This window comes from Fibrobacter sp. UWB3, from assembly GCF_002210405.1.
Classification (GTDB): domain Bacteria; phylum Fibrobacterota; class Fibrobacteria; order Fibrobacterales; family Fibrobacteraceae; genus Fibrobacter.
This window is the reverse complement of sequence record NZ_MWQJ01000001.1, coordinates 57,672-115,342: the sequence shown is the minus strand read 5'-3', so window position 1 is coordinate 115,342 and position 57,671 is coordinate 57,672. Positions and strand designations below refer to the sequence as shown.

Annotated in this window: 51 protein-coding genes, 1 tRNA gene and 1 pseudogene (2 of these 53 cut by a window edge); 31 read left to right on the top strand and 22 right to left on the bottom strand. The window is 48.4% G+C overall.

What is annotated here, in order from left to right; translation table 11 throughout:
- The 5 genes from B7991_RS14730 to B7991_RS00485 form a co-directional block, all read left to right on the top strand.
- A protein-coding gene (locus tag B7991_RS14730) for a hypothetical protein (RefSeq protein ID WP_176421732.1) crosses the window boundary here: on the top strand, positions 1 to 77 show its 3' portion. The gene continues 64 nt to the left of window position 1, outside the view; 77 of the gene's 141 nt are visible here — the last part of the coding sequence; the start codon falls outside the window, past its left edge; its stop codon occupies positions 75 to 77.
- A 166-nt stretch (positions 78 to 243) separates the two neighbouring features.
- The gene (locus B7991_RS00495; protein ID WP_217898018.1) at positions 244 to 1,053 is read left to right on the top strand and encodes a hypothetical protein; all 810 of its coding nucleotides are present in this window, start codon (positions 244 to 246) and stop codon (positions 1,051 to 1,053) included.
- A gap of 44 nt (positions 1,054 to 1,097) precedes the next feature.
- The gene (locus B7991_RS00490; RefSeq protein WP_254917784.1) at positions 1,098 to 1,691 is read left to right on the top strand and encodes a hypothetical protein; all 594 of its coding nucleotides are present in this window, start codon (positions 1,098 to 1,100) and stop codon (positions 1,689 to 1,691) included.
- A gap of 76 nt (positions 1,692 to 1,767) precedes the next feature.
- The gene (locus tag B7991_RS14725) at positions 1,768 to 1,944 is read left to right on the top strand and encodes a hypothetical protein (protein ID WP_176421731.1); all 177 of its coding nucleotides are present in this window, start codon (positions 1,768 to 1,770) and stop codon (positions 1,942 to 1,944) included.
- 1 nt (position 1,945) lies between these two features.
- Positions 1,946 to 2,143 (top strand): hypothetical protein, encoded by a 198-nt coding sequence (locus tag B7991_RS00485; protein WP_088629112.1) that lies wholly within the window; start codon positions 1,946 to 1,948, stop codon positions 2,141 to 2,143.
- A 100-nt stretch (positions 2,144 to 2,243) separates the two neighbouring features.
- On the opposite strand, the gene B7991_RS00480 is transcribed toward B7991_RS00485, so the two are convergent.
- A complete protein-coding gene (locus B7991_RS00480; protein WP_014544889.1) occupies positions 2,244 to 3,839 on the bottom strand; it encodes an ABC-F family ATP-binding cassette domain-containing protein in 1,596 nt (531 codons plus the stop codon).
- Between the two features lie 164 nt (positions 3,840 to 4,003).
- Between B7991_RS00480 and B7991_RS00475 the strand changes: the two genes are divergently transcribed.
- The 5 genes from B7991_RS00475 (at position 4,004) to B7991_RS00455 (ending at position 9,671) form a co-directional block, all read left to right on the top strand.
- Entirely contained in the window at positions 4,004 to 4,684 is a 681-nt protein-coding gene (locus B7991_RS00475) for a CAP domain-containing protein (RefSeq protein ID WP_088629111.1), read from the top strand.
- A 138-nt stretch (positions 4,685 to 4,822) separates the two neighbouring features.
- Positions 4,823 to 5,563 (top strand): hypothetical protein, encoded by a 741-nt coding sequence (locus B7991_RS00470; protein WP_145993978.1) that lies wholly within the window; start codon positions 4,823 to 4,825, stop codon positions 5,561 to 5,563.
- Positions 5,564 to 5,572: 9 nt separating this feature from the next.
- Positions 5,573 to 7,363, top strand: a complete 1,791-nt coding sequence (locus B7991_RS00465; protein ID WP_088629109.1) for a PCMD domain-containing protein — start codon at positions 5,573 to 5,575, stop codon at positions 7,361 to 7,363.
- A gap of 75 nt (positions 7,364 to 7,438) precedes the next feature.
- On the top strand, positions 7,439 to 8,935 hold the full coding sequence (locus B7991_RS00460) for an ABC transporter permease subunit (protein WP_088629108.1): 1,497 nt from the start codon (positions 7,439 to 7,441) through the stop codon (positions 8,933 to 8,935).
- Positions 8,925 to 9,671 carry an amino acid ABC transporter ATP-binding protein gene (locus tag B7991_RS00455; protein WP_088629107.1) on the top strand — a complete coding sequence of 249 codons (747 nt, stop codon included), beginning with the start codon at positions 8,925 to 8,927 and terminating at the stop codon, positions 9,669 to 9,671. Before B7991_RS00460 ends, B7991_RS00455 begins: the two co-directional genes overlap by 11 nt.
- A 287-nt stretch (positions 9,672 to 9,958) precedes the next feature.
- Here the strand turns inward: B7991_RS00455 and B7991_RS00450 are convergent, their stop codons facing one another.
- From B7991_RS00450 to B7991_RS00410, 9 genes are all read right to left on the bottom strand, one after another.
- Positions 9,959 to 10,336, bottom strand: coding sequence for a hypothetical protein (locus B7991_RS00450; protein ID WP_088629106.1), 378 nt, complete (start codon positions 10,334 to 10,336; stop codon positions 9,959 to 9,961).
- Between the two features lie 67 nt (positions 10,337 to 10,403).
- Positions 10,404 to 11,630, bottom strand: a complete 1,227-nt coding sequence (locus B7991_RS00445) for an SUMF1/EgtB/PvdO family nonheme iron enzyme (RefSeq protein WP_073424011.1) — start codon at positions 11,628 to 11,630, stop codon at positions 10,404 to 10,406.
- 3 nt (positions 11,631 to 11,633) lie between these two features.
- Positions 11,634 to 12,482 carry a diadenylate cyclase CdaA gene (gene cdaA, locus B7991_RS00440; protein WP_085490523.1) on the bottom strand — a complete coding sequence of 283 codons (849 nt, stop codon included), beginning with the start codon at positions 12,480 to 12,482 and terminating at the stop codon, positions 11,634 to 11,636.
- Entirely contained in the window at positions 12,469 to 13,308 is an 840-nt protein-coding gene (folP, locus tag B7991_RS00435; protein ID WP_254917783.1) for a dihydropteroate synthase, read from the bottom strand. The genes cdaA and folP overlap by 14 nt, the downstream gene beginning before the upstream one ends.
- 84 nt (positions 13,309 to 13,392) lie before the next feature.
- The gene (ftsH, locus tag B7991_RS00430) at positions 13,393 to 15,483 is read right to left on the bottom strand and encodes an ATP-dependent zinc metalloprotease FtsH (protein ID WP_088629105.1); all 2,091 of its coding nucleotides are present in this window, start codon (positions 15,481 to 15,483) and stop codon (positions 13,393 to 13,395) included.
- Positions 15,452 to 16,699, bottom strand: coding sequence for a tRNA lysidine(34) synthetase TilS (tilS, locus tag B7991_RS00425; RefSeq protein ID WP_088629104.1), 1,248 nt, complete (start codon positions 16,697 to 16,699; stop codon positions 15,452 to 15,454). Before tilS ends, ftsH begins: the two co-directional genes overlap by 32 nt.
- A 34-nt stretch (positions 16,700 to 16,733) precedes the next feature.
- Complete coding sequence (locus tag B7991_RS00420; RefSeq protein WP_088629103.1) at positions 16,734 to 17,723, bottom strand: hypothetical protein; 990 nt, start codon at positions 17,721 to 17,723, stop codon at positions 16,734 to 16,736.
- A gap of 49 nt (positions 17,724 to 17,772) precedes the next feature.
- The gene (locus B7991_RS00415) at positions 17,773 to 18,894 is read right to left on the bottom strand and encodes a hypothetical protein (RefSeq protein WP_088629102.1); all 1,122 of its coding nucleotides are present in this window, start codon (positions 18,892 to 18,894) and stop codon (positions 17,773 to 17,775) included.
- Between the two features lie 16 nt (positions 18,895 to 18,910).
- Entirely contained in the window at positions 18,911 to 19,936 is a 1,026-nt protein-coding gene (locus tag B7991_RS00410; RefSeq protein ID WP_088629101.1) for a hypothetical protein, read from the bottom strand.
- 60 nt (positions 19,937 to 19,996) lie between these two features.
- Between B7991_RS00410 and B7991_RS00405 the strand changes: the two genes are divergently transcribed.
- Positions 19,997 to 20,260, top strand: coding sequence for a hypothetical protein (locus B7991_RS00405; RefSeq protein WP_088629100.1), 264 nt, complete (start codon positions 19,997 to 19,999; stop codon positions 20,258 to 20,260).
- Positions 20,261 to 20,289: 29 nt separating this feature from the next.
- Here the strand turns inward: B7991_RS00405 and B7991_RS00400 are convergent, their stop codons facing one another.
- From B7991_RS00400 to B7991_RS00385, 4 genes are all read right to left on the bottom strand, one after another.
- Complete coding sequence (locus B7991_RS00400) at positions 20,290 to 20,844, bottom strand: hypothetical protein (protein WP_088629099.1); 555 nt, start codon at positions 20,842 to 20,844, stop codon at positions 20,290 to 20,292.
- 120 nt (positions 20,845 to 20,964) lie between these two features.
- Positions 20,965 to 21,315: a phosphoribosyl-AMP cyclohydrolase gene (hisI, locus tag B7991_RS00395; RefSeq protein ID WP_073424020.1), complete on the bottom strand. Its 351-nt coding sequence runs from the start codon at positions 21,313 to 21,315 to the stop codon at positions 20,965 to 20,967.
- Between the two features lie 46 nt (positions 21,316 to 21,361).
- Positions 21,362 to 22,633, bottom strand: a complete 1,272-nt coding sequence (locus B7991_RS00390) for a glutamate-5-semialdehyde dehydrogenase (protein ID WP_088629098.1) — start codon at positions 22,631 to 22,633, stop codon at positions 21,362 to 21,364.
- A 254-nt stretch (positions 22,634 to 22,887) separates the two neighbouring features.
- Entirely contained in the window at positions 22,888 to 25,719 is a 2,832-nt protein-coding gene (locus tag B7991_RS00385) for a glycoside hydrolase family 2 protein (protein ID WP_088629097.1), read from the bottom strand.
- Positions 25,720 to 26,028: 309 nt separating this feature from the next.
- Here B7991_RS00385 and rplU point away from each other — a divergent pair, with 309 nt between their 5' ends.
- The 5 genes from rplU (at position 26,029) to B7991_RS00360 (ending at position 30,835) form a co-directional block, all read left to right on the top strand.
- Positions 26,029 to 26,514: a 50S ribosomal protein L21 gene (gene rplU, locus B7991_RS00380; protein ID WP_014545146.1), complete on the top strand. Its 486-nt coding sequence runs from the start codon at positions 26,029 to 26,031 to the stop codon at positions 26,512 to 26,514.
- Between the two features lie 3 nt (positions 26,515 to 26,517).
- Positions 26,518 to 26,778, top strand: a complete 261-nt coding sequence (gene rpmA, locus B7991_RS00375; protein WP_014545145.1) for a 50S ribosomal protein L27 — start codon at positions 26,518 to 26,520, stop codon at positions 26,776 to 26,778.
- A 218-nt stretch (positions 26,779 to 26,996) separates the two neighbouring features.
- Positions 26,997 to 27,449: an IS200/IS605 family transposase gene (gene tnpA / locus B7991_RS00370; RefSeq protein ID WP_088629096.1), complete on the top strand. Its 453-nt coding sequence runs from the start codon at positions 26,997 to 26,999 to the stop codon at positions 27,447 to 27,449.
- A gap of 221 nt (positions 27,450 to 27,670) precedes the next feature.
- On the top strand, positions 27,671 to 30,043 hold the full coding sequence (locus B7991_RS00365; RefSeq protein ID WP_254917782.1) for a hypothetical protein: 2,373 nt from the start codon (positions 27,671 to 27,673) through the stop codon (positions 30,041 to 30,043).
- 6 nt (positions 30,044 to 30,049) lie between these two features.
- Positions 30,050 to 30,835: an inositol monophosphatase family protein gene (locus B7991_RS00360; protein WP_088629094.1), complete on the top strand. Its 786-nt coding sequence runs from the start codon at positions 30,050 to 30,052 to the stop codon at positions 30,833 to 30,835.
- Positions 30,836 to 31,116: 281 nt separating this feature from the next.
- On the opposite strand, the gene B7991_RS00355 is transcribed toward B7991_RS00360, so the two are convergent.
- Complete coding sequence (locus B7991_RS00355) at positions 31,117 to 32,658, bottom strand: acyl-CoA carboxylase subunit beta (protein ID WP_088629093.1); 1,542 nt, start codon at positions 32,656 to 32,658, stop codon at positions 31,117 to 31,119.
- A gap of 21 nt (positions 32,659 to 32,679) precedes the next feature.
- The gene (fabD, locus tag B7991_RS00350; RefSeq protein ID WP_014544920.1) at positions 32,680 to 33,528 is read right to left on the bottom strand and encodes an ACP S-malonyltransferase; all 849 of its coding nucleotides are present in this window, start codon (positions 33,526 to 33,528) and stop codon (positions 32,680 to 32,682) included.
- Between the two features lie 241 nt (positions 33,529 to 33,769).
- Here fabD and B7991_RS00345 point away from each other — a divergent pair, with 241 nt between their 5' ends.
- The 8 genes from B7991_RS00345 to B7991_RS00310 all read left to right on the top strand — a co-directional run bounded on the left by B7991_RS00345 (position 33,770) and on the right by B7991_RS00310 (position 43,663).
- Positions 33,770 to 34,015, top strand: a complete 246-nt coding sequence (locus tag B7991_RS00345) for an acyl carrier protein (protein ID WP_014544921.1) — start codon at positions 33,770 to 33,772, stop codon at positions 34,013 to 34,015.
- A 36-nt stretch (positions 34,016 to 34,051) separates the two neighbouring features.
- Positions 34,052 to 36,445, top strand: coding sequence for a beta-ketoacyl-[acyl-carrier-protein] synthase family protein (locus tag B7991_RS00340; RefSeq protein WP_088629092.1), 2,394 nt, complete (start codon positions 34,052 to 34,054; stop codon positions 36,443 to 36,445).
- 21 nt (positions 36,446 to 36,466) lie between these two features.
- Positions 36,467 to 37,198 (top strand): SDR family NAD(P)-dependent oxidoreductase, encoded by a 732-nt coding sequence (locus B7991_RS00335; RefSeq protein WP_014544923.1) that lies wholly within the window; start codon positions 36,467 to 36,469, stop codon positions 37,196 to 37,198.
- Complete coding sequence (fabZ, locus tag B7991_RS00330) at positions 37,198 to 37,641, top strand: 3-hydroxyacyl-ACP dehydratase FabZ (protein WP_015732419.1); 444 nt, start codon at positions 37,198 to 37,200, stop codon at positions 37,639 to 37,641. The genes B7991_RS00335 and fabZ overlap by 1 nt, the downstream gene beginning before the upstream one ends.
- A gap of 57 nt (positions 37,642 to 37,698) precedes the next feature.
- On the top strand, positions 37,699 to 38,412 hold the full coding sequence (locus B7991_RS00325) for a lysophospholipid acyltransferase family protein (protein ID WP_088629091.1): 714 nt from the start codon (positions 37,699 to 37,701) through the stop codon (positions 38,410 to 38,412).
- Positions 38,412 to 39,260, top strand: coding sequence for a patatin family protein (locus B7991_RS00320; protein ID WP_088629090.1), 849 nt, complete (start codon positions 38,412 to 38,414; stop codon positions 39,258 to 39,260). The genes B7991_RS00325 and B7991_RS00320 overlap by 1 nt, the downstream gene beginning before the upstream one ends.
- A gap of 441 nt (positions 39,261 to 39,701) precedes the next feature.
- Positions 39,702 to 41,051, top strand: coding sequence for an NADP-specific glutamate dehydrogenase (gdhA, locus tag B7991_RS00315; RefSeq protein ID WP_088629089.1), 1,350 nt, complete (start codon positions 39,702 to 39,704; stop codon positions 41,049 to 41,051).
- Between the two features lie 782 nt (positions 41,052 to 41,833).
- On the top strand, positions 41,834 to 43,663 hold the full coding sequence (locus B7991_RS00310; protein WP_235002957.1) for a bifunctional diguanylate cyclase/phosphodiesterase: 1,830 nt from the start codon (positions 41,834 to 41,836) through the stop codon (positions 43,661 to 43,663).
- A gap of 371 nt (positions 43,664 to 44,034) precedes the next feature.
- On the opposite strand, the gene B7991_RS00305 is transcribed toward B7991_RS00310, so the two are convergent.
- Both B7991_RS00305 and greA read right to left on the bottom strand, forming a co-directional pair.
- Complete coding sequence (locus B7991_RS00305) at positions 44,035 to 44,868, bottom strand: TatD family hydrolase (RefSeq protein ID WP_088629087.1); 834 nt, start codon at positions 44,866 to 44,868, stop codon at positions 44,035 to 44,037.
- Between the two features lie 129 nt (positions 44,869 to 44,997).
- Positions 44,998 to 45,465, bottom strand: a complete 468-nt coding sequence (gene greA, locus B7991_RS00300; protein WP_088629086.1) for a transcription elongation factor GreA — start codon at positions 45,463 to 45,465, stop codon at positions 44,998 to 45,000.
- Between the two features lie 408 nt (positions 45,466 to 45,873).
- Between greA and B7991_RS15035 the strand changes: the two genes are divergently transcribed.
- The 3 genes and pseudogenes from B7991_RS15035 (at position 45,874) to B7991_RS00285 (ending at position 49,765) form a co-directional block, all read left to right on the top strand.
- The gene (locus B7991_RS15035; protein WP_254917781.1) at positions 45,874 to 47,667 is read left to right on the top strand and encodes a fibrobacter succinogenes major paralogous domain-containing protein; all 1,794 of its coding nucleotides are present in this window, start codon (positions 45,874 to 45,876) and stop codon (positions 47,665 to 47,667) included.
- A gap of 271 nt (positions 47,668 to 47,938) precedes the next feature.
- Positions 47,939 to 48,421 (top strand): annotated as a pseudogene (locus B7991_RS15205) (DUF2062 domain-containing protein); the annotation flags it as partial.
- A gap of 99 nt (positions 48,422 to 48,520) precedes the next feature.
- Positions 48,521 to 49,765, top strand: a complete 1,245-nt coding sequence (locus tag B7991_RS00285; RefSeq protein WP_369597596.1) for a DUF1015 domain-containing protein — start codon at positions 48,521 to 48,523, stop codon at positions 49,763 to 49,765.
- Positions 49,766 to 50,056: 291 nt separating this feature from the next.
- Here the strand turns inward: B7991_RS00285 and B7991_RS00280 are convergent, their stop codons facing one another.
- Together B7991_RS00280 and lepA are read right to left on the bottom strand one after the other, a co-directional pair.
- Positions 50,057 to 51,055, bottom strand: coding sequence for a S26 family signal peptidase (locus B7991_RS00280; RefSeq protein ID WP_254917780.1), 999 nt, complete (start codon positions 51,053 to 51,055; stop codon positions 50,057 to 50,059).
- 18 nt (positions 51,056 to 51,073) lie between these two features.
- Entirely contained in the window at positions 51,074 to 52,894 is a 1,821-nt protein-coding gene (gene lepA / locus B7991_RS00275) for a translation elongation factor 4 (protein WP_088629084.1), read from the bottom strand.
- 142 nt (positions 52,895 to 53,036) lie between these two features.
- Here lepA and B7991_RS00270 point away from each other — a divergent pair, with 142 nt between their 5' ends.
- The gene (locus B7991_RS00270) at positions 53,037 to 53,561 is read left to right on the top strand and encodes a peptidylprolyl isomerase (protein WP_088629083.1); all 525 of its coding nucleotides are present in this window, start codon (positions 53,037 to 53,039) and stop codon (positions 53,559 to 53,561) included.
- A 2-nt stretch (positions 53,562 to 53,563) separates the two neighbouring features.
- The gene (locus tag B7991_RS14720; protein WP_176421730.1) at positions 53,564 to 54,631 is read left to right on the top strand and encodes a hypothetical protein; all 1,068 of its coding nucleotides are present in this window, start codon (positions 53,564 to 53,566) and stop codon (positions 54,629 to 54,631) included.
- Positions 54,632 to 54,742: 111 nt separating this feature from the next.
- On the opposite strand, the gene lexA is transcribed toward B7991_RS14720, so the two are convergent.
- Complete coding sequence (gene lexA, locus B7991_RS00255) at positions 54,743 to 55,396, bottom strand: transcriptional repressor LexA (RefSeq protein ID WP_088629080.1); 654 nt, start codon at positions 55,394 to 55,396, stop codon at positions 54,743 to 54,745.
- A gap of 181 nt (positions 55,397 to 55,577) precedes the next feature.
- Between lexA and B7991_RS00250 the strand changes: the two genes are divergently transcribed.
- Positions 55,578 to 55,651, top strand: a tRNA-Pro gene (locus tag B7991_RS00250).
- Between the two features lie 320 nt (positions 55,652 to 55,971).
- The gene (locus tag B7991_RS00245) at positions 55,972 to 57,447 is read left to right on the top strand and encodes a fibronectin type III domain-containing protein (RefSeq protein ID WP_141099812.1); all 1,476 of its coding nucleotides are present in this window, start codon (positions 55,972 to 55,974) and stop codon (positions 57,445 to 57,447) included.
- Positions 57,448 to 57,560: 113 nt separating this feature from the next.
- Here the strand turns inward: B7991_RS00245 and B7991_RS00240 are convergent, their stop codons facing one another.
- Positions 57,561 to 57,671: the final stretch of a DMT family protein gene (locus tag B7991_RS00240; protein ID WP_088629078.1), read on the bottom strand. The gene runs 261 nt beyond the window's last position; 111 of the gene's 372 nt are visible here — the last part of the coding sequence; its start codon lies off the right edge, out of view — the gene reads right to left on this strand; the stop codon is at positions 57,561 to 57,563.

Here is a 57,671-nt window from a genome sequence, read left to right as displayed (position 1 = left end):
TTGAATTCAGTAAGAAAAATGTTGTTGCCTCCAATGCCACCGCTCCATCGGGATTGCCTATCATACATTCCATGTAACTTTCGAAGCGCAACCTCAAAAAGTCGTCTTTCGTACCTAAAAGTTCATTTTGAGGCATCAATGCTAATACAGTATGCAAAATATTGCGTGTGTTGATACTTTATTCAAGATGTGATTTTTTTTTGATTGAACTTAACTGAAAAACAAATTGGTAAGGAGATTATCATGGGAAAATATTCATGGGTTTGTCATCGTTGTGGTGCAGATGTTACAACTAGTAGTAAGATGACTCCTATTGGTTGGAGTGGTTCTTTTAATGGTTATTCCTATTGTCCACGTTGTACGGCGATTCGTGCTGATGAAGAAAATGAAAGAAGAAAAGCTGTGGAAGCTTATTGGAAATCACCTGCGGGGAAAAGAGAAGAACGAAATGCAGGGCTGACTTGTTTGGTTGGTGGTGTTTTTGCGGTTGCGACATATTTTTTTGTGGATTCACTCTTTTATGCTTTGATCGCATTTTGTGTTGGTGGTGTCATTACAATTTCTCGTGTTGGAGGCTTGAAAGATGGACTTGGCTGTTTGACATTTTCCGTTTTTGTTATTGGGGCTATAATTGTATTGTGGGGTGCCCCGCCGTTTAATATTCGGTCGAGTGATGTTGTAAACGATCAAATTGAACAATCCCCTACGATTGTACCCCAAAAAGACGAAAAATTAAAAATACCAGCATATCTTCATGGAGTGGAGGATGTTAATAGTGATGCTGATTTGGCTAATTTCTATTTTGGTATTGCAAATAAGTTCTACCATAATGAAATGGGACTAAAGGGAACTCAGGAACAAATAGATGCTGGGAATAAATTGATGATTCGGGTCTATGATTTCTTAGGGAAATCAGCGAAGAAAAAAATGCTAAATATCGACAGTATGAAAATTTTTGTCAAGAATTTTGCAGGAGTGTCTGAATTTCGCAAGAAAAAGGCTCTTGAGGATTTGCAGATTGGTATAGGCAAAATAGAATCACTTAATAAATAATAATTTTTTTTCAATATTCTATATTGTTGTGAATGATTTCTCTCATGCAACAACTCATCGCCTGGCTTGGCTGGGGTAACGGCATTGGTGCTATTGCTGGCGTCAGTGCCGTTTTGACTACAATTGTAGTTTTTATTCCTGTTGTGGCTGGCATGCTGCTTTATGGCTTGGAAAGATTGCAGGTTGAAATCCTCAAAAATCTAAATCATGATTTTGCCTTTTTTTTCGTAAACTTTCTCACTTTCCCAGGAACTTTCGTTCATGAAATGTCTCATTTGATTTTTGCGGTTATCACGGGTGCAGAAGTTCACGAAATTTGTATGTTTGAAAATGATAATGGACGCCTTGGACATATTAGTTACCAAGTTCGTGGGCCTTGGTTCATACAAGCCGTACAACATTCTTTGACTGCGGTTGCGCCGACTGTTGTTGGTATTGGCTTGGGGTGTTTTTTGCTGAATTATATTTTTACAGCAAAGCTATCTTTAGAGATGAATGTTGGCTTGTGGTATTTGGTAATTTCACTTGTAGATCATTCGACAATGAGTGATGCCGATTTGAATCATTATTTTCAAGGCGTGTGGATTTTTATAGTTCCTATATTTCTATTTTTCTTTATTCTTGGTTTGAACGCTTAATTCCACAAAACTTCGCCCTCTTGCCGTCAATTCTCGAAAAAGGTATTTTAAATGAGTTGATAGTGGAGGCACAAGTATGATCGATAGAGATGAATTCAATGCGTGTATGAGTTCCGCTCGGCAAAAAGGTTTGGCTGAAGGCGAAGCAAAAGTAAAAGAAAGGTATGCTGCTCGTTATAAGAAGATTGTTGAATACCTTCGCTCTCATGGAGTGCCTGAGAAATTGCTGAAAGCCGCTTTTGCAATCAAGTAGTATGAATGAATGTTCTATTAGAAAACCTGCCGTTATTTTAGCGGATTCTATGGAAGAATATATGGCGCCTCCAAATCCGTATAAAAATCCCCCGAAAAGCAAATTAAATCTGTTGGAGTTAGGACGGTATGCAAGGCGCGTTGGGAAAACCGTTGATAAACTAACTGCCGAAGAAATTTTGCAGTTTAAGATTGGTTAGCATATCAAAAAAATCCCTGCCACTTGCTGTGACAGGGATATTAACATAGTCATGCCCGCCACAGTGCGGGCTTTTCCGTTTCAAAACAGAGAACTGCTAATTACTTCTTCTTCGTCTTCTTGGTTTCAAGCCATTCGTCGAAGGTAATGCTGCGGTCAACAACACCGTTCGGCGTGAGTTCCAAGACGCGGTTTGCGACGGTTTGAACAAATTCATGGTCCTGAGAGCAGAAGATGACCGGACCCTGGAATGCCTTGAGACCGTTGTTCAAAGCGGTGATGGCTTCCAAGTCGAGGTGTGCGGTCGGTTCGTCGAGGAGCAAGCAGTTTGCGTTCGAGAGCATCATCTTCGAAAGCATGCAGCGCACCTTTTCACCACCGGAGAGCACGTTTGCGCTCTTCAAAGCTTCTTCACCGGTAAAGAGCATACGGCCGAGGAATCCGCGGATGAACGTTTCGTCTTGTTCCTTGCTGTACTGGCGCAGCCAATCCACGAGGGAGAGGTCCGTTTTGAAATAAGCGTCGTTGTTCTTCGGGAAGTAGTTGTAGCTGATGGTGTTGCCCCACTTGAGTACGCCATCCGGTGCCTTGATTTCTTCGGCAATGAGCTGGAAGAATGCCGTCTTGAGTGTGTCGTATTCACCGACGAGAGCGACCTTGTCCTGGTTGCCGAGCGAGAAGTCGAATCCCTTGCAGACGATGCCGTCGCCGCCATCAACGGTGGCGTTCTTGACTTCGAGTACGATCTTACCCGGTTCGCGGTCCATCTTGAAGTTCACCCACGGGAACTTACGGCTGGAGGCCGGCATTTCTTCGACGGTCATCTTGTCCAAAAGCTTCTTACGGCTGGTGGCCTGCTTGGCCTTAGCGGCGTTAGATGCGAAGCGGCGAATGAACGCCTTGAGTTCTTCAATCTTTTCTTCTGCGCGGCGGTTCTGGTCCTTGCGCTGCTTCTGGGCGAGCTGGCTTGCTGCGTACCAGAATTCGTAGTTACCGCCGTAAATGTTGATCTTGCCGTAGTCGATATCGCAAGTGTGCGTGCAGACGGCGTTCAAGAAGTGACGGTCATGGCTCACCACGATCACGATGTTTTCGAAACGTTCGAGGTAGTCTTCGAGCCAGCCGACAGTTTCCAAATCAAGGTGGTTCGTCGGTTCGTCCAAGAGCAAAATGTCCGGGTTGCCAAACAGAGCCTGGGCGAGGAGCACGCGGATCTTCTGGCCGCCATCGAGTTCGGACATCAAGTTGTAGTGGAATTCTTCGGGAATGCCGAGGCCCTTGAGGAGCACGGCTGCGTTGGAGTCGGCTTCGTAACCGCCGATTTCGCCAAAGCGCGTTTCGATTTCCATGGCCTGCATGCCCTGTTCTTCGGTCATTTCAGGGAGCGCGTAAAGTTCGTCGCGCTTCTTGCCAAGTTCGTAGAGTTCCGGGAAACCCATCATCACGGTTTCGAGGACAGTGTTGTTTTCGTAGGCGAAGTGGTCCTGCTTCAAAACGGCGATACGTTCGCCCGGGTCCTTCGTGACTTCACCCGTGTTCGGTTCTAGTTCGCCCGAAAGAATCTTGAGGAATGTGGACTTGCCGGCACCGTTTGCGCCGATGACACCGTAGCAGTTGCCTCTCTTGAAAGAAAGGTTCACTTCCTTGAAGAGGACGCGGCTACCATACTGGAGACTGACATTAGAAACATTAAGCATGGCGCCAAAGATAGTAAATTGTGGGTCGGGATTGTAGGGGGCTTGGGCATTGCTAGCCCGAAAAAGCTATTATTAAACGTGTCATCCTGAACAACGCGAAGGATCCAGTAGAAAAACCGTCATTCCGAGCATCGCGAGGAATCCAGTTGTTTTTTAGGTTTACTATGAAAATTAATTTATTTAAAAATATGGTGGAGCTCGCAATCTGTGCCTCACTCGCTTTTGTTATTTCGGGATGTTCCGATGAACGTCATGTGGTGTCTATCGATGTAACAGAAGTCACTGATGAAGAAGTCTCTGATGATGAAGGCTCGTCTACTGAGAAAAGTTCGTCTTCCTCCTCTGCTAAGTCTAAGTCGTCTTCGTCCTCGGCAAAATCATCCTCTTCTTCTGCGGAAAAGTCCTTTTTCAGTAAAACTTGGCGCGAAGATTGCCTTGCGAAAATCAACGAATATCGTGCAACCGAGAATCTCGATCCGCTGACATTCGCACCAGAAGAAAAGCAAACCTGCACTGACAATCAAGCTGCCGACGACCTCGCTTCGAATAAAGCTCACGGTCATTTTGGTGATTGCGGCGAAGGTGCGCAAAATTCGGGTCCTAACTTTAGCACCTCTTGGCGCAAAACTGCAACAGAAGCAACCGATGCTTTCCTCAAGATGATGTGGGAAGATGAAAAGGCTCTTGTGGTAAGCGGTGAGCGCGATCCCGACAAAAAAGAGGATTATTCCTATATCGGCCATTACCTGAACATGAAGGGCAATTACAAAACGGTCGCTTGTGGTATTGCTCTCACGGAAGATAGTAAAAAAGGCTGGCTGAATATTAATTTTTTCAGAAAGTAAAAACCTAATAAAATTGTAAGAAATTCCCATGATGATTAGTCATATGGAAATTATTTTGTAATATAAGCCCCATTTACTTAATGGGGTCTTTTTTTTATCTTTGTCCCCATGAGTTTAAAGTCAAAATTTTTCATTTTTTTGTTGACGTTTGTTGCGCTTGCTTATTCGGCAGCTCCTGCGGATTCTACTAAACCTTCGAAAAAGGGCGGGCTTCTTGGTAGCCTTTATCCAGTTGAAGAGGATGAGGCAATCCATCGTGGAAATATCCTCACGGGCGCAACGCTTTTCTTGCTTCAAGGAAATTCTGACGAAGATGCGCTGAACATTCTGTTTGGTGATATTTACAAGGCCGAAGGTTATACTTTTACCGCCGAAGTTTTTGGTGGATATTTTATTCGTGATGCTATGGCGATTGGCGCTCGTGCTGGGTACAGTCGTACATATGTAGATATCGACTATTCAATCCTCGAAGATCTGGCCGATGTTAAGGAACATCGCAAGTATGTGAGTAACGGTTTTTTTGTTCAGCCGTTCCTCAAGAACTATTTGAAAGTATTTGATTCCAAGACGATTTACTTTTTTAACGAAACTTCGCTTACGGTAGAATATTCCTACGGTATCTCGCAATCGGATGATGGCAAGGATGTTTCGAAAACGAAAAATCATGGCTGGACGTTTAAGTTTGGCATTAATCCTGGCCTGAGTATTATGGTGCTGGATCGTTTGGCGTTTGAAACTTCAGTCGGACTTTTGGGCTTGAACTCTTCGTGGATTGTAGTTGAAGAAAATGGTGAAAAACGCAGTGAAGTTTCTTACAACATTGTGAATTTTAAGATAAACTTATTGGCCCTTGATTTCTCGTTGGTGTATTTCTTCTAGGAGTTTGTAATGTTGTTAGAAAATTTTAATCGCACGAAAAATGGATATTGTGCTAGTGCTGCGCTCTCGCTCCTTGGACTTGTCGCAATTGTACTTTTGAATGGATGTTCGGCAGATTACGATACATTTGGGGCATCGGATTACCGCAATTTAGAAGAAATTTCGTTTGCAGAACAGGATGGCTCATCTGCTGTATATTCGGCAGAACATCGCATGGAATTTGATTTTGTAGCACCGCCAGAATCGCTTGATACCTGGGATTCTGTGACAGTCGAAAATATCGATATGAGTCATTTTGCATCACTCTATTTGGTTGATGGTAAAATTGAGGAATTCCCGACGGATTCTTTGGCGCTGGATTCTTTGACGAAAAAGGTTTCTCGTTCAAAAAAAGCGGTAAGAGTTGGCGATAAAATTCAAGTCCCTAGCGACCATATTGTTTATGTCGTTGTTGTTTCCGAAAGCGGGAAAAAATCAATTTGGCAGTTAGTGTTGAACGTTCCAGAACTCGAACCGGTAAGCAGTTCCTCTTCTGCAAAATCTGCAAAGTCTAGTAGCTCCGCGAAAAGTTCTGCTTCTAGTAGTGCATCGAGTAGTTCCACAAAATCCGCAACGTCAAGTAGTGTGTCGAGCAGTTCCACGAAAAAATCGAGCAGTTCAAATAGCGACGAATCTCCTGACTCTAGTGACTCTCGTGAATCCAGCGATTCTCAAAACTCTAGCAGTTCTGCTGCTGAAAATCCCGTCGAATCCAGCGGCTCTCGAGAATCTAGCGATTCTCGCGAAGCTCCCGCCCCGCGCATCCTCTCGCTTTCCATCGCAGGCAAATCCGCTGAATTTGATGCAGACCGCAAAACGTTCCACGTGGACGATCTGGATTTCCGCACTGATCTCACAACGCTTGAACTTTCTGAAATGGAACTTTCAGAAGGTGCGACCGCCAATGTCGAAGTGGGTGAGTCTTATGACTTTGGTGCTGGCGTTCAAGTGACTGTCACGAATGCAAACGACGAATCTGAAACGTACACTATCAAGGCGGGCTATCAGCTGCCGGGATCGAATTTTAACACCTGGAAAGGTGATTATGTCACGCCTGATTCCATCTGGGGTAATGCCAACACGATTTTGACGACGACGGAAAAAATCACGTCTGGCTCCATGATCGGTGCTCAAATCCAGACGAGTTCTGCTCTTACAAAAACGGCAAGCGGAAGCCTTTACACGGCGGTCTTTAATCCCAAAGGCGTTGGTACTCTCTCGATGGCGAGTTCTTCGACATGGCCCGACGGCAATGAACTCCTGGATTTCGGCAAGCCTTTTAACGCTCGCCCTGAATTCATGGAAGTCAAGTTCAGCTACGAAGGTAAAGGCGACAGCTGCGATATTTACATTCTTCTTGAAAATCGCACCGGCGACAAGAACGTCAATCGCAAATCAAGTGACGTGAACAAGCTGGTCGCTTCCGCTTGGTTCCGTTCCACAAAGGCCGATAATTCCGGCCGCGAAAATCCTGATGTCGTAAGTGTCTCGGAACCGGACGAAAATAAGATGCGTACGCTCCGTCTCAAGCTCCAGTACGGCGAACCGCTCGCAGGTTCACCGATTGAAAATTCTTCGACGTTCAACACGAAACTTGAATCCTCGAACAAGTCCGCCATCAACAACGGCTTGGTGCAGGGGACAGGCGACGAGCCCGTGACGCATATCCGTGTTGTGTTTGCTTCGAGTGCCGATGGCAACCATTACAAGGGCACAAAGGGCGCTACACTCGTCATTGACGAAATGAAGCTGATATATTAAGCCCATATATTATATAATACTCACAAGGGTTCCCAAACTTTCGGCTTTTAACTAACTTTTAATTAAGGTTAGAAAATGATACGAAAGTTATATCTCCCTCTTCTTATTGCACTGTTCTCGCTCGCGCTCACATCGTGCCAAAGCGAGAAACAGACCGTCATCCCCAACAGGGTTCATTCCATCAGCGATCTCGGCCACAAAAAAGTGGGCGTGCAGATAGGCAACACCGCCGATATCTACGCGTCGGACTTTGGTGGCGACACGGCGAAAATCGATGTCGAACGCTATACGAAACTTGCCGATGCCGTGCAAGCGTTGTTGCAGGGAAAGATTGACGCGGTCATGAGTGATGATCAGCCAGCCAAGGCTTTCGTGCTCCAGAATCCGTCGCTTCGCATTCTCGAAGAAGTCTTCGTCGAAGAAATGTATGCAGGCGTTGTCGCGAAGGGCAACGAAGCGCTTTTGGATTCAGTGAACCAGGCGCTTGAAGCGATGAAGAAGGATGGCGTTTACGATTCCCTCTTCAACACGTACATTTACCGTTCGGGCAATTACCACTACCAGAAAAAAGTGACCGAAGGCCCGAAGCTCGTTGTTTCGACCAACGCTCAGTTCCCGCCATACGAATATTACGAGAACACAAAGATTGTCGGTCTCGATATCGAAATCGTGAACTACATTGCCGACTACCTCAACCGCACGGTCGAAATTCAGGACATTGAATTCGACGCGATTATCAATGCGGTCGCATCGGGCAAGGCTGATGTCGGATTCTCGGGATTCACCGTGACCGAAGAACGCAAAAAGTCCATCAACTTTACGACTCCGTACACGCTCTCGAAAGTCGTCGTGATTGTTCGCGGTGACCAAACTGTCGAAAGCGAAGAAAGTTTTGGCGATCATGTCTACAAGAATTTCGTGAAGGATTCCCGTTGGAAGTTCATTGTCGAAGGTCTCCGCAACACGCTCGTGATTTCGTTCTTTGCGGCTCTCCTTGGCATCATGATTGGCTTTGTGATTGCGCAGATTCGCACGAGCAATGAATTTAACGGTCGTTTCAAGGTACTGAATTGGTTTGCGAAGGCATACCTCGCCGTGATTCGCGGCACGCCGATGATGATCCAGCTCCTCATCATTTACTACATCGTATTCTCGTCGGTGAACATCAACAAGATTCTCGTCGCGATTGTCGCATTCGGCATCAACTCGGGTGCATACGTTTCCGAAATCATCCGCAGCGGCATCAAGGGCGTAGACCCGGGACAGATCGAGGCTGGTCGTAGTCTTGGCCTCAAGTTCCGTACTGTCCTTTATTACATCGTATACCCGCAGGCGTTCAAGAATTCGCTCCCGGCTCTCACGAACGAATTTATCTCGCTCATCAAGGAAACTTCCATTTGCGGTTACATCGGCCTTACCGACCTTACTCGCGGTGGCGATATCATCCGCAGTATGACTTACGAAGCCATGCTCCCGCTCCTTGCTGTGGCTGCAATTTACTTTATCATTGTCGCCGGGCTCTCGGCTTGTGTTGCAAAACTTGAAAAGAGGTTGAAGAAAAATGAACGCTAATGCAGAAACTTTAATCCAGGTCAAGAACCTTTGCAAATCTTACGGTGACAAGCAAATCCTCAAGGGTATTTCGCTTGATATCCATCGCGGTGACGTGATTGCAATTATCGGCCCGTCTGGTTGTGGTAAGTCGACGTTCTTGCGCCAGCTGAATTTGCTTGAGCAGCCGACGAGCGGTGATATCCTTTTGGATGGCAAGAGCATTTTGGCAAAGGACGTTTCGAAGCCTTCGATTCGCGAGCGCGTTGGCATGGTTTTCCAGCAGTTCAACCTGTTCAAGAACATGACCGCACTCAAGAACATCATGTTTGCGCCGGTGAAACTCGGTCGCTTGTCCAAGGCAGAAGCCGAAACGCGTGCTCGTGAACTCTTGAAGCGTGTGGGACTTTTGGACCGTGCAGATCATTACCCGGCACAGCTTTCGGGCGGTCAGCAACAGCGTATTGCTATTGCCCGTGCCATGGCAATGCAGCCCGAAGCCATCCTCTTTGATGAACCGACGAGTGCATTGGACCCGGAAATGGTGGGCGAAGTGCTCAAGATCATGAAGGACCTTGCAAAGTCAGGAATGACGATGATCGTTGTGACGCACGAAATGAGCTTTGCCCGCGAAGTGGCAAACCGTGTGCTGTTCTTTGCCGACGGTTACGTTAAGGAAGACGGATCCCCTGAAGAAGTCTTCGACAACCCGAAGGACACCCGCCTCAAGGAATTCTTGTCCGCACTCAAGAAGTAGACTGTCGCGGCACTCCCGCATTAAGTTGTCATCCCGGACTCCGTTCCGGGATCACCATTATTTGTCATCCCCGCCTTATTTCTTCGTCATCCTGACGCTGAAGGCGGAAGACAACTCAAAAGGCGAGTGTTGCGACCATGCTTGCATGGGCATAACCGAGCCAAAGAGTTGGGGCGTAGCCCCATCCAGTTAAGTTTTAATGACGATAAAAACTAGAAACCCCGGTTTTAAAACCGGGGTCTCTTTAAACGCGTGCATCTTGTCGGCATTTAGCCGGCGTTCAGCGCTTAGTTATAGCTATTCTTAGCTTCGGACTGAGCCTTGAAAATCTTGTCGTATTCGTCCTTCGAGATTCTCATGTAACCCGTCACGATCTTGCCAGATTCGTCTTCGCCGAATTCATAGTAGGCGGAGTCGCCCTTGACGCGCATCAAAATGTCCATGTTGAGCGAATTCTTGCCACGGAGAGCGTTGTTCTCGTATTTGGCCGTGAGGTCGCCGTTCACGTTTCTGATGGTGTAATCGACGTTGTTTTCGGTAAGAACTTCGAAAATCATGTCGGCTTCGCCTTTCCAGTAACCCGTATAGTTGGGCTTTTCATTGTTGCAGCCGAAGAACGTAAACGAAGAAATTAAAAGTGCGGAGAGTATAAGTTTCGTTTTCATGCTCTTAAATTAGATAATTTTTTCCGGTTGGGTTAGCGAATCTATGTAATGTTGTTTTAACGGTGAGTTATTTACAACACCTGAAACCGACACTCGGGTACTGGTTCTGCGGGTAGAAGCTGAATTTGCTTACGGAACAGCTACTTTCGTTGTTCGTGTTCCATGCGCCACCTGCGACCAGGAACTTGTCCGGGTGCTGCTTGCTTGTTGAGGCTGTCCATTCCCAGAGGTTTCCGTTCATGTCGTACATGCCATACCAGCTGCGGCATTGCGTCTTGCGACCGCTTCTCTTGGCTGCCTTTGTGTTGGTATTGCACTTGCTCTGCTTGTAACCATTACCGTAAGAGAACTTGAAACCGTCCTTGCCACGGCAGGCGGCTTGCCATTCTTCGATTGTGCAGAGGTGTTTGCCTTCGTTCTTGCAAATGCGTGCGGCTTCTTCCTGGCTTACCATGTCCTTCGGTGTAGCGTCCGGCTGGTTCGGGTATTCATAGGCGTCTACGCAGACGGTCTTTCCGCCAACCGGGACGGGGTAGGCGTTCTTGCCGCAAATGTTATCGCTTGCCATGTCGTACTTGGCTTCTTCCCAAGCGGAGCGGTTACCGACGGAGTCGGTAGCGTAGAAGAACACGGAACCGGTCTTGTTGTATTCTATGCCCTTGCTTGCGTCTTGCGGATTGAGCGTATCGCCGATGGAAACAAACGTCTTGCATTTGATTTCGTCGCACTTGACCTTGAGCTTGATCGGGTCGTAGTAGCGGCCTGCAGGAGGCGTGATTTCGGCTGTGGGCGGGACCTTGTCCGAGTTGCGGAGGCTATCGGCGAAGCGAGCCTTGTTCAGGGAATCCTGGCGGTCTCTCTCGATACGTGCGAGCGAGTCGTTAACGCGGGCGAGACTATCCCTGCGGAACTTGCGATAGGCACGGATGCTGTCCTTGTTGACTGCCGGGACTTTGGGCAAATTGGCGAGCGAATCTGCCGTGCGGATGGAGTCCGCGATGCGCAAACTGTCTGCGATTCTAGCTTCTTCGAGAGCCTTCAAGCTGTCGGCCTTGGCCTGTTCGGCGCGGAGGCTATCAAGAATCTGCTGTTGGCGGAGTGCGAGTTCCGAGAGTTTCTGTTCTTCAAGCGCTTGCTGCTTGACCTTGTTGAGCTGGCACTGCACTACAAAAAGGCAGATGAGCAAAAGGAACATCAAAATCAAGATGACGAGATTGCGTTTCCCGTTTTTCTTCTTCTGGTTGCCCTGCGCATTTTGTGCGTTCTTCGTAGAATTCTTTTCGTTGTTTGCCATAAGTTACACCTTGTTTTCGACTGCTTCGTTTTCACCTTCGGCTTGATCTTCTTCAATAACTTCGTTGAAGAGGTCGTGCCAGTGGCGGAAAATTTCTGCTTTAAGTTCTTTCGGGGTGAGGCCGCGTCTCAGGTTGTTTCTGTAAGCGGTAGAAATTTTACCTGTTTCTTCGGAGACGATGATGATGAGGGCATCACTTTCGGCAGCGAGAGCTTTAGCGGCGCGGTGGCGCATACCGTAGCCTGCATCGCCTTCGGCGTTACCGGTCGGCATTGGGAGAATGCAGCCTGCGGCGACAATCGACTTGCAGTTGAGAATCACGGCGCCGTCGTGCAAAGCGGAGTTCGGGAAAAACAATGCGCGCAAAAGTCTAGAGCTGATTCGTGCATCGAGGTATTCACCCGTATCAGCGTAGTTCTTGAGGCCCACGCGTTTTTCAAGCACGATGAGCGCGCCGGTCTTTGTCTTTGCCAAATCCTGAACGGCTGAGCAAATTTTCTGGGCGATGTCATCGAGACCGCTCGCGTGGAAGAGGATGTTTCGCAAGTCCACTTTACTCACGCTCTGACCGATTCGCGTAAGGGCGCTTCGAATTTCGGGCTGGAACAAAATCACGATGGCGATAATACCGAGCGTAGCGAGGTTACTGAGCATCCACACAAGCGTATGGAGTTCCCACCACTGCGCAATGAGCCATGCGAGAATAAGCAAAAAGCCGCCGAAAATCATCTGTGCTGCACGCGTCCCGCGGAACAGCAAAAAGATATAGTACAGAATGACTGATATGAGGAGAACGTCCAGAATGTCAGCCATACGAACATCGATGATGCCGAATAACTTAAACAGCGTCATGGGACTTCAAAGCCTCCAAATATAAAAGTGATTCTTTTGCTTCGCGAACATCGTGAACGCGGATAACGCTTGCACCGCCAAGGGCGGCGATAATGTCTGCGGTCACGGTCGGGATAAGTCTATCGCTTGTTTCAAGTCCAGGCATCTTTCCGATGTAGGACTTTCTCGACGTGCCGATCAAAACGGGGTAGCCGTCCTTGAGCATCACGTCCACGGACTTCATCAAGTCTATGTTGTCTTGAACCGTCTTTCCAAAACCGATACCCGGATCAATGCAAATGCGTTCTTTTTCGACACCGGCGTCAAGGAGCTTCTTCACCTGAGCCAAGAGTTCTTCTTGAACTTCCTGCACCACGTTTGTGTATGGCTTAAAGTCCTGCTGCATCGTTCCGAAGTTTCCGCGCATGTGGTTCAGCACCACGCTTGCCTTTGTGCTTGCAACGGTTTCTATCATCTTCGGGTCCATCATGCAGGCGCTGATGTCGTTGATGATGTGCGCACCGAGCTTCATGCATTCTTCGGCGACTTTAGCCTTGACCGTATCGACCGAGATGTAGAACTTGCGGAATCCCGGATTGTCGAGGTCTTCCGAAATGGTTGCGGTCTGTGCGAGCGCCTCTACGACGGGGCATACGCGGTCAAGTTCTTCCTGAACGCTCACGGGAGCACTCCCGGGGCGGCTGCTTTCACCGCCGATATCGAGAATCACAGCACCTTGTTCCACCAACGAAATGGCGTGCTCGTAAGCGGCTTCGGGCGTGTTATGCTTGCCTCCATCAAAGAAACTGTCCGGGGTAACATTCACGATACCCATGACAAGCGGCATCCTCGAAGCTGGAATGATGTCGTTTCCAATTTTCCAAGAGATTGCACGATTAGATTCTAATAGAGAGCGGAGCATTGAGCGACCTTATTCGTTTTCTTTCACAGAATTTGTAGCGGTTTCGTTGCCTGATGCAGGGGCGGGCTGCACGTCGGTAATCGGAGCTACCGGCGGTTGGTCACCCGGGTCAGGCGGCGGAGTATTTTCTTCTTCGCGTTTCTTTGCGAGCTCTTCCATGGCCTTGTACTGGCGGCTCTTCTTTGTACCGGTGAGCTTTTCGCCAGCCATGACCTTGTCGATTTCTTCGCGGTCGAGCACTTCAAATTCAAACAGCGCTTCGGCGAGGTCGGTGAGCTTGTCCTTGTGTTCTTCAAGGAGTAGTCTTGCCTTGTTGTCCATACGCTTGATCAAGTTGTTGATGGCGTTGTCGATCTTTTCGGCCATCATTTCAGACATTTCCTTCGGCTTACTGATTTCGCGTCCGAGGAATACTTCGCCATCGGCGCGGCTGTAGCAGACCGGTCCGATTTCTTCGTCAAAGCCCCATTCCGTCACCATCTTGCGGGCTAGTTCTGTCGCGCGCTGAATGTCGTTACTTGCACCTGTGCTCTGGTGGTTGAAGAAAATGAGTTCGGCGAGACGGCCGGACATCATGATCATGATGCGTTCTTCGGCGTATTCGCGGCTGTAGCTGACCTGGTCGCGTTCGGGCAAACTCATGGTCACACCGAGAGCGCGTCCGCGAGGGATAATCGTAATTTTGTGGAGCGGGTCGGAGTGCTTGCAGAGAAGCGTCATGAGGGCATGGCCTGCTTCATGGTAAGCGGTGTGGCGCTTTTCTTCGTCGGTCATGAGGAGCGTGCGGCGTTCAGCACCCATGCTGAGCTTGTCGCGTGCTTCTTCAAAGTCGAGCATCGTCACTTTCTTGTTGTTGAACCTTGCGGCGAGGAGCGCTGCTTCGTTCACCAAGTTTTCGAGGTCTGCACCGGCAAGTCCCGGAGTTCCCTTAGCGACTGCCTTCACATCGACATCATCGCCAAGAGGCACCTTGCGCTTTTTCAAGTGTACCTTCAAAATTTCTTCACGGCCCTTGAGGTCGGGGAGGCCCACCACAATCTGGCGGTCAAAGCGGCCCGGGCGGAGGAGAGCCTTGTCGAGCACATCCGGACGGTTCGTGGCGGCAATCAAAATCACGCCTTCGTTAGCGGTAAAGCCGTCCATTTCCACGAGCAACTGGTTCAAAGTCTGTTCGCGTTCGTCGTGACCGCCTCCGAGACCTGCACCACGCTGGCGACCCACGGCATCGATTTCGTCGATGAACAAAATGCACGGAGCGTTCTTCTTACCGGTTTCAAACAAGTCACGCACGCGGGATGCACCCACGCCAACGAACATTTCCACGAAGTCCGAACCCGACATGCTAAAGAACGGCACGCCTGCTTCGCCTGCAACAGCGCGGGCGAGGAGCGTCTTACCTGTACCCGGAGGGCCAACGAGCAAAGCACCCTTCGGGATGCGGCCACCGAGCTTGTCGTATTTCTTTGGATCCTTCAAAAATTCAACGAGTTCCTGCAAGTCCTGCTTGGCTTCGTCGCAACCGGCAACGTCATTGAACGTGGTCTTCTTCTGCGAGTTCAGCTGGCGCACTTGGCTCTTGCCGAACGAGAACGGGCTCTTACCGCCACCGCCCATCTGACGGCTCATCATGATATAGAAGAACGCAATCAGCAAAATGGCTGGCAAGAATGCAACGAGAGTATCAATCCAGGTGGTCGATTCGTGAATGACCTTGACCTTCACGCCCTTGAAAGCTTCCCAAGTCGAAATCTGCTCGTTCGAAATATCGAGCATGTGGCTCTTGAAATGCTTGTTCTTGGTGTCGGTGCTATTGCGAGTGAACCTGGCGAGAGCGCTTTGGCTCTTCTTGGCCTCGGCGATTTCTTCCGGGGACATCTCGTAAGCGCCTTCGATAATCACGCCATCGGGAGTCTTCTGGAGGGTGAGTTCAGTAATGACCTTGGTTGAATCGCCCATCATGGCTAAAAATTCGGTGCGGGTGATATCCTTGCTGGACTCTTTCCCGGTCATGGGGAACATGACGAAAAGCATGAGGAGCATGATGAGAACAATGATAAAATTCTTGTTCTTAAACGGAGCTGGCTTCTTTGGTTGATTCATTATAATCCTTTTCTTTCTTCTCGCAAGATACAAATTTTGCGGCTGAAAGCGCGTCTTTGAACTCGCAAATCCAGACAGTATGCGCTATTTTGACGACGGAACGCCGGCGATAAACCGCCCGGACCGGGATTTTCACGTGGGCAGGCTCCTTAGGACCGTAGAAAAAGCCAATCGGGAACCGAAAACCCTTTTCTGTGAGCCACAACCGGAACATTTCGGACAGATCTGCATTGGCGTATTCGCGTAGAATCTTGTTGAGCTTTTTCTTGTCCAGCGCAATCGTACGTATTGCATTGTCATCCTGAGGCGAAGCCGAAGTAAGCGGGAATCCCCTTGTGTCATCCTGAGCGAAGTCGAAGGATCTAGAGCATTTAGCGATTACTTTTGCATACGCTTTGTCTGCTAGCCCCGCAATCTTGCAAAGCTGTTGGATTGCCCCCGGACATTCTCGTTCCAGATTCGGCAAAAACTCGTGCCTAATCTTGTTGCGTGCGAACTTCACATCCGCATTGCTTTCGTCCTCGCACCAGCTTAAACCATTTTCGCGAGCATAGGCGAGGAGGTCGCTACGAGTGACGTTCAAGAATGGACGATAGATGTGAATGCAGGGAATGTCATGCCCGACTTGATCTCTTTGATCACTTAGTGCTTTAGCACTTATGTGAGCATGATCCGCGTATGGGGAGGGCATCTCCTTCTTGTCCAGAATCTCCCTTACTTCCTGAATCCCGCGGAGCCCGGCTAGCGTTGTCCCTCGCTTAAGACGCATATACATCGTCTCCGCCTGATCCCCCGCATGATGCGCCGTCACGATAGCTATCGTAACGCACCCTTCTTCAATGTCATCCCGGACTCCGTTCCGGGATCGCCATTTTTTATTCAGAGCAATCTCGACTAGCGCTTTATACCTTGCATCTCGTGCGTTCTCTTCTAGCGAACCGTCTGCATCTTTCAGAGCTTCACCATCCAACTTCTTCAAGAAAAACGGAACGTCGTGCGACTTTGCAAATTCTTCTACAAATTTTGCGTCTCTGTCTGCCGTTCCTTCGCGTAGCCCGTGATGTACATGCGCAATGCCTAGCCATTCAATTCCAAGTGCATCGCGGTTCTCGATAAAATAATGAGCCAAGCAAATAGAATCTAAACCGCCTGAAACTGCAAGCAGCAGGCGCTTAAAACCATGATGGCGAATATTTTCAACTAAATCGAAAGTCAATCAAATAGAGTTCAGGGCAAGAGTAAAATTCTTCTTAATCACCGTAGTCGATGTGTGGGTATTTGCTTAATGAATCTAAAGTTTCCTTTGTCGGGAGCGATCTTACGCATGTATAGAATTCATTTTGATTGTCGATGTCGTAGATGAATACGGGGCCATCGTCATAACGTTTGGGGCCAATATATTTGTCTCTAGCGCTGAGTAGAAAATTTTCATCTTTTTCTAAACATAGATTTTTTGTTATAAAAGCACTTTTGTTTTGTCGACTGCAAGTTTTGCCATTGCTAGAAAATACTTCAAGAAGATTTTCTCCTGTAGAATCAAGCCAAATGCTTTTGGTGTATTCAAAAGACTGGTTTGCAATAGAAAAAACTTGATGGTAATAGTCCATTTTTGAAAATTTGAAGACTCCAAGTTTTACTAAAACGGAACTCATGTATGGTTCGTACATTAATCCTAATGTGTTTAACAATATAAAGCTGTAGAGTGTTGATCTTTTTTGTTCAGTTTCTTTATTCCCGATGGAATCATCTTTTGCTAGAGTCCCTTTTTCGAAAGTTTTGGTAACATATAAGGAATCTTGCGTAAATTTCAAAGTACGATTGTATATAGCGAATTCATTTGAGGAGTCGCAGTTGACTTCGGTCTTTCCGTAAATCCTAGTGCATTTGGTCATATTCCATGTGCCGTAAAGACCGTTGTGGTCGTTGCTTAATGCCAATGTGTCAAGATTGTAGATTTCGTCGTAGAATTGTTGTCTCGAAGAATCATCAGATATTTTTCTTTGGGCCGGACTAATCCACATGGAATCTCCGACAATTTTGATTTTATTCGAGTTCCAGGGCTTGTTGTTTTCTCCCCATGTAAAAGTCTTGGATTCGGAATTGTAGTTACAGGAGACTGTTCCTCGGTTTAAGATACCTGAGTTTTCATCGTAACTGTATGTTGTGGAAAACGTATATCCATCGTTGGAACAGGCGATGAACAAAAATGCGATAATTGCAAGTGCAATAATTTTTTTCATAAAAAATTCCATTTTGTTTAGATAGCAAAAAAATAACAAAATTTTGAAATCAATCTTTTTTTGAAAGCTGTTTGATGCACTGCCTGAATTCGTAGTTGTTGTTCAAGTAAGAACTTAACATCTTTTCTTCTTTACCGGTGATGTTACTGTAGTCTGATATCACTTTTGAAGAATCATATGTTGCGGCTTCGCAGATTTCTTTGGTAATTTGATTTATTTGTGTCGAATGATATTCGCAGGTCTTTTCCCCATTCGAAACGGTCATGTCACGTTTCATCGTGATTGGGTTCTCAAGCATATCCTGGTTGTATTTGACATTTAAATTGGTTCCATTTACAAAAAGAATGATTTCGTTAGCGTTTATTGCAGTAACCCAATAATTATCACCTAACTTAACTGTGTCAGGAATAGATTCGTAAGTATTTGTTTCTTTAATGTAACGCTCGTATTTCCCGTTATGTTTCTTTATTGCTCCAAAATAGTCAAAGCATGCATTTTCTAATTCATCAGCTTCGTCGAATAAATCATATACGATGGAGCAGAAGTTGTTTGTATAATATAACGGTGCCGGGTCATGTACGTAAGTAATCTTTTCTGTAGTGCCCGTGGGGGTAATCGTCATTTCAACATTTGCATAATCTTCTTCAACGAAGAACATTCCGTCATAAATTCGTCCAACATAATTCCATGTGCCAAATAGCGATTTTGAAGAACTTGTGTAAACAGAGGCTGCACTCATTTTAGACACGTCGTTGCATTCGGCTGCAATATAATCGCATTCGTATAGCGTATCATTGGAAAGCATATAGCCGAACGAACTGTAATCATAATTGTCTTTTTCGTATAACGTGTCTATGTCGACGAATCCTAAATATTTGCCGGTTTCCCACGAAAATGAATTTGAGGATTCTTTGTAAATACAATCGTGTTCAAGATGATAGTATCTCAAATGAATTGTGTCTAAGAAGGCAAACTCGCGAGTTTGCGTCCATGAAAGGATGCGCTTGTCGCTGTCTGTTTTTTCGGAGAAAGAGCTTGTTGCGATATCCGAGCTGTAAATGGTATCTTCGGAGGATGAAGATACTGGGCCTTCAGAAATACTTGTCGGATTATCTTCGCTGCAAGCGATAAGTGCAATAGCCGTAAAAAGAAGAGATGTAATCTTTTTCATAAATTATTCCCCTAAATTAATCATTGTAATTGCTGACGTACTGACTCAACAATTGCTTTGTATCTTCTGTCGGAAGACCTCTTGCACATTCATTGAATTCGTCGCTGTTATCAATGCTGAATCCTTCTACAGGTCCTTCTTTATAGTAAGATTGATCGTCGCTTTTATCACGTGCACTCAATAAGAATTCTGCGGTTTCTTCTTTGCACAATTTCTCGTTGATGAATCCCAATCTTTGCGTGTTTGTACAAGTCTTTCCGTTGCTAGACATCGTTGTAATGTAGTTCATTCCTGCTGCATTGAATTTAGGAGTCGAAGTAACTTCAAAGAGTTGGTTGCCAATAATGAACGATTGCGTTAAAAAATCTTTAGATTCCTTCTTTATCGTTTTTTCAAGCATCAGCTGCTTGATGGTGGCGTCGCCGATATCATAACCAAAACTACGATTTATAATTTTTCCGATGTTAACATCGTTTGGATCTAGGTTGTCTGAATCAACAGTTGTAATGATATAAATGGAGTCTTTTGTAATTTTCATTGTTCTTATAATTCCACTTATGCCACCGATGTATTTGGAACACTTGATTTCTGTATCCCCAAGGCTTCTCTTGCAACTGGTGACATTCCACGTCCCATAAATATCATTGTGGTCACTACTCAATGCCAACGTTTCGTAGTTGCGGTAAACGTCAAGAAACTGTTGCTCATCGGGATCATCCGAAACTTCCTTTTCTGTTGGCCCCATCCAGAGTGAATCGCCAACAATCTTATAAGTGCCCGGATCTAGAGATTCTGGATATTCTTCCCAAGCGAATGTTTTGGTGTCGGGGTGGTAATTGCAAGCGTATGTTCCCTGATAAATACGTCCCGTTGCTTCGTCGTACTTAATCGGAATGGCGTATGTGTAACCATCGCCAAAATCCGTTATTGCCTGAGTTGATGGCTTTGTTGTTTGAGTGTTGTCGAGCCCCGATGTCGGATTGTCTTCACTGCAGGCGGTGAGCATGAACATGCCAAATAAAACTGCGTAAGTCTTTTTCATATTAGAAACCCTTCTTAATTCAAATGAAATATATTAAATTTGTCTATTAAGGAGGCTGTCATGGTTAAAAATAAAGATAAAGTGTTCAGCAAGGTTGCTGAAACCGCCAAAGAAAGCGATATGATGCGCATGCGACGCATAGACGGCTCCCAAAATGGAGCCACGTTACGGACAAGAGTCGTCCGAGACAAGACAAAGTACAACAGAAATTTGAAACACAAGAAATCCCTCGCCGATGCGGGGGATTTCCCTTTTTTATGGGGAAATTTGGGGTTGAATGCGTTTGATGTTTTATGCCCTATTTTTGAATGTGTCATATACTGACAATTTGCGATTTTTCGCATTTTGCGAAATTAAAAAGCCACATCCACTTTTAATCCGGCGGAGCCTCCAAGTAAGTCCACTGCTGGAGTAACAAGAATTTTTGTGTCGTTCTTGAGCTCGGCGCGTCTCTTCTTGTAGATCTCGTAGACTCGTTCGTACGCGGCGCGTTTGCTATTCTCGCCGGTGCTGGTGATGATTGTGTAGAGGCTGACAAATAGACCTATAGAACTTGCGGTTATTAGGCTAACGCCTGAAATTTGTAGAGTTTGTCTGTGAATTTCGGCCCATGAATTCCTGTCGTTTTTTTCGTTATCGCTAAAAGCGATGATTGTGGTGAAAATGCCAAATCCTAGAGCGACTCCGCTGACAACGCTTCCGATTGTTGCTTCTTTGACAATGTCTTTTTCGGATTGGATCAAGTTCTCGTAATAGCCATCAAAGTCTACTTGCGTAAATTCTGCGTGTTGGATTGCCTGTACAGAATCCTTATAAAAGCGCGTTTGTCCGTTATCTTCGGTGGCGTTGGCCTGCCCAAACCCGAGTACTGCGGCAATAAGTAAAAATGCAAATATTCGTTGAATCATATTTTCTCCACAAATAAATTACCATTTTTTTGATTGCCGAGTGGCTCTTGGTGTCTTTTTTTTACAAAAAAAAGCCTAGCTTGCGTGTGCAAACTAGGCTGAAATTTTTGGAAGTGTTGTTTACTTTTCGCACTTCTTAAAGAAGCAGCTGCGAGCGCCTGTGTGGCAAGCGACTTGCGGGCCCTGCATACGCACCTTGAACAGCAGTGCGTCGGAATCGCAGTCGGCGGCCCATTCGACGACCGTCATCACGTTTCCGCTGGTGTCACCTTTGTGCCAGTATTCCTTGCGGCTGCGGCTCCAGAAAACCATTTCGCCACATTCGTGCGTGCGGCGGAGCGCTTCTTCGTTCATCCATGCCATCATCAGCACGTCGCCCTTGTCGGCGTCTTGAACGATTGCCGGCGCGAGTTTTACTCCACCGAATTCCACTTCGAATTTTACTTCTTTGATTAAGTCTTCAAACTTCATCTTTCGTCTCTCGTCTGTAGGCGCAAAGCGCCGTTCTTTCGTCTAATTATCCGCGAACCTGTCCATTGCCACGGAGAATCCACTTGTAGCTGCAGAGGCTTTCGACGCCCATCGGGCCGCGGGCATGGAGCTTGTCCGTAGAAATGCCCACTTCAGCACCGAGACCGTATTCGCCACCGTCTGCAAAGCGTGTGCTGGCATTCACCATGACGCTGCTGCTATCGACATTTGCGACAAAGTAGTCCTGAACGCTTGCATCTTCTGCAACAACGGCTTCCGTGTGGCGGCTGCTGTTCTTTTCGATGTGATCGCAGGCTTCTTCGACGTTGTCCACGAACTTGACGCTAGCCTTGAGGGCGAGGTATTCGTGATGGTAGTTGCTGTCATCGCCGATGTCCTTGATGCGGCTGTCGTGCGATTGGGCGTCCTTGTTGCCAAAGAGTTCTACGCCACGGTCGGCGAGGCAATCAATGAGCTTCTTGACGTTTGCTGCGTCAATGTGGCGGTCGATAATCACGCATTCCATGGCGTTGCACACGCCCGTGCGCTGCGTCTTGGCGTTGATGAGAATGTTCACGGCCTTTTCCATGTCGGCGGATTTGTCCACGTACACATGGCAGATGCCGTTGAAGTGCTTGATGACAGGAATCTTGCTCTGTTCCACGACGGCGCGGATCAAACGTTCACCACCGCGAGGAATCACGAGGTCGAGGCAATCGTTGCGCTGCAAGAGCATGCCCACGAGATCATGGCTCGTTTCGGTCACGAGCTGCACAGCGTCCTTGTCAACGCCGTTTTCTTCAAGAGCCTGGTGGAAAATCCCGGCGAGGCACTTTGCGGAGTTTAGCGATTCCTTGCCGCCGCGGAGAATTACGGCATTGCCTGCCTTGAAGCAAAGGCAAGCTCCGTCAATCGTCACATTCGGGCGGCTTTCAAAAATAAAGAACACAGAACCTATCGGCACAGCGACACGGCTAATCTTGATGCCGTTCTTGAGTTCACGAGATTCAAGAACGCGGCCGAGCGGGTCGGTAAATGCAGCGATTTCTTCGGCACCCTTGGCCATCGATTCGATGCGGGCATCGTTTAAAGTCAGGCGATCCATCTTGGAATCGTCGAGCTTGCCGGCGGCAGCTTCGAGGTCAAGCTTGTTAGCGGCGAGGATTTCCGGCTTCTTTGCACGGAGGATTTCTGCAACACGTGCGAGCACGGCTGCGCGCTTTTCAGCGCTCAATGTACGGATTTTCTTGCTCGCGTTCTTTGCATTGTTGGCGAGCTCGTCAGAGTATTTTTCCAAATTAACGTTATTCTGTGTCATAAGAGCAAATATAGAAATTTAATATGTATTGCACTGGATCCTTCGGGCTGTCGCCCTCAGGATGACGGTTTGCGTGCTTTGTCATGCCCGCCAGAGCCTGTGCTGAGCGAAGTCGAAGTAAGCGGGCACCTCCTTTTTAACGAAAAAGTCCCGCACCAGGGCGGGACTCTTGTAATTACTAATTATACGCTTCGGCCCTTCGGCTGAGCTCAGGGACCTGGACCTTAATAAGGTTGGTGAGCCTGCCGAACCAATTACAGCAAGTTCACGATTGCCGTGAACAGAGCATCCGAAAGGGCGTTCGTTTCCAAGCCTTCAATCACGCTGAACTGATTGAACATGATCTGTCCCTTGCCAAACGGCACGAGCTGCAGGTCCACACCCGTCTTGATTTCGCCATCCTTGAGCGTCACGGAACGTGCATAAACCTTAGCGCCAGCGAGCTCGTTCAACGAAATGCCCGGCATAGCCGATGCGGAGTTGTGGTCGAGAACGCCGTTGCCTCCGAACACAGCGAGGAGCGGAGAATCCTTCGGCAAGTAATGCAAGCTGAATTCGTTTGCACCCGTTGTCCAGTGTGCTTCAATCTTGCTTTCAAAGTTGTGGCTCTGGTTCAAGAGGTCGATATCTTCAGTCGTCATATCGGAGAGCAACAAAGTCTTGCCGCCGTTCTTCGTGACATCGATAATCTTTTCCAAGATTTCATCCGGCCAAGAACTCAAGTTTGCTGTGAAGATAATTTGTTCGGAACCGTCGAGCGCGGCGAGCACATCGCTAGATTCGTCGTAGTTATCGAGGAAGCAAACCTTGCTCATGGCGTCCTTCACGTCGGCCTGTTCGATTACGATCAAGTCTTCGTAGCTGGAATGGATTTCCTTGCCGCAATCCTTGAGCGTGAGCTTAATCTTGTACATGCCGGTAGCGCGCGGAGCCATCAACGTGCAAATGCCAAGCTGCGTAAGAGTTTTCTTTTCTGCAGGTTCTTCGGGCATGACCTTTTGCGTGTTGAGAACCTTTTCCTTAGCGTCGATAAGCGAAACTTCGATTTCCACATCTTCCAGACGACTGTTGTTCAAAAGCGTGAGCTGGAAGCTGACTTCGCTCTGCGGTGTGGCGACGTGTTCCAGTTCGCTGATGAGCACGCGGCTCGGTGCCGTGATTTCACGGGCGAACGTCTGGATGCCCTTGGACTTTCTGTTTTCGTCGTTGAGACCGCTAAAGTCTGTGCCGTTGTCGGCCCACTGGTCGAGGAAGAAACCGGAAATCTGCGGGTTGCTCTGGAAGGCGGTAATTTGGTCATACTTGCTCTTGAGCGCAATGCGGTAAACATCGGCGTTGAATGATTCGAAGTTCGGCCAAATGGAGAGCTTGCTATCGTCGACGAACGTTTCCACAGACTTGAATTCGTTCTTGATGGCCTTCTGGCTCTTGACACTGCGAGGACCGGCAATGGTGGTTGCGCGCTTCGGGAAGAGCGTGTTGTTCTTGAGCGTCACCAAAACCTTGTTTTCGATGTCGTTCAAAATAGGTTCTTCTTCATCCTGGAAGTGGCTGTCGCCGAGACCCGTATCCGGAACCATGAGCTCCACATCTTCCTTGTCGAACATGTGGGCGAGGTAGTGCGTGTAAGCAGCGCTCGGGTTTTCGCGCGGGTTGATACGCATTGTGGCGTACTGCGAGATGCGGTCGATGGAGACCGGGATAATCTTACCCGTATCCTTGTGGAAGTTTGCTTCGTTGTCGAGGTAGATACTGTTGAAGTTGCTGATAGCCGGGCGGCAGGTGTCGATCGGGCTAATAGCGTTCAATAGCTTGTTACCGTTCTGGAGCATGAACGTTCCGTTTTCGGAACCGAGAATCCAGGCGGCGATACACGGATGGTTGTGCTGGTCGCGCACCATGTCGTTGATGAGCTTTTTCGTGATTTCGAGGCCCTGTGCGGTCGAACGCATCGTGTGGATCGGGAATTCCTGGAACACGAACAAACCGATTCTATCGCAGATGTCGAGAGCCGTGCTGCTGAGCGGAGCGCCGCAAGAACGGATGACGTTGAAGCCTGCAGCCTTCACTGCGTTCAAGTCCTTTTCGAGAGCCGGGTTCTGGTCCGTCCAGAGGCCGCCTTCGCTCCACTGCTGGTTGTAGCTCACGCCCATGAGCTTCACGATTGAGTCGTTGATGTAGTAGTCGCCCTTGAGGCAGTCGAACTTGCGGAAGCCGAAAGTCTTCACGACAGGGAAGGTGTATTCCGGAGCCTTGCCCTTAGCGCCCTTGATTTCAAGCTGCATTTCGATGGCGAAAAGGTTCGGACGTTCCGGACTCCAGACGCACTTGTCCTTCTTCCAGTCCTTGATCCCAAGCAAGAACTTCTGCGTGGCGTTTTCCTTTTCGAGCTTGATATCCTTGAAGAATTCGTAAACGTCGCCGTTCGGGTTCTTCATGAGGATGCGGAGACGGGACTGGTAACCACGCGGGTTGTTGAAGAATGCTTCGACAGAAACGCGTTCCTGGTCCATGTCCGGTTCGACGTGAATATCAGAAATGAATGCGGCGTTGCCGAGAATCAAGTCCACGTGACCGCAGATACCGCCATACGGATACTGCGACCAGGGGAGGCCAACCGGCATTTCTCCCGGGTGGGCGTAGCGGTCGTTTGCGCCTTCCTTGCTTTCACGACCGAAGTCGATGCGGCTGTTCGTTGCACCCATGTTAGCAACACGGATGCAGAGGATGTTTTCTTCGCCGAGCTTGATTGCCTTCTGCGTTTCAATGACAAAGGACGTGTAGGCGCCAAAGTGGTCGCCCAAAAGTTTACCGTTAAGCCAGATGGTGGCGTGCGTTGCGATCTTTTCAAAGCGGAGGAAAATGCGCTTTGTGACCTGCTTTTCGTCGTCAATCGTGAATCTCTTGAAATAGAATGCGCAGTCCTGGGCCATCAAAAGCTTGTCGAAAGCTCTTTCCCAGATGTGGGGAACGCTAACAGTCTGTGTTTTTTCAGGATACGTTGCATACCAACGATTGGAGATGCCGGTGTCTTCCGTGTCCCAGATCATCTGCCAATCGCCATCAAGGCTGATAATTTTGCTCATTTAGGGAATCCTTTATAAAATTCAGCGATAATTTAGCAAAAAGAGATGTGAGACGAGTGACGAGAGACGAGAGAATAGGCTTAAACGAGCTGCTTTTCTTTCGTTTTCCGCTCACTCGTCTTCCTGAGCGGACTCTCTCGTCATCCAGACTCCTTTTCACTCTCGTCATCCTGACGCCGAAGGCGTAAGGATCCAGTTATTTTTTGAAAATGCACTTTTTTATCATTTTTCACTTCTGTGCCTCTTTGATTTTCTGTGCACTATTACTATATTTTGGGCCCCAATAGCAACCTAAAAAGGATTACAAAAATGTATTCTATTGTTGAAACAGGTGGTTTCCAGTATAAAGTCGAACTCGGCAAGGCCTACAAGGTCCCGACGATCGACGCAGCTGTTGGTTCTGAACTGGAGCTCAAGTCCGTTCTTCTTTTCTCCGGAAAAGAAGTGCAAGTCGGCACCCCTGTCCTGAATGACGCATCTGTCAAGGTCGAAGTTCTCGCCCATGGCAAGGAAGACACGATCATCGTGTTCAAGAAGAAGCGTCGTACCCGTTACGAACGTCGTAACGGTCATCGTCAGGGCTATACCGAGGTGCTCGTCACGGAACTCCGCTCCGGCGCTGAATCTGCAGTCGTTGACCCTCAAGTTATTACCCGCAACCGCGCTCGCGTGGCTGCCCTTGCTAAGCAGAAGGTTCAGAACAAGCCGCTCACTCGCAAGGAAAAGATCGCTCAGGGACTTCCGAAGCCGGCTAAGGTCAAGAAGAACTCTCTGCGTAAGGCTAAGGAGGCTTAATCCATGGCACATAAGAAAGGTCAAGGTTCAGTACGTAACGGCCGCGACAGTAACGCCAAGTACCTTGGTGTTAAGAAGTATGCGGGCGAAACCGTCAAGGCTGGCAACATCATCGTTCGTCAGCGCGGTTCTCACTTCCACAAGGGCAACAATGTCGGTATGGGCAAGGACTTTACCTTGTTCTCCCTCGTTGATGGCACTGTGAAGTTCGAACGCCTCGATGCAAAGCGCCAGAAGGTCTCTGTCTATCCTGAAGAAGCCTAATAACTTTGGTTAGCTTTTAAAAGCCGGACGCGAAAGCGCCCGGTTTTTGTTTTAAGTCCTTTAGGTAAGAAGCCGATGCGTAGCAGCGGCTTTAACAACCACCCGCTATGCGGGTGAGATTAGAGCTTAAGCCATTACGAATAGAAGAAAAGGGATGTTCCCAAAATTGATAATGTTTAGTTGTTCAAGCCAACACTATCAAAAGGAAACATCCCAAAATGGCAGAAAGTCTAGCGCATACCAAGTATGTATGCAAGTATCATATCGTTTTTACACCTAAATATCGTCGCAAAATAATCTATTTCCAGTTGCGGACGGATATACGCCAAATTATAAAAGATTTGTGCAAGTGGAAAGGTGTCACAATTATCGAAGGTCATTTAATGAGTGACCATATCCATCTCCTCGTGTCGATTCCGCCTAAATATGCGGTGTCAAGCTTCATGGGTTATTTGAAGGGAAAGTCGTCGATGATGATTTTCGAACGCCATGCAAACCTGAAGTATAAGTTCGGCAACAAGCACTTCTGGGCAACGGGATATTATGTCAGTACAGTGGGGTTAAACTCTGCGACTGTAGAAAAGTATATCCGCGAGCAGGAGAAAGCGGATCAGATAGAGGATAAGCTCACAACGAAAGAATACGATGACCCTTTCAAGGGTGGCCGGTAATCAGTCCACAATGGCTTGAACGAAGAGAAAGCCAGCGTCATTAAGGCGCTGGCAGTAACAGCCCCTTCTAGGGGCAAAGCAAGCCACCCCTCTTAGGGGTGGCTTGTGACTTATTCGGCTTTGTCTCACCGGACTCCGTTCCGGGGTCGGTATACACGTTTTATATAGCTTCTTGGTGTTCGTGTTACTATCGTTTTTTCTAAATTAATAGCGTGAATTCTATGCGCTATTTAAAACTTTATCTCTTATTTTCTCTGGCTGTATTTTTCTTCGCTTGCGCCGATGATGACGAAGGCGATGAATTCTCCTTTGATAGGGAAATTTCCGAAGTTTCCGTCCTTAAGGAATGTGCTTCCGATGCTCCCGAAGGTAGCGTCTGCTTTAAGATTCGGTATCGTTATCCGATTCGCCTCAAGAATTACTCCGGCTTGTGTGTTTGGCTTGATACGACGATTGTCGATAGCACGTCGAGGTCAGTCAGCGATAAGCAAATTGACAAGGCTCATAGTAAGAGCGTTAGGGACGCCTTTTTTGTCAAGTACGATTCTACCTCAGGTAGCTATTACGATACGCTTGACTTGACGGACTCTATTGCGCATTTTATCGAGGATGGTTACAAGACTCTCCAAGTGGCGATGTTTAGCGAATACTCTGACGATGGCGATCCCGGTGCTTTGCAGCGCGTGTTCTTAAGTTTCGTCGATGACCAGCCGCCATCTAAAGTTGAACCGCTTAAGGATTCTGTTTGGTCTACTGGCGCTATGTTTGAATGGTATCGCCCGATGGACCGTACGGATATTCTCACTCCGGGAGAATATTCTGGCCTTATTTTTGGATACAACATTGTAATCTGGGCCAAGGACGCCGACGAGGATCTTAGCAAGCTCAAGATAACCCTTCAGTCTCCGGATGGTGTTGATTATGAAGGGAACAGGCTTTACAAACGTCATGCCCACATCCATACGCATTACGACTCTCTTCTTGTAGATTCTAGCTCCAACATTGACAAACAAAAGAACTATCTGCATCTTGTTGTTTTTGATGGCAAGGGCTACGATACGCAAAACATTAACAAGAATCGTTTCCGTCTTTTTATCGAAGGTCTTCGCACCCAGTCTGAAACCGAAAAATACCAGTACACCATTGGTTTGTCTTCTTGGGATATGGCGGGCAATTACAGTGGTTCTGAAATGTCAAACCCGGTGGATTCGAATCAGGTCATCAGAAGAACCGATTCTATAGCTCCTCTTATGGCAAAGCGAATCTTTACGGAAGAGGATTCTCTTTTCCCTGGTTTTGCAAAACTGGATAGCAATAATAGGCTTCGTATTTTCTGGAGCCGTAGCTTAGATCCGCTTTCTAAGAATCATGGAATTGAAGTTGATTCAGAATTGGTTGTTCCCAGAGGCTGTAACGAAAATAGCTGCTACAAGATTGTGTCGCATTATGAGATTGAATATTACAATAAACTAGATGATTCTTGGAATGCCTATTCCTACGCTGGCGGCAAGACCCGTTATAGTGAACGCTATGGCCGTGATGAGGATGGCCACTTCTATCGTGATTATACAGGCGTGGGTAGCTTTGTGACGGATACGATTCGTTGGGTGGCTCCTGGTGATACTTTGATTTTGCGAATTCGAGGTGTCGATAATTCTGGTTATTATTCTGCAGCCCTTGTGGATTCTGTTTTTGTTTCGCCGGGCGATGTTGCCGCAGACCTTAATTGCCCTGAAGGTTTTGTTGCGGTCTCTACGTCTGATACGACGTCGTTCTGCATGGAGCGGTTCGAACATCGCGATGATGATGGCAAGTTTATGACGGGTGTTTTGCATTCCGAAGCTTTGGCTGCTTGTGAGGGAATCTCCGCTAGCGGTTTTGAAGTCTCGTTATGTGGTGAGCGCGATTGGGAACTTGTATGCTTGTCTGGCGGTTCCCTTGCTTATGGCGTGATCGAAGAGAATGGCTCGGAAGCATCTGATTATCTTTTCAGAGTTTGCAATGTCGGTACTGGAAATGCAGAATTGGCTGCCAATGTCACAATGCGTGATCCGGGGTGCATGAATTCGATGGGCGTTCGGGACTTGCCTGGGCAGTACCAAGAGTGGGTGCGAGGTCGTTCCGAAGACACCGCTGCAGTGCTGAAGGGATCTAGCTATATGGTGTTCAATGGCCTTGACCGTGAATCGATTGCTTACTGCACCAACCGCGCGTTCCCATACTACACTCGTCCTGGTTATACGTTGGATACTGTTTATCTCTATCGTGAAGGTACTAAGATTGACACTGTTTATGCTGCTGATACGACTAGAACATTGTATGAAAAATTGACTCCGAAAGATTTCAGAGATACGCTCCAGTTCTATGATGTTGTCGATGCAAATGGCAAGACTATTGGCGAGGATTTCTCTCTTTATCGTGAATACAAGAAGGGCGGTAAATCTTGGCTGGATTCACTTGCAAATGGATTGACTTATAAACCATCAAGCAAAAAAGTCGTGTTCTTGACGGGTGAAAAACTCCATTATCGCGAAGCAGCATCGTTCTACAAATCGCCTGCTGTTGGCTTCCGCTGCTGCGCGTACAAGAAGTAAAAAGAAATGAATACAGAAGACTTTTTGAATGTCGCAAAGGAACTTGCCCGTAAGGCGGGCGACCTTTGCCTTGAACTCCAGAACAACCTTGGCGATGTCCGCTACAAGACTGTTAAAGACGTTGTGACTATCGCCGATGTATCTAGTGAAAAGCTCATTGTCGATGGGCTGCGTGCCGCATTCCCGACACATTCCATCCGCACCGAAGAAGCGGGCATCATCGAAGGCTCCGATCCGCGCTACCGCTGGATTATCGACCCGGTTGATGGCACGGTGAACTTTAGCCGTGGTATTCCGCTGTGGGGCATTTCGATTGCCTTGCATTTCGAAGGCAAACCGCTTGTTGCTGTTGTGAACTTGCCGAAGCTTGGTGAACTCTACACAGCTGCAAAAGGCATGGGTGCGTTCATGAATGACAAACAAATTCATGTGAGCCGAGAATCGAATCCGACACATGCAATTGTTTCGAATGGCGATTTCAACGTAGGCGATGCCGCAAAAATCAATGCGCAGAATTCTCACAATTTTGCACGCGAAGCCGAAACGTTCGAACGCGTGAAGTGCTTGGGCTCTGCAGTGATTGAAGGCTGCTTTACGGCCTGCGGCCGCATCGATTGCTTTGTGATGACCATGAGCTATCCGTGGGACATCGCGGCGATTGCGCTCCTTGTCGAAGAAGCGGGCGGCAAGTCTACACACATTGACGGTACTCCCATGCAGTTCGTCGATGCCGAACAGGTCATCTTTACCAACGGACTGTTGCACGACACCCTCGTGAAAACTTTGCAATAGGCGCTAGTCGAACCTTTACTGGATTCCTCGCGTTGCTCGGAATGACGAATAACCGTCGTCGTCCTGAACGAAGTGATGGACCCAGTCAAGTCTTGTATAACAAAAAAACATCCCGATTCCGCGACGGAATCGGGACATTTTTATTTGCGATAAACTTAGACTAAAAACTCGTCTCTCGTCTTTGGATTATCGCTTCGCTCTAATCCCAAATGCTGGGCTCGGTCATGAGAATCTGCAAGCAGTTCTCGCGACGCTCGCCTTACGCATTTGTCGTCTAAAGATTACAGCGGAATATTTCCGTGCTTCTTCCAGAGCACAGCCTTCTTCTTGTTTTTCAAGTTTTCGAAGGCGGAAACAAGGCGGTCGCGAACGCTCTTCGGTTCGATGACTTCGTCGATGAATCCGTTGCCAGCGGCGATATACGGGTTCAAGTACTTTTCTTCGTATTCGTTGATGTACTGTTCGCGGAGCTTGGCCGGTTCAGCAGAAGCGGCGATTTCCTTTCTGCGGAGAATGTCGACAGCGCCTTCAGCACCCATAACGGCGATCTGAGCAATCGGGAGGGCGAACACGCAGTCTGCACCGAGGTTCTTGCTGTTCATGGCGATGTATGCGCCACCGTATGCCTTGCGGAGAATGAGCGTCACGCGCGGCACTGTTGCTTCGGCGTATGCAAAGAGGAGCTTAGCACCGTGGCGGATAATGCCGTTGTGTTCCTGCTTCGTGCCCGGCATGTAACCCGGAACGTCTTCGAGCGTAAGGATAGGAATGTTGAAGCTATCGCAGAAGCGGACAAAGCGTGCTGCCTTATCGCTAGCGTCCACGTCCAAAGAACCGGCGAGGTACTTCGGCTGGTTAGCGACAACGCCAATCACGTTACCGTCGAGGCGGATAAAGCCGATGACAACGTTCTTTGCAAATTCCGGCTGGATTTCGAGGAAGGAATCCTTGTCGGCAAAGCAGTTGAGCACGTCGCGAACATCGTAAGCGCGCTTGAAGTTGTCCGGAATGATTTCTTCGATGTCGGCAGACTTGTCCACGATCGTACCGGCCTGAGCGACAGACTTGTCTGTGTTGCTCTGCGGGAGGTACTTGAGCAAGTTACGGACACCTTCGAGGCATTCTCTGTCGTCCTTGTACACAAAGTGTGCAACACCGGACTTGGAAGAATGAACGCCTGCGCCACCGAGCTGGTCCGGGGTCACGACTTCAGCAGTCACAGCCTTCACGACGGCCGGGCCCGTGATGAACATCTGGCTCGTCTTTTCTGTCATGAAGATAAAGTCTGTAATAGCCGGGGAGTAGCAAGCACCACCTGCGCACGGTCCGAGAATCACGGAAATCTGCGGAATCACGCCGCTTGCCCAAGTGTTACGGGCGAAAATGCCACTGTAACCGTCGAGGGAGCTAACGCCTTCTTCGATACGTGCGCCACCGCCATCGTTGATGCTGATGAACGGCACCATTGAATCAAGGGCGAGGTCCATCACGTGGCAAATCTTCTTCGCGTGTGCGGAACCGAGAGAACCGCCGCTCACCGTGAAGTCCTGGGAGCAAGCGTAAACCGGGCGGCCATTGATCTTGCCATAACCCGTCACGACACCGTCACCGTAAATGCGCTTGGATTCCGGGAGTTCGATGCTCTGGGAAAGGCGCATGGCACCAATTTCCTTGAACGTGCCCTTGTCAAAAAGGATTTCAAGGCGTTCGCGAGCAGTGAGCTTGCCCTGGGAATGCTGCTTTTCTACACGAGCGGCGCCGCCACCGGCCTGTGCCTTGGCGTTGCGTTCGCTCAACTTTTCTAAATACGATTTATCCCACATAGTATTCCTGTGTGTTTGCGCTTACTTCTGAATGCGCTTGATAAGGTTGGTAAGAACTTCGCCGGGGCCAAGTTCCTTAAATTCTGTGGCACCATCTGCAATCATGTTCTTGACCGTCTGTGTCCAGCGGACGGGGGAGGTGAGCTGAGTGAGAAGGTTTGCCTTAATTTCGTTCGGATCCGTGTGCGGCTTGGCATCTACGTTCTGGTAGACCGGGCAGACCGGAGTCGAAAATTCAGTTTCTTCGATAGCCTTTGCAAGTTCTGCACGGGCGCTTTCCATGAGCGGGGAGTGGAATGCACCACCGACCTGCAGCGGAACGACGCGCTTCACCTTACCGGTGAGGTATGCTGCGACTTGATCGATACCGGCCTTTTCGCCAGAAATAACGACCTGTCCCGGGCTGTTGAAGTTTGCCGGAACAACTGCTGCGTCCTTGACCTGTGCGCAAGCTTCTTCGACGAGTTCGTCAGAACCGCCGAGAACAGCGGCCATCGTACCCGGGCGGAGTTCGCAAGCCTTCTGCATGGCTTCGGCACGCTTTGCAACGAGCTTGAGGCCAGCTTCAAAAGTGATGGCGCCCGTGGCCGTGAGTGCAGAGAATTCGCCGAGCGAGTGACCTGCGGCCATATCCGGCTTACCACCCTGAACCTTAGCCATAGCAACAGAGAGCAGGAATACTGCCGGCTGTGTGACTTTTGTCTGCTTGAGGTCTTCTGCGGTGCCATTGAACATCACGTCAGTGATGTTGAAGCCGAGAATTTCGTTTGCCTTGAGGAACATCGACTTTACGTCGGCGTTCGATTCGAATAAATCTTTGCCCATTCCTGGGAACTGAGAACCCTGACCGGGAAATACGTATGAAATCATGGCTCAAATTTAGTAAATAATATTACTGTAAATGGTATTTATATATTACAGAAAACATACTTTTTAAAAAAGTTTACAATACGCATTTTGCCCTAAACACACTAACTAATATAGGTGTGATGTGTAATTACCATTCATCCTTAAAAACTGCATTTTGTATGTTTTTTGTGAAAACTGCAATTTACGAAAGAATATTTTTCTATCTTTGCACTAAAATTTTATCAAAAGAGGATACAATATTATGGCAAACGAAGAAATCAAGAGCAAACTCAAGGCATTCTTTATGTCCGATCTCGGCGTAGACGGCGATGTCCTGAATTACGATACTCCGCTTTTCGGCGAAGAAATCGGTCTTGACTCCGTGGACTCCCTTGAAATCATCTCCTTCGTCGATGACAACTTCGGCGTTTCTATGACTGGCGTTGCTAAGGAAAACTTCCAGAGCATCGATACCATCGCCGCTTTCATCGAAAAGAACAAGGCTTAATCAAGCCTTTTTATTTGAGTATTGTTTGGAATTTCTATGACTTCTAATAATCGTCGCTGTGTTGTTTCTGGCCTTGGCGTTATCTGCGCTGTAGGCAACAATGTTGAAGAAACCTGGAAAAACGCCCTGAATTCCGTCTCCGGTATTCACAAGACCACTTCTCTCGATACCAAGAACTGCTATGCAGACTTGGCTGCCGAAGTGAACTGTGATACGCTGGACGATATCGAATGCCCGGACGAAAAAGACCGCGCCTCCAAGCTCTGCATCAAGGCTATGAAAGAAGCCCTGAACGATGCTGGTCTCGGTGACTTTGCCGATAGCAGCCGCGTAAGTGTCATTATCGGTAGCTGCGTGGGTGGAGTCCTCAGCATTGAACAGTATCATCGTCACGGTAAGAACGTCAACGAAATTCCGAAGATGCCCATTGCTGCAATCGCCTCCCAGGTGGCCGAAGCTTGCCATGCGGGCGGCATTGTCACAAACGTGGGCAACGCTTGCGCTGCCGGTACGATTTCCATTGCTCTTGCTTGCGACCTTATCCGCGCTGGCAAGGCTGATGTCGTGATCGCCGGTGGCTCCGACTCCTTTGCTTCTGTTCCGTACTCTGGCTTCCTTTCGCTCCATGCCTTGGACGAAAACGGTTGCTCTCCGTTCAACCACTGCAACGGCATCACCCTCGGTGAAGGCGCTGGCATCGTGATTGTCGAATCTCTGGAACATGCCGAAAAGCGTAACGCCAAGCGTTATTGCGAAGTTCTCGGCGCAGGCGTCACAAGCGACGCTCACCACATTACGGCTCCTCGCGAAGATGGCGTCTGCCTCCTCGAAGCGATGGACCGCGCTGTCAGGAATTCTGGCATTAAGAAGTCTGACATCGGTTACCTGAACGCTCACGGTACGGGTACGGGCAAGAACGATAATGCAGAAATCAATGCATTCCACAAGTTCTTTGACGAAGAAAATCCGACCTTGAGTGTCAGTTCGACCAAGGTAATGACGGGTCACTGCCTCGGCGCTGCCGGTGCAATCGAAGCCGTGTTCAGCATCAAGGCTCTCACGACGAATACCGTTTTGCCGACGCTCCATTACTCTGCCGAAGATTCCGAAGCCCTCAAGGCCAAGGTTGGCGTGATGGACTACGTGCAGAACACCCCGCGTGCTAAGGAACTCGAATGCGTCATGAGCAACAACGTCGCTTTCGGCGGCACGAACGCAAGTATCGTGTTCAGCAAGAAGCCGGGCGATGTGCAGAGCCAGGTCGCTAAGGATAAGAAGATTGCTGTGACAGGTATTGGCATTGTAAGCCCAATCGGTAACAGCAAGGAAATTTACCTTGACGCCGTCAAGAACGGCAAGCTCCCGGAATCCGCTTCCATTTGCTCTACCGTCACGAACGACGACTACAAGGAACTCGGCATCAAGATGGCCTTCTACCGCAAGCTCGACAATCTGGGCCAGCTCCAGACCGTGTCCGGCATGCGCGCCCTCAAGGATGCAAACTTTACGGTCACTGAAGATAATGCCAAGCAGATCGGTATCATCGTGGGTACCAGCGAAGGCGGCCTCGGTGCCACTTACGATTTCGAGGAACTCATTGCCGAAGCCGGTAATGCTGGCGGTAGCGCCTTCAAGTTCCCTCACACAGTTTATAATGCCGCCGGTGGCTACCTCTCGATTCTCTCTGGAATCAAAGGCTACGGCGTCACCATCACGACGGGTCCGCTCTCCGGTCTCGATAGCATCGGCTACTCCATGAACGTCATCCACGACGGTCAGGAAGATGCCATGATGGCTACGGGTACGGACGAAAACCTCCCGATCATCACCGAACTCTGCCAGAAGATGAACGTCGCCGCCGACAAGGTGGTGGAACCGTATTCCAACTCCAATGGCTTTGTGGTGGGCGATGGCTCTGTTTCTATCATCATGGAAACTGAAGAATACGCCAAGTCCCGTGGTGCAAAGGTTTACTGCTATGCTCTCGGTTACGGCAATGGCCGCAAGAACGTGAAGTTCGGCCACATCTCCGGTTCTGACGATGCTCTTGACCTTGCTATCAAGGATGCTCTCAACGATGCTGGCGTCAGCATTGACGAAATTGACGCTGTCTGCGGTTTTGCAAACGGCTTCAAGAAGATTGACGATATCGAAAAGGGTGCATACGCACGCGTGTTTGGCGACAAGCTCGCAAGTCTCCCGCTCTTCCAGGTGAAGGAACGCGTGGGCGAAGGCCGTGCCGCTTCCGCGACACTCGCCGCTGCCGAAGCTGCTCTCATGCTCGGTGGTGAACTTGCCGAAGAAAACGCCTACTTTATCGCAAATGGCGAAGTGTCCAAGAAGAAGGTCGCAACTGCAGGCTTCAAGAAGATCTTGGTCACGTCCTTTGCTACGGGCGGTTCTTACAGCGCCGTCGTGCTCGGTAAATAATTTTTTTAAGGAGAATTTATAATGAAAGTTGCAATCGTTACTGGTTCTTCTAAGGGGATTGGCAAGGCTTGTGCCCTCCGCCTCGCTCGTGACGGCTACACGGTCGTCGTAAACTACTCCAGCTCTGATGAAGCTGCTCTCCAGACGCTTGAACAAATTAAGGCCGAAGGTGGCGATGGCATGGTCTACAAGGCTAACGTCGCCGTTCTTGCCGAAGTCAAGCAGATGGTGCGCGATGTTTTCAAGGCTTATGGCCGTATCGACGTGCTCGTGAACAACGCCGGTATCGTCCGTGACGAATATCTTTTGATGATGAACCCGGATACGCTCGACAAGTGCTTTGACTTGAACGTGAAGGGCTACTTCTATTGCGCACAGCAGGTCGCTGTCAAGATGTACAAGCAGAAGTCTGGTGTTATCATCAACATGTCTTCTGTTTCTTCTAAGTTTGCTCTCGCAGGCCAGGCTGTTTATAGCGCTACGAAGGGCGCCGTGAACTCCTTTACGCAGACGCTTGCCAAGGAACTTGGTGGCTATGGCATTCGCGTGAACGCTGTCGCTCCGGGCTTTGTCGCTACAGAAATGATCGAAGCCATCCCGGAAGAAACCCGCAAGGGCTACCTCGAAAAGGTGCCGCTCAAGCGCTTTGCCTCTGCTGACGAAGTCGCAAACGTCGTTTCTGCTCTTGCTTCTGACCAGTTCGCCTATGTGACTGGCCAGGTGATCGTTTTGGATGGAGGCCTTTCCCTGTGATGAACATTTACCAGATCAGCGAAAAGATTGCCCAGCGTCCGCCGTTCCAGATGATCGAAAAGGTCACGGAACTTGTTCCGAACGAATCTGCAACGGGCATCAAGAATGTCTCTGTAAACGAACCGTACTTCATGGGCCACTTCCCGGGCACCCCGATTATGCCGGGCGTCCTCATTTGCGAAGCCTGCGCCCAGCTTTGCTCTCTCGTTATCGAGAAGCCGGCCGAAGACCTTGAAAAGAACTTGTACGTTCTTTTGAAGATTGACGGTTTCAAGTTCGTGAAGCCTGTGATTCCGGGCGACCAGCTCGAAATCTCCGTCAACAAGACGAAGGGCGGTGGAGTCATCGTCGGCTTTGACTGCGTTGTCAAGGTGAACGGCAATGTCCACGCCAAGGGCTCGTTGACGTTTACGAGCATCCCCAAAGAATCTCTGGGCAAATAAATTAATTGTCCTTTGTGTCTTCCCGGCCTTGTGCCGGGATCACCTTATATACAGTTGATGATTGAGAAATCGAAAAAAATAATTGCTGATTTGTTCTGGAAGTTTGTGCTCTTCCTGGTTGTTCACGGGGTGCGCACTTACTTGTTGATTTTCTATCGCCCTAAGATGGTTTTCTTGGGAAAGTCTGTGACGTCGACGGACTTGAAGCAGCCGATGGTAATCATTGCAAACCACACGAGCATGCTCGATCCGTTGATGGTGCAGTCTTTGTTCTTCCATAAGCGCAGCATTGTTGTAGCCAAGGATCAGGTCGAAGACCCGCATTTTCATTGGGCACTTTCCCGCTTTAAGAACGTCATTCCTTGTGACCGCTTTAACCTCGATACCGAATGGGCGCTCCTTGCAAAGAAGGAACTTGAAAAGGGCAATTCCGTTATTATTTTCCCGGAAGGCAAGTGTCGTTATGATGGACTCATGAACGAGTTCAAGACGGGTTTTGCTTTCCTCGCTCGTAGCACGGGCGCTCCTGTTCTTTCTGTTGGCATTGATGGTATTTATAAGATTGGCCACCGCACGCAGATTGTGGTGGACGAACCCGAAACGATTGAACGCGTCAAGGGAATTCCGTCTTCTAAGCATCTTGCAGAACGCAGTGAATACTTCCGCCAGAAGGTTTGGAATCTCAAGCAGCGCGCTTTAGGACAGACGGGAGCTATTCTCCCTGTCGCTGCCGAAACGCCTGAAGAAATCGTCCCCGAGGAGAGCAAGTAGTGAAAATCGGCTTGTCTCTAGAGGGTGGATCTCGCCAGACCATTTTTTCGGCAGGCGTTTTGGACGCTTGGCTGGATGAAGGTGTTTATTTCCCGTATATCTCGGGAGTAAGTGCTGGTTGTCATGCGGCCATGAACTTTGTCACGCGCCAGCGTGGTCGTTTCCGCTACATTATCCAGCCGACAAAAATCCAGCAGGGTAGGGATAAGGCTCATCGCATTTTTGATGGCATCCAGAAGGAATGCCACGCGCTTCATTACAATGCGGCGTATGGCGATATGCCGTTCGATTTTCACCTGTTCTTTGGTTCGGGTGTTGAATGCGAATTTGGCTTGACATGCCTCGAAACGGGGCGCTCGGAATTCTTCCAGGAATACATGAGCGAAAAGCGCTTGCTCGATATCGTGAATGCGAGCAGTGCCCTTCCGATGCTTTTCCCGATTGCCCAGATTGACGGCAAGCATTATGCGGATGGTTGCGTGACCTCTCCGATTCCGTACCAGCGTGCTTTTGAAAAGGGCTGCGACAAGGTCGTTGTGGTCTCGACGCATTACCCTGGCGAAATTGTGACGGATTTCCGCAAGTATCGTGTGATTTTGAACCCGATGTTCAAGCGCAAGTACCCGGATTTCTTCCGTGCGCTCATGTTGCGTTACAAGCGTTACGAGAAAATGTTTGCCGAGATGGAAAAGCTCGAAAGGGAAGGCAAGCTTTTGATTTTCCGCCCGGAAAAAGAAGTTTGCGACCTGTTTGCAACGGATCGTAATGAACTTGACGAATCCTACAACATGGGACTTGAATACGCCAAGCGCCGCATGGGCGACCTCAAAGCCTTCATGGAAATCTAGTAGACGCATGTCATCCTGCCGCCGAAGGCGGAAGGATACAGTCATTTCTAGTATTGAAAAGCCTGCTTTGCGCAGGCTTTTTTGCTATGTCATGCCCGCCTCCGAGTTCTTTGACCACTTAGAGCTTTAGCTCTTATGTGGTCATGATCCGCGTATGGGGAGCGCACCGCCTTCTCGTATAAAGAAAAACACTGTAGTGAATGTAAAACTTTATTTACTAAAATTTGCAAAAATCATAAACTTACAAAAATGTAAGTGTTTGTGCTGTAGACCCTCGTTTTTTCGCGAAAAAAAGCAATCGGTAAAACTGTTGAAAAACTAACTTACAAAATTGTAAGAAATTGAAGATTTTTACTCCTTTTTCACTTTTTCGGAGCACCCTTTACTATCTTTACAACCGTTAAAACATTAACAATCTAATTCTCAACGGAGATATAAAAAATGGCAATCAAGAATGCTTACCTTCAGAAGGTTTATGACAAGGTCGTCGCCCGTGACCCGGACCAGGCCCTCTTCCACCAGGCTGTCCGCGAATTCCTCGAATCCCTCGACCCGGTCCTCGAACAGGACAAGTCTTGGGAAACTAACGGCGTGATCGACCGCCTCGTCGAACCGGAACGCGTGATCACTTTCCGCGTACCTTGGCTCGATGACAAGGGTAACGTTCAGGTCAACCGTGGCTACCGCGTGCAGTTCAACTCTGCTATCGGCCCGTACAAGGGCGGTATCCGTCTCCGTAACGAAGTGACGCTTTCCATGCTCAAGTTCCTCGGCTTCGAACAGATCTTCAAGAACAGCTTGACCACGCTCCCGATGGGTGGTGGCAAGGGCGGTTCCGACTTCGATCCTAAGGGCAAGAGCGACAACGAAGTCATGCGTTTCTGCCAGTCTTTCATGACTGAACTCTGCAAGCACGTCGGTGCTGACACGGACGTTCCGGCTGGTGACCAGGGTACTGGCGCTCGCGAAATCGGTTACATGTTCGGTCAGTACAAGCGCATCCGCAACGAATTTGTGGGCGTTCTCACGGGTAAGGGCCTCTCCTATGGTGGTTCTCTCGCTCGTACTGAAGCTACCGGTTACGGCCTCTGCTACTTCACTCGCGAAATGCTCAAGGACCTCGCTAACGACTCCTTCGAAGGCAAGACTGTCGTGATCTCTGGTTCTGGTAACGTTGCTCAGTTCGCTTGCCAGAAGGCAACGCAGCTCGGTGCTAAGGTTGTTACCGTTTCTGACTCCAACGGCTACATCTACGACCCGAACGGCATCAACCTCGACGTCGTTCTCGACCTCAAGAACAACAAGCGCGCTCGTATCAGCGAATACGCTAAGCTTGTTCCGGGTTCTGAATACCACGAAGGTTCTAAGGGCGTTTGGACGGTCAAGTGCGACATCGCTCTTCCGTGCGCTACCCAGAACGAACTCGACCTCGAAGGTGCAAAGGCTCTTATCGCTAACGGCGTGAAGGCCGTTGCTGAAGGTGCTAACATGCCGTCTACTCCGGAAGCTATCGAAGCCTTCCAGAAGGCTGGCGTTCTCTTTGGACCTGCCAAGGCTGCTAACGCTGGTGGCGTTGCTACCTCCGGCCTCGAAATGTCTCAGAACTCCGAACGTCTCTCCTGGACCTTCGAAGAAGTGGACAAGAAGCTCGAAGGCATCATGAAGAGCATCTACGCCGCAGCTTCCTCTGCCGCTGTCAAGTACGGCCAGAAGGGCAACCTCGTGATGGGTGCAAACATCGCTGGCTTCCTCAAGGTTGCCGATGCCATGAAGTGGCAGGGTGCAGTGTAATTGACGCGAAAGCGTCATCCTGAGCGACCGTAGATCGTGAAGGATCCAGTTACATTTCCAATGGCTAAATGCCAAATGCGAAAAACATTGAAAAAGTCTCCGGTCATAAGCTGGAGGCTTTTTTTGTTGCCTGAAATATTTACGGGTATTTACATTACGGAAAACTGATATTTTACATACGGAAGTTGGGTTGGGGCGAAACTTCGTAAATTTTTGGATGAAATTTTTTGAGAAAATGGTGGCTGAGGAGGCTGCTTTTTTGATTTTTTCGGAACAATTTGGACCGTTTTGCAATATGAAGAAGTGTGAGGTTCCTCACAAATCCTTGTATTTATTGGTGTTAAGAAATAGTTGAGATTAATTTGTTTGAATGTTAAAATTTATTTTATATTAAATGAACTTTTTCAGTATTTTAAGCCTATATTCAATTATAGAGAATGTGGATACTTGCAAATTTTGACCTGTAGGTATCCATGCCAATTAACACAATTAATATTCCAAGTTGGAATACTAGAAGTTGGAGTAAATATATCATTACAAAATTCTTTCGGGGTGTTCTATTTTGAAATATTCTGCTTATTTTAGGTGTAAAATAGGATTGGGTTGACATGAGACTTTTCGATGAACATGTAGTCTTGCGCTTTGCGCTATTGTTAGCGTGTTTTCTGTTTGCAGAATCTATACCGGATATTCTGAATTTTACGGAGCACGTCTATAATTTTATACCATATTTTTTGGCGATAGTTTTTTTGGCGTATGTCGCCCTATTCTATAAATTCCCGATGGACGGCCGGAAAATTCGCAATGATGTGGAAATCCCTGAACCGAAGGTGGTTGAGCCGATTCGTGATCTCCGTAAGGATCTTTTAGAAAAAGATGAAATGTTCCAGATGATGATTGATGTTTCGTCGGATGGTTTCTGGACGTTTGATGTCGCATCAGGGAAGGTTTATTGGTCGAATCGGATTGCCAAGTTGCTTGATGCCGAAAGCGCAAACCTTGAAGATTCTTTTGAACCCTTGAAAAAGCGTGTTATCGAAAGCGATTGGAATGCTTTCCGTGAACAGCTCAATTCCGCTTTACAGACCTCTGGTACATTCTCTTGCTCTTTGACTTTACTTGATGCTTCCAAGAAAAACGCAAAACTTGTGATTAGCGGTCGCGTTCAGAGCAATAATCTGGGTCGCCCGATTCGCGTGATAGGTTCTTTGACAGAAGCTCTTGACCGCAAGTCTGTTGAACGCGAACATTACAACTATGTTTATCAAGATGCGCTCACAGGCATTTATAACCGCAAGTACTTCCTCGAAAAATTGAAAAATGATGTGGATATTGCGGCAAAGCGTCCTGGCTATGTTTTTGCAGTTGCGCTTTTGGATGTCGATAGCTTTGGTGCTATCAATGCTTCTTATTCCATTAACATCGGTGATAATGTTCTCCGTACGATTGCAGACCGTTTAAAATCTGTTGCCCGTCCGGATGACTGCGTGGCTCGTATTGGACCTGATGTGTTCGCTGTTATCTTGCATAACATCCAGAGCCGTGACCCGAATGACGATTTGATTCCGCTTGTCCGTAACATCCATAACAAGGTTAAGTCTCCGATTGCGCTGGAAGGCAAGGACCTTTACATCAGTGTTTCAATGTCGATTGTCGTGAACCAGGATGTCGATTGCGTCGAAGATATTCTCGCCAATGCAAATGCAAGCCTTCGCGATATGAAGAAGGGCATTAACCATGGCGGTATCCAGTTCTTTAGCGGTGGCATTCGCGAAAAGGCGATGAAGCTTTACAAGCTTGAATTCGAAATCCGCCGTGCAATACAGGCGCAAGAATTCGTGCTGATGTACCAGCCGATTGTCGATATCCAGGCGGGCAACAAGATTGTTGGCTTTGAAGCTCTTGTGCGTTGGAACCAGTCGGAACGCGGCATTATTTCGCCGGCTGAATTTATCCCGATTGCCGAAGAAACGGGCCTTATTGTGCCGATGGGTGCGCTCATTTTGCGCATGGCATGCAAGCAGACCAAGCAATGGGTGGACATGGGCTACAAGGATATCCAAGTGGCGGTGAACTTCTCTGCTAAGCAGTTCTCGATGGATTCCATGGTTGACGATGTGCGCCGTGTGCTGGCCGAGACAAACTTGAATCCGCGTAACTTGAAACTTGAAATTACCGAATACACGGCTATGTGCGAAGCGGACAAGACGATTGAAATCATGCGTGCGCTTTCGAATATGGGCATTCAGATTTCGATTGATGACTTTGGAACGGGTTACAGTTCACTTTCGTACTTGAAGCGTTATCCGGTGCATACGCTCAAGATGGACAAGTACTTTGTGGATCACGTGGCGGATAACGAAGAAGATGCTTCTTTTGCCCGCATGGTGATTGGCATTGCGAGGTCCTTGAACTTGGACCTCATCGCCGAAGGCGTTGAAACGAAGGAACAGCTCGACTTCTTGTATCGCGAAGGCTGCCACTTGATTCAGGGATTCTACTTTAGCAGGCCGCTCAATACGGATATGGCGCTAGAGTACATGAAGGAACATTATAACGTTCCGACGCAGGGCTCGACCTTTGAGACTGAACAGAACGTTGTTAAAGCATAAATGCCTTTGTCATGCCCAAACTCTGTTTTGTCATTCCCCTAACGGGGCTTGACTTGCTCGCCTCGGATATAGAAACATGCAAGCATGTTTCTGCATCACTCGGCTCCTTTGTCATTCCCCTAACGGGGCTTGACTTGATCGCCTCGGTAATGCGAAAGCATGCTTTCGCGCTACTCTCGGCTTCGTTGTCATTCCCCTAACGGGGCTTGACTGCTGCGGGTATCAAATGTGAGTTCACAAGTGACCTCTCGCTTGATACCCTTGCATGTCATTCCCGGCGCTTGTCCTCGCTTGACGGGGATGACCGGGAATCTCCTTTTTGTAGTCCTAGGTGATGCCCGCTCGGAGGCGGGCATGACAAATAAAGTTGTTCAGATTCTATAACATTTTTTCGTGTTTTCACGACAGTGATGGTAGAGTTCTTCTACCGTCACGTTTTTTATTTCGGCAAGTTTGTCGGCGATAAACGGGATGTAGCCGGAGTGGCAGGGCTTGCCGCGGAAGGGGACGGGCGCCATATAAGGGGCGTCGGTCTCCAAAAGCATTTGGTTGAGCGGTACAAGCGCTGCTGCGTCTCGGACGTTTTGTGCGTTGTTGAACGTGACGATTCCCGTGAATCCGACGAAGATGTTTGCGTCTAGCTGAAGGAGCTGCTCGACGAATTCAGGCGTGCCTGTAAAACAGTGAACATGAACGTTGCGGTTGTGCAAGTTTGCTGCGCGCAGGACGGCGAGGGCGTCATCATCGGCTTCGCGCAGGTGGAGTACGAGAGGCTTGCCGCTTTCGATGCCGAGCTGCAAATGACGTTCAAAGAGCTTGACTTGGGCTGCCTTTGTTTCGGCGCCGTAATGGTAATCGAGGCCGAATTCACCGCAGGCGACGCACTTGGGGTGCTTCAAAAATTCCATCATCCGGGCTTCGTCTTCGGTTGTTTCTGTTTCGACGTACTCGGGATGGATGCCGTAAGCGGAGTAGACGAAGGGATACTTTTCGCTGAGTTCGCGAGCGCGGTCGAAGTCTGCCGGGTCGCAGGCAACGTGAATGAATGCTTCTGGCTGTGCAATTTTGGAGGCGGCTGCCTTTTCTTTAGCGGAGCTGCGTTCGGTCGTAAAATTAGCGGACTGAAAGCGCTCTAGGAGTGCATCAAAAGATTCGCCCGCATGGCGCTCGTAAGAATCAATATGACAATGGGTATCAATGAACATTAGGTGAATTATGAACGTCATCCAGACGACTTTGAACATGTCATCCTGACGACCGTAGGGAGGAAGGATCTAGTTAAGTATTGTTACTGGATCCTTCACTTGCGTTCAGGATGACGAAGTGAAGTGGCTTTAATAAGTTACTTCCAGAATCTCGTACGTAATCTTTCCGCGGGGGGCTTGGACTTCGACGGTGTCGCCAGCTTTTTTGCCTTGCAAGGCTTCACCGATGGGGGACTTCATGCTGATGCGGCCCTGGAGCGGGTCGATTTCCTTGTCGCCGACGATGCTGTAAACCTTTTCGCGCTTAGTCTTCTTGTCGATCATCTTGACGGTGGCGCCAAAGCGGATGGAACCATCCTTGGTGGCGGCGTTTTCGACAATCTGTGCGCCATCCAGAATGCGGTCGAGTTCACGCAAGCGGCGGTCAATTTCGCGCACGCGCATGCGCCCATAAGTGTAGGCGGCGTTTTCGCTGCGGTCGCCTTCGGCTGCGGCTGCCTGCACCTGGTTGATCATTGCCGGGCGTTCAACATATTTGAGATGTTCCCATTCTGCCTTGAACTTTTCAAAGCCTTCTTTCGAAATCAAGTGTTTCATGAGAGGAAATTTAGAAATTTAACGGATTGATGGTTGATGGAATTGTCATTCTGAGCGTAGCGAAGAATCCAGTTACTTTTTTCATCCTCAACTTGCCCTCTTTTGGAGTGCCTCGCAGCTCGATGACAAAGAAGCCTACATAATGAAGTTGAACTTCTGTGATAACAAGCGTGCGTACCTGGACGGCATTGGCAAGGATGAAGGGCTTTCAGTTCGTTGCCTGAAGGATTAGTGGTGAGGCGAATGCCGCGCAGGGCAGAATATGTCTACCCACGTCTGTTATGAACAATCAAAAGGACCAGCGGAAGCTGGTCCGATTTTTTTAAGTAAATTGTTATGTCGAGCAAGACTACTCTAATAGAATCAAATAAAGTATATTTGATTAAAAATTTTATATAAGAGAGTCTTATGTTGTTGAAAAATTTATGGTGTGGAAAGATGTCTTTGCGTGTGGGCATGGCATCTGCGACTGTTTTTGGTTTGCTTTTGCTTGCGGCTTGTGGCGGCGACAGCGGTACTAGTGCTTTAAGTGACAATGGAACTTCTAGTTCTGAAGAAATTCAGAGTTCTTCTAGTAGCCCAAAAGTTGAATCATCGTCCAGCTTCATTCTGAGTGGTGATAGCCACGAAGAATCTAGTAGCAGTTCATCTGTTGAATTGAATTGTTCGGCGCTTTTAGAAGGGGAGACTGACTGGAATTGGAATGTCCCTAAAGAATGTCGCTTCAATTCTGGTATTGCCTATGATTCAATGACGGATCCCCGCGATGGTCAAATTTACAAGACTGTGAAAATCGGTGACCAAGTGTGGATGGCCGAAAACTTGAACTATGCCGATAGTGTCAAAACTCCGAGCCTGTTGAAACGCAGTTGGTGCTATAACAACAAGGCTGAAAATTGTGCAGTGGCTGGACGCCTTTACACCTGGTTAGCTGCGATTGACTCGCTGAAGCTCGCGACGGATGCCGCCAATCCGCAGGACTGCGGTTTGCTCAAAAGCTGTACTCTGCCTGATACCGTTCAAGGCATATGTCCGCCGGGCTGGCATTTGCCAACGGACACCGAATGGATCATTTTGTTTACCGAAGTGGGCGGAGAATCGACAGCTGGCAAGGCTCTCAAGTCGCAGACGGGTTGGAACGAAAGTGGCAATGGTTCGGATGCGTATGGATTCTCTGCGCTTCCTGCAGGCCTCAGGTATAGCGGTGGCGCCTTCGGCCTCGGCGGCTACTACGCCTACTTCTGGAGTGCAACTGAGACCTATAGCAACCCCCGCTACAGCTATCACGGCGACGCTGACGATATGTACTTGTTCAGCAGCTACGAGGAGACCGGTCTGTACCACCACGACAAGGGCAGCGCCATTTCAGTTCGTTGCCTGAAGGATGGAATGTCTTCTAGTGGTGAAAAGGCAAAATCATCGTCTAGCAATAAGGACGAGGCGGTGTCATCTTCTAGTAATCAGAGTTCTTCATCGAACGAAGATAATGAAATTGATGGGGACAGGTGCTGGGATATGCCGAAGGAAGCTTATTTGAATCCTGAAATAGACTACGGTTCAATGACGGATTCCCGCGATGGTCAGATTTACAAGACTGTGAAAATCGGTGATCAGGTTTGGATGGCCGAAAACTTGAACTATGCCGATAGTGTTAAGACTCCGAGCTTGAAGGGGAAGAGCTGGTGCTACAAAAACAAAACTGAAAACTGTGCTGTGGCCGGTCGCCTTTATACTTGGGCGGCTGCGATAGACTCGGTGAAGTTCGCAACCGATGCCGACAACCCGCAGGACTGCGGTTACGGCAAAACCTGTACGCTCCCGGCAAAGGTGCAGGGCATTTGTCCCGATGGTTGGCACTTGCCGACGAAAACAGAATGGGAAACCCTGTTTATCGAAGCGGGTGGAGAATCAACTGCTGAAAAAAATCTTAAGTCGCAGAATGGTTGGAATATTAGCAACGGTACGGATGCGTTCGGCTTCTCTGCGATCCCTGCTGGTTTCGGGCGTACCTGGATTCCGGAGGGGTTTTATTTCTTCTATAAAGGCGACTACGCCTTCTTCTGGAGTGCCACTGAGTCCACTGAGTACATTGGCAACATCTGGGCTTACAGCATGGAATTGGACTACGACTACGAAACTGAAAACTTGGACGGCTCCTACAAGGAGTTCGCTCACTCAGTTCGTTGTCTGAAGGACTTGTAGCCGGGGCGTTACGGGGCTGGCGATTGAAGCCCCGTTCGAGGGGGTGATGGAAGACTTGCCCTAAAAGGAGGTGCCCGCTCGGAGGCGGGCATGACAATAGGGCAAGGCTGCAATCAGGGGGAGGCTTCCCCCTTTTGTAGTACAAGATTTTACTGGATCCTTCGACTTCGCAACTTCGTTGCTTCGCTCAGGATGACGCATTGGACTTTGCTTTAGTCTTTGGTCTTTCCTCTATATTTACTATCTTTGGCTCGGTTATTTAAGAGGTGATATGGTTAAATTGAGAAGGAACGAATCGAAGTACAAGCGCTTAAGCCGTATTTATTACAATAGGATGTTTCCGAGGCGTCAGGATGCCATGCGTGTGGCGTGGTCTGTGGCGGCAGGCGTCTTTATTGGTATTTGGCCGACGATTGGGGTCGCTATTATTTTGACGGTTGCGTTCTGTGCCTTGTTCCGCCTTCCGAAAGTTCCGGGGATTGTCTCGTCGTTTGTGGCAAACCCGCTGACTCAGTTCGGATTTTTCTACCCGACGGGTTATATGCTCGGGTGCAAGATTGTCCATCCGGAGGCGATTAAGTTTGACTTTTTGGAAGAATTCCAGGGGCTTTCGTTCAAGAATTTCACGACGGTGATTGGGCATTTGTGGAATGATGCTGCAGACCACCTGTTGGCGTTCATGATTGGCATTACAATTGTTGCGGCTATTGGCGGCATCATCTTCTTTTTTCTAGCTTATTTCATCGTAAGTTACAGGAAGAAAAAATGGATTGCGGCAAAGACGGGTTATATCCATAACTTGATTGCCGAAGACGAAGTTTTAATCAAAGAAGCACACAAAGGAAAGAAACCTATGATGCACATCTATCCGTTCAAGGCTTTGCGTCCGGTGAACCCGGCTGAAGCTGAGACTATCTCTGCGCTCCCTTACGACGTGATGAATCGCGCCGAAGCCAAGGCTATGGCTGAGGGCCTTCCGCACTCCTACTTGCGCGTGACGCGTGCCGAACTCGAACTTCCGGATTCTGTCGACGCTTACGATCCGAAGGTTTATGCCCACGCTCGTGAAAATCTCGACAAGATGATCGAAGACGGCGTGATCGCTTTCGACCCGAAGCCGTGCCTCTACGTTTATCGCCAGACGATGAACGGTCGCGAACAGTACGGTCTTGTGTGCTGCGTTCCGGCTGCCGACTACTTCAACGGCACCATCAAGAAGCACGAACTTACCCGCGCTGACAAGGAAGAAGACCGTTTGCGCCATGTGCTCGCTACGAACGCCAATACGGGTCCGGTGTTCCTCACTTACCGCGACAACGGCCAGTTCGATATCTTCGGTGCAGTGACCAAGCGCAAGCCTGTTTACGACTTCGTGAGCAAGGGCGACGGCTTTGGCCACACGGTTTGGGTCATCGACGATGATGCTGAAATCGAAGCTATCCGCAAGTCCTTCGAAGAAATTCCGGTGAGCTACATCGCAGACGGTCACCACCGCAGTGCTGCTGGTGCTCGCGCTGCCAGCTACCGCGCCGAACAGAATCCGAAGAACACGGGCGACGAAGAGTACAACCGTTACCTCGCTATCCTCTTCCCGAGCACCCAGCTCAAGATTTTGGACTACAACCGCGTGCTTAAGGACTTGAACGGCCGCACGCCGGAACAGCTCATGGAAGAAATGAAGCTTGTGTTCGACATCGAAGAATTGCCGAGCATGCAGAGCCCGAGCAAGCAGAATCAGGTGAACTTCTACATGGGCGGCAAGTGGTATGCTTGCACGTTCAAGGACAAGTTCCTCAAGAATCTTGGCCCGGTTGACAGCCTCGACGTGGCACTCCTCCAGAAGCTCGTGTTGAAGCCGCTCTTTGACATTGACGATCCGCGTACTTCCAAGCGCATCGACTTTGTCGGTGGCATCCGTGGTCTCGGCGAACTCGTGAAGCGCGTCGATAGCGGTGAATGCGCTTGCGCATTTGCAATGTATCCGACCACGCTTGATCAGCTCATGAGCATTGCCGACGCTGGCGAAATCATGCCGCCGAAGAGCACTTGGTTCGAACCGAAGCTTCGCGACGGTCTCTTGGTCCACACGCTCGACTAATTGCTTGTAGGCCGCGCGAACCTCTTGTACGAGATGCGCGGACTTCTATAGTGAAAATTGCAGAACGCACCCGGCCAGGGTGCGTTTTTGCTTTTTGATACGCAATGCTTTTATTTTTGCGTTCCTGCAAACGGTTGTTTGCAAAATGAAACCCTAATCCGTTTTTTGAGTATCAGTATTCTACATTTCCCGCCGGTGATTTTAATATGGTGTGTGGGAAAATGCGTTTAAAACAAAAGAATAAATTCTCCCGGTTTCTTGTTTCGCTACGCTTGCTGATTGCGTGGAAATTTAAGAATTTTTGGTTTTGGTAGCTCGCTTAGGAGGCTGAGACTTTTCCTTTTCTTTTTTGTCGGACTTGGATTTGTCCTTTCTTTTGCTTTTGGCGATGAGATTCTTGACGAATTCTTTAGCCTGAAAAATTCGGTTATCAACCTTTTTTTGAATGTTGTTTGCAACTTTATTTGCACTGCCTACAAAATTCTTTTGGGTGAAGTAGCCGATTTCCCTTGAATCTGCGCAGTGGTTTGATTTTTCGCAGATGAGATAATAACAGTCTTCAGGAACAACGTAAAAAGAAATCTTTGAAGAATCCTTGGCGCTATATAATTCTCGTTTGATGTGTATGGGCGTGTTTCCTGGTTCTGCAAGGAATATCTGGAGTTCTACAAGGTAGCGGTCTTGCCATGGCATGTAGTCGATTTCTTGCAAGCTGACAAGGCGGTTCCCAAGCTTGGTGGAGCCTATGCGTTCAAGGGGCATTTGCCTTTTCCCTTGCCAAAGGCTTGATTTGACATAGAACTTTTCGTTCTGCTCGTGCATGAGAGAAATAAGGTAGTCTTGTTCTACGTCGTTTAGCTTGTCAAAAACGAGTGTGTCGCCTTTACGCGGAATGTGAATTTTGCGAGTTTCAATGAAGGCGTCTTCGCCTTTCCATTTGAAGTTTTTATGAGGAGTATAGACTTTACTGTTGTTTGTAATTGTGATGGAGTCGCCAGGAATACCAAGAACTTTTCGCACCATGTTGTCCTGGTTGCGGAGAACGCCCCAGACATAATCCCCATATCCAACATTTTGGGTGCAACTTGGAAGCTTGCACATCCACATGATGCTGTTCTTCTTGTATTTCGGAAACAGGGAATTGTCTTGGAGGCGGACTGGTTCAAAAATATAGTGGCGCACGCCGATCATGGCGGCTAGAACAACACTGAGAATAAAGACAAGTACAAACACGTGCGTCTTGGAATGACGTCGTTGTAAAAATGTGACTTTACGATCGAGTGCTGACATAGCCTTTACAAACTACAATTAATCGTTGCCGCCGGTAGAGTCGTCGCTGAGCGAGAGGACTGCGAGGAACGCCTTTTGCGGTACTTCCACGGAGCCGATGCTCTTCATGCGCTTCTTACCTTCCTTCTGCTTTTCGAGGAGCTTACGCTTACGGGTGATGTCACCGCCGTAGCACTTGGCAAGCACGTCCTTGCGGACAGCCTTCACTGTCGAGCGGCTGATAATCTTGCCACCGATGGCGCCCTGGATGGCCACGTCGAACTGCTGGCGTGGAATGAGGTCCTTGAGTTTTACGCAGATGGCGTTAGCGTAGGTGTTGGCTTTGTCGCGGTGGATAATCACGGAGAAGGCGTCGACCGGGTCACCATTCAAGAGAATGTCGAGCTTGACGAGGTTGTTGCGCTTGTATTCGCTCGGCGTGTAGTCAAGGCCTGCGTAACCACGGCTCAGAGATTTGAGACGGTCGTAGAAGTCGAACATGATTTCGGCTAGCGGAAGGTCGTACTTGAGGATGACCTTCGTTTCGTCGATGTATTCCATTGTTTCGAACGTGCCGCGCTTTTCTTCGCAAAGCGTCATCATGGCGCCCACGTATTCCTTCGGCGTAAAGATCTGGGCCTTCACGTACGGCTCTTCGATGTAGTCATAGCGGCTAGCGTCGGGGAGCTTGGACGGGCTTTCGATTTTCACCATGGAGCCGTCGCTCATGTAAACGTGATATTCCACGTTCGGCACGGTCGTGATGATGTCCACATTGAATTCGCGGTCCAAACGTTCCTGCACAATTTCCATGTGCAAAAGTCCGAGGAAGCCCGTGCGGAAACCAAAACCGAGCGCTTCGGAAGTTTCCGGTTCCCAGCAAAGGGCGGAGTCGTTGAGGCGGAGCTTTTCGAGGGCTTCGCGCAAATCCTTGTAGTCTTCCGGGTCGATGGGGTAGATACCCGAGTAAATCATCGGGAGCACGTCCTTGTAGCCCGGGAGCGGTTCTTCGGCCGGGTTCGCTGCATCCGTAAGCGTGTCACCGATTTTTACGTCGCTGATGGTCTTCACGTTCGCGAGCACGTAACCGACCATGCCTTCGGTCAGTTCCGGACGCGGGTCGCGGCGCATGCTGAATGTACCGACTTCGGTCACCACATATTCGCCACCCGTCTTCATCATGCGAATCTTCATGCCCGCCTTGAGCGTGCCTTCGACAATGCGAATGTAGTTGATCACACCGCGGTAGGAATCGTAAACGGAGTCGAAAATGAGAGCCTTGAGCGGCTTGCCTGCATCGCCCTTCGGGGCCGGGATTTCGTCGACGATCTTGTCGAGCACCTGTTCCACGTTGAGGCCGGTCTTGGCGGAAATGCGCGGAATTTTGTCCGGATCGTAACCGAGCAAGTCACCGACGAGCTGTGCCACGTGATCGGGCTGGGCGCCCGGAAGGTCTACTTTGTTCAAAACCGGGATGATGGTTAGGTCGTTTTCAATCGCAAGGTAGAGGTTAGAAAGCGTCTGGGCTTCGATGCCCTGGCTTGCATCCACGACGAGGATGGCGCCTTCGCAAGCGGCGAGGGAACGGCTGACTTCGTAGGTGAAGTCCACATGCCCCGGCGTATCGATCATGTTCAAAATGTATTCTTCGCCATCTTTTTCGTAGACCATGCGGATGGCATGAGCCTTGATCGTAATGCCACGTTCGCGTTCCAGGTCCATGTCGTCCAGGAGCTGGTTCATCATTTCGTTCTTGGAAACGGTCTTGGTCAGTTCAATCATTCTGTCGGCCAAGGTGGATTTGCCGTGATCGATGTGGGCGATAATGCTAAAATTGCGAATATTGTTGTTTTGCGGCATATTAAGATGTTGAAGAGTTTTTGCGTAAATATAGAAATCTTGTGCCTGTTTATTGGTATTCGCTGTGAACCCTTTAAAAAAAAACTATATTCTACTGGTACAATCTGTTCTATCTGAACGATATAACTACGGAAGTTACGTTTTGTTTAAAAAGCTCATTATTTGCAGTGCCTTGTGTCTTGCCGCAAATTCTTTTGCCGCAGGTAAAGTTTTCAACAAGGATTACACGGGTGTTTCCCAGATTCTTGCCGAGATTACGACTCATGAGGGTAAAATCGTTGTGGACTTGAACTTCAAGGCTGCTCCGAATACCGTAGCGAACTTTGTAGATCTCGCCAGCTCGGGCTTCTACGATGGTCTTGTGTTCCATCGTGTTATTAACGGTTTCATGATTCAGGGTGGTGACCCGAAGGGTGATGGAACAGGCGATCCTGGTTATACCATTGATGATGAAAAGAATGATCTCAAGCATGAGGCCGGTGTGATTTCTATGGCTAATAAAGGCCCGAATACCGGTGGATCGCAGTTCTTTATTACGCAGCTCCCGCAGCCGCATTTAGACGGTCATCATACTGTGTTTGGTAAGGTCATTGAAGGCCAAGACGTCGTCTGCCGCATTGACCCGTACGATCCGATTTTGAACATTAAAATTGTGGAAAAGAAGTAAATATGAGTTCCAAAAAAGCGACATCTAAGGCGCCTGCAAAGGCGAGTGCTTCTGAAAAGAAATCTGCAAAGTCGGCTCCAGCAAAGAAGCCTGTAGCCAAGGCCGCTGCGGCACCGGCAAAGAAAGCTGCTCCTGCAAAGGCTGCTGCTAAGCCCGCCCCTGCAAAGAAGCCTGCTGCCAAGGCTGCTCCGGCACCGGCAAAGAAAGCCGCTCCTGTAAAGGCTGCTGCTAAGCCTGCTCCTGTTGCCAAGAAGCCTGTCGCCAAAAAGGAAGCTCCTGCTAAGAAGGAACCAGCCAAGGCTGTAAAGGCCGCTCCGGTGAAGGCTCCTGCTGCAAAGCCCGCCAAGGCTGAAGTTTCCAAGCCCGCTCCTGCTAAAAAGGTTGAACCGGCAGTCGTGGCCAAGGCTCCGGCAGCCCCGAAGGCTGTTGAAAAAGTTGAAGAAACTGAAGTGAAAGTTTCTGAAAAGAGTGTTGTCAAGGAACCCGTTAAGGAAGTTTCTGAAAAGGCTCCTGAAAAAGTTGAAGTTGCCGAAAAGGCAGAACCGAAAAAGTCTACCGTGAAGTCTGATTATCCGTATGCTGTTTTGCTTGAAGGTGGTAAGAAGCCTTGCAAGTTCATTATGTTTGTTGAAATTGATGAACAGGAAGAACGCGCTAACAAGAAGAAGGTGTCTTCTGAAATGAAGAACCTCGAAAAGAAGCCGACTTCCGCTATCCGTCACAAGATTTCTCTTGCTGAAGAAACTCAGGAAGAACTGACGGAACGCATCTTGAAGGAACTCGAAGAACAGAACGCTGCTTTCACGCGCGAAGCTGCAACGCAGATTTGCACGCGTTGCAACAAGAATCTTGTTTCTCCGGAATTCTGGGTCGACAAGCATCTCGGCTACTGCGAAGAATGCGCCGCTATTTTGCACTTGGGTCAGTCCAAGGAAGCCCGCAAGGTGGAATACCAGCTGGGCGCCATGGGTGGAGACTCTTTGGATGAAGTGGAGGATGACGATATCGAAGGACCGGACGCAGCAGACCTTAAGGAAGCTGAAGAAGAACTCGCCGATTTCGACGATTAATACGTCAACCTCGAACGAAGGTTCGGGGCTTGGCCCATTCATTAATTGTGTAAAAAAAGCCGAGGCGTTGAACCTCGGTTTTTTTGTTTGAAAAAAAATATTGAATATAAATTAATTAACCTTTCTCATCACGCCGATGACGCGGCCTGCAATAGAGAAGTCTTTCTTGTTGTTCACGATGATGGGCTTGTACTTCGGGTTGGCCGGGCGGAGTTCGACGTGGTCGGCGCTCGGATGATAGTACTTGACTGTTGCTTCGTTATCGATTTGTGCAACGACAATTTCGCCAAGGTCGGCGGTCTTTTGCTGACGAGCGAAAATCAAGTCACCATCGAAGATGCCTGCGTTAATCATGGAATCGCCCTTGACGCGGAGAGCAAACACGTCGCTACGGCAAGCGAGGAAGTCTCGATCTATAGTAACGGTTCCTTCGAGGTTTTGAACGGCGAGAATCGGAGTACCTGCAGCAACACGCCCGACAATAGGAATTTCGATTGTGTTGTTGACGACTTCCTTGCCGGATTCCTTTTCGTCATTTAAGATTTCGATGCCGCGGCTGAGACGCGGAGAGCGGTTGATATAGCCTTTCTTGATGAGGGCAGCGAGAATGGAACGCACTCCGTTCGTCGAAGAAATGTCGAAATGGTTGCCGATTTCGCGAACTGTTGGCGGCATGTGATTTTCTTTAGAATACTTCTTGATGTATTCGTAAATCTCTTCTTGTCTTGCCGTCATTTCTTTGCGTTTTTCGTTTGTATTTTCCATTGTTAGCCTCTCGTCGTAAAGGAATCTGGAATTTCTATGTATAAAATATAATGCACAACTGGGCAAATGTCAATATTTTCACTGCACAAAAGTAAAGTTTTTTGTAAAAAAATGATTTTGTTGAAAAAAAATAATCATGATATTCAAAAATAGGGCTTTTTTTGTTATATTTGGAGCACTTCGGGGTGTAGCTCAGCCTGGTAGAGCGTCTGCTTTGGGAGCAGAATGTCGTCAGTTCGAATCTGGCTACCCCGATACGAAAAAAGGACCCCTCGTGGGTCCTTTTTTCGTATCATAGGTAGCCAGATCAGCTTCACCGAAGGTGAAGCCCGAAGGGCAAGCTGGGAAGTGAGCGAAGCGAAACCGAAGCCAGCGCAGCCAATCTGGCTACCCCTAGCATAAAAACGAAGTGAACGATTTGGCAATCTGGCTACCCCGATACGAAAAAGGACCCCTTGAGGGCCCTTTTTTCGTTTTTGTTCAATTTTTTTAGGTTGAAACTCATTTTTATATATATTCCGTCATAAAAATGATATATTTGATTGTAAATTAATTTTTCCCAACGGGAGTGTCTTATGAGAAAGTTCACAATATGGAAATTGGCCACAACATTGGCATTTCTTGTTTCAATGAACGCCTGTTCGAATTCCTCTTCGCCGGATGATTCGGATGACTACACCGATTCTACATCCTCGAAAAATTCGGATGACGGTAAAAATTCCAACAGTTCTTCAAATACTTGTGATGTTCTCAAGAAGCTTGAACTTGGTGCTCCGACAAATTTCACTGTAACCAAGGAATCCGATTCTCTGTGGCTCCTTTCTTGGGATTATACCCGCAATGAATCGCGTGCCGAAACTAATTTTGAAATTGAATCGTTGAATATGGACGATAAGTCCCCTAAGTGGGAAAGCGAAGGCACGACTAATGCCGACGTTACCATTTACATGCTGAAGGGGGCTAAAAAGGCCGGTAAGTATTACCGTGTTGTTGCTATTGATAAATGCGGTAGGTCTAAAGAAAGCAATCGTCAGCAAATCAAGGCTGACGGAAACGCAACTGAAGATTCTACGACGACTACCGTGACAAGCGATATGCCGACGGATCTTGCTTTGACGCGAATTGCTCCGAGCATTTGGGAACTCAGCTGGAAATACAGTAACTTAAGTGATGATCCGAACAGGTCCTTTGTTATCCAGACTTCCAAGCTCAAGGATTTCAAGTGGAAGAGCATTAAATCCAAGATCGAAGGTAATGTCCGTAACTATTACATTCAGGGACGTGACCAGATTGAAACGTATTATCGCATTGCTGTAGTCAATAGTGGTGATACCTCTGCCTTTACTGAAGCTGTCCAGTTGACTCCGGATGTTGCGTACCGTGATTACATGGCTCTCAATACTCCGACGCCGTCGACTAAGTTTACTTTGTATTATAACACGGGTATTGAGGCGGATAAGGATACTTCTTCGGAAGATAAAGTGTACACAGGCGCTGTAGCGACTTATACAATTACGGAAAACCTCATTAGCAAGTATATCGTTGAATCCGAGTACACGGATACCGTTTATTACGAAGCCCGTTGGTTCACCTCTTTGGAAAATTACAACTACTATAAGGGCAATTGCGAAGGTATGAAGAAGTCCAATAAGTGCGATAGTTGCTATTGGACTGAAACATTCCCGTATCAGGAACCGTCTATTTCGAAGCGCTTTAGTGTCTATGACGATTATGCTGATGCCGAAAAGAAAACGAAAGTCTTTAATGACTGTGCATCCAAATATAAATATACGGCTGAAAACCATGCTAAACTTTATGATCCTGATACGGATCCGGCAGAATGGAAAGCCATTGCTGCAAATGAAGCGAATATGGCGCTATGCCTTGAATCCTATGTCCGTGGAATTTGCGGATACTATGTACAAATTCGTGCTGTCTGGAAGGATAATGCGAATGGTAAGGGCAAGGGCGAAACGGACTGGAGCGAATGGACTCAGCCGTTCAATCTCAGTGACATCAGTGGCGCAGACGACCTCTGCAATACCAAATAAAGTCTAACGATTATTGCAAAAAAAGTCCGACATCGTTGTGATGTGCGGACTTTTTTCATGTCATGCCCACCTGTCATCCCGGACCCCGTTCCGGGAGGGCATCTCCTAATAATTTATTTCAAAAATGCAAAGAAAACGGCGGCGATGATGAACAAGAATGCAACGATGTGATTCCATTGGAGCGTTTCCGTGTGGAACACCGTCACGGCAATCGTTGTGAACAC

What these genes read in the sequence shown, in the direction of transcription:
- B7991_RS00385 (WP_088629097.1), bottom strand. Translation starts at nt 25,719, where the DNA reads ATGAGCAAAATTATCAGCCTTGATGGCGATTGGCAGATGATCTGGGAC.
- B7991_RS14720 (WP_176421730.1), top strand. Translation starts at nt 53,564, where the DNA reads ATGAGTTCCAAAAAAGCGACATCTAAGGCGCCTGCAAAGGCGAGTGCT.
- B7991_RS00325 (WP_088629091.1), top strand. Translation starts at nt 37,699, where the DNA reads ATGATTGAGAAATCGAAAAAAATAATTGCTGATTTGTTCTGGAAGTTT.
- cdaA (WP_085490523.1), bottom strand. Translation starts at nt 12,482, where the DNA reads ATGACGCTGTTTAAGTTATTCGGCATCATCGATGTTCGTATGGCTGAC.
- B7991_RS15035 (WP_254917781.1), top strand. Translation starts at nt 45,874, where the DNA reads ATGTTGTTGAAAAATTTATGGTGTGGAAAGATGTCTTTGCGTGTGGGC.
- B7991_RS00365 (WP_254917782.1), top strand. Translation starts at nt 27,671, where the DNA reads ATGCGCTATTTAAAACTTTATCTCTTATTTTCTCTGGCTGTATTTTTC.
- lepA (WP_088629084.1), bottom strand. Translation starts at nt 52,894, where the DNA reads ATGCCGCAAAACAACAATATTCGCAATTTTAGCATTATCGCCCACATC.
- B7991_RS00400 (WP_088629099.1), bottom strand. Translation starts at nt 20,844, where the DNA reads ATGATTCAACGAATATTTGCATTTTTACTTATTGCCGCAGTACTCGGG.
- fabD (WP_014544920.1), bottom strand. Translation starts at nt 33,528, where the DNA reads ATGATTTCATACGTATTTCCCGGTCAGGGTTCTCAGTTCCCAGGAATG.
- B7991_RS00245 (WP_141099812.1), top strand. Translation starts at nt 55,972, where the DNA reads ATGAGAAAGTTCACAATATGGAAATTGGCCACAACATTGGCATTTCTT.
- B7991_RS00360 (WP_088629094.1), top strand. Translation starts at nt 30,050, where the DNA reads ATGAATACAGAAGACTTTTTGAATGTCGCAAAGGAACTTGCCCGTAAG.
- B7991_RS00310 (WP_235002957.1), top strand. Translation starts at nt 41,834, where the DNA reads ATGGACGGCCGGAAAATTCGCAATGATGTGGAAATCCCTGAACCGAAG.
- gdhA (WP_088629089.1), top strand. Translation starts at nt 39,702, where the DNA reads ATGGCAATCAAGAATGCTTACCTTCAGAAGGTTTATGACAAGGTCGTC.
- B7991_RS00340 (WP_088629092.1), top strand. Translation starts at nt 34,052, where the DNA reads ATGACTTCTAATAATCGTCGCTGTGTTGTTTCTGGCCTTGGCGTTATC.
- B7991_RS00485 (WP_088629112.1), top strand. Translation starts at nt 1,946, where the DNA reads ATGAATGAATGTTCTATTAGAAAACCTGCCGTTATTTTAGCGGATTCT.
- rplU (WP_014545146.1), top strand. Translation starts at nt 26,029, where the DNA reads ATGTATTCTATTGTTGAAACAGGTGGTTTCCAGTATAAAGTCGAACTC.
- B7991_RS00495 (WP_217898018.1), top strand. Translation starts at nt 244, where the DNA reads ATGGGAAAATATTCATGGGTTTGTCATCGTTGTGGTGCAGATGTTACA.
- B7991_RS00390 (WP_088629098.1), bottom strand. Translation starts at nt 22,633, where the DNA reads ATGACACAGAATAACGTTAATTTGGAAAAATACTCTGACGAGCTCGCC.
- B7991_RS00410 (WP_088629101.1), bottom strand. Translation starts at nt 19,936, where the DNA reads ATGAAAAAGACTTACGCAGTTTTATTTGGCATGTTCATGCTCACCGCC.
- B7991_RS00355 (WP_088629093.1), bottom strand. Translation starts at nt 32,658, where the DNA reads ATGTGGGATAAATCGTATTTAGAAAAGTTGAGCGAACGCAACGCCAAG.
- B7991_RS00480 (WP_014544889.1), bottom strand. Translation starts at nt 3,839, where the DNA reads ATGCTTAATGTTTCTAATGTCAGTCTCCAGTATGGTAGCCGCGTCCTC.
- B7991_RS00455 (WP_088629107.1), top strand. Translation starts at nt 8,925, where the DNA reads ATGAACGCTAATGCAGAAACTTTAATCCAGGTCAAGAACCTTTGCAAA.
- B7991_RS00475 (WP_088629111.1), top strand. Translation starts at nt 4,004, where the DNA reads ATGAAAATTAATTTATTTAAAAATATGGTGGAGCTCGCAATCTGTGCC.
- B7991_RS00445 (WP_073424011.1), bottom strand. Translation starts at nt 11,630, where the DNA reads ATGGCAAACAACGAAAAGAATTCTACGAAGAACGCACAAAATGCGCAG.
- B7991_RS00420 (WP_088629103.1), bottom strand. Translation starts at nt 17,723, where the DNA reads ATGAAAAAAATTATTGCACTTGCAATTATCGCATTTTTGTTCATCGCC.
- rpmA (WP_014545145.1), top strand. Translation starts at nt 26,518, where the DNA reads ATGGCACATAAGAAAGGTCAAGGTTCAGTACGTAACGGCCGCGACAGT.
- B7991_RS14725 (WP_176421731.1), top strand. Translation starts at nt 1,768, where the DNA reads ATGATCGATAGAGATGAATTCAATGCGTGTATGAGTTCCGCTCGGCAA.
- B7991_RS00345 (WP_014544921.1), top strand. Translation starts at nt 33,770, where the DNA reads ATGGCAAACGAAGAAATCAAGAGCAAACTCAAGGCATTCTTTATGTCC.
- B7991_RS00280 (WP_254917780.1), bottom strand. Translation starts at nt 51,055, where the DNA reads ATGTCAGCACTCGATCGTAAAGTCACATTTTTACAACGACGTCATTCC.
- folP (WP_254917783.1), bottom strand. Translation starts at nt 13,308, where the DNA reads ATGCCGCTTGTCATGGGTATCGTGAATGTTACCCCGGACAGTTTCTTT.
- B7991_RS00450 (WP_088629106.1), bottom strand. Translation starts at nt 10,336, where the DNA reads ATGAAAACGAAACTTATACTCTCCGCACTTTTAATTTCTTCGTTTACG.
- B7991_RS00285 (WP_369597596.1), top strand. Translation starts at nt 48,521, where the DNA reads ATGATGCACATCTATCCGTTCAAGGCTTTGCGTCCGGTGAACCCGGCT.
- hisI (WP_073424020.1), bottom strand. Translation starts at nt 21,315, where the DNA reads ATGAAGTTTGAAGACTTAATCAAAGAAGTAAAATTCGAAGTGGAATTC.
- B7991_RS00465 (WP_088629109.1), top strand. Translation starts at nt 5,573, where the DNA reads ATGTTGTTAGAAAATTTTAATCGCACGAAAAATGGATATTGTGCTAGT.
- B7991_RS00460 (WP_088629108.1), top strand. Translation starts at nt 7,439, where the DNA reads ATGATACGAAAGTTATATCTCCCTCTTCTTATTGCACTGTTCTCGCTC.
- B7991_RS00405 (WP_088629100.1), top strand. Translation starts at nt 19,997, where the DNA reads ATGGTTAAAAATAAAGATAAAGTGTTCAGCAAGGTTGCTGAAACCGCC.
- fabZ (WP_015732419.1), top strand. Translation starts at nt 37,198, where the DNA reads ATGAACATTTACCAGATCAGCGAAAAGATTGCCCAGCGTCCGCCGTTC.
- B7991_RS00415 (WP_088629102.1), bottom strand. Translation starts at nt 18,894, where the DNA reads ATGAAAAAGATTACATCTCTTCTTTTTACGGCTATTGCACTTATCGCT.
- B7991_RS00305 (WP_088629087.1), bottom strand. Translation starts at nt 44,868, where the DNA reads ATGTTCATTGATACCCATTGTCATATTGATTCTTACGAGCGCCATGCG.
- lexA (WP_088629080.1), bottom strand. Translation starts at nt 55,396, where the DNA reads ATGGAAAATACAAACGAAAAACGCAAAGAAATGACGGCAAGACAAGAA.
- tnpA (WP_088629096.1), top strand. Translation starts at nt 26,997, where the DNA reads ATGGCAGAAAGTCTAGCGCATACCAAGTATGTATGCAAGTATCATATC.
- greA (WP_088629086.1), bottom strand. Translation starts at nt 45,465, where the DNA reads ATGAAACACTTGATTTCGAAAGAAGGCTTTGAAAAGTTCAAGGCAGAA.
- B7991_RS00490 (WP_254917784.1), top strand. Translation starts at nt 1,098, where the DNA reads ATGCAACAACTCATCGCCTGGCTTGGCTGGGGTAACGGCATTGGTGCT.
- ftsH (WP_088629105.1), bottom strand. Translation starts at nt 15,483, where the DNA reads ATGAATCAACCAAAGAAGCCAGCTCCGTTTAAGAACAAGAATTTTATC.
- B7991_RS00335 (WP_014544923.1), top strand. Translation starts at nt 36,467, where the DNA reads ATGAAAGTTGCAATCGTTACTGGTTCTTCTAAGGGGATTGGCAAGGCT.